This window comes from Nocardioides sp. Soil796 (assembly GCF_001429525.1).
In the GTDB taxonomy this organism is placed as follows: Bacteria; Actinomycetota; Actinomycetes; order Propionibacteriales; family Nocardioidaceae; genus Nocardioides.
Genome location: NZ_LMSQ01000015.1, coordinates 1 through 55,076 on the forward strand (window position 1 = coordinate 1; position 55,076 = coordinate 55,076).

Consider the following 55,076-nt stretch of genomic DNA (forward strand, 5'->3'; position numbering starts at 1 on the left):
CAGCCACGCACTGTCACCGATGTGCTGATACAGAATCGTCACCGATGTCCTGCGACATAACACATTCCGGTGAAAGGGCGACCCGGATCATGCACGTGCACGATCCGGGTCAGGCGGCGCCGCGCAGCCAGCGAGCGACGGTCGTTCGGCTCAGACCTCGTACGTCGCGCCGGTGTGGGCCAGGTCGAGCGGGCCCTCCCAGATCGACTTCGCCTCGGCGTACGCGATCTGCTTGTCGTGCCACGGCGGGATGTGGGTGAGCACGAGGTGGGCGGCGCCGGCGCGCTGGGCGAGCTCGGCGACCTCGACCCCGGTGAGGTGCAGGTCCTCGGGGTTCTCGTCGCCGTCGCAGAACGCGGCCTCGGCGAGCAGCAGGTCGGCACCGTCGGCGGCGCGGTCGAGTCCGTCGCACGGGCCGCAGTCACCGGTGTAGACCAGCAGCCGGTCGTTGCTGGTGACGCGCAGGGAGTACGCCGGCACCGGGTGCACGACCTCCACGGCCTGGACGGTGAACGGCCCGAACTCGAAAGACGTGGTGGGGTACTCGCGGAAGTCGAACTCCTCGTGCATGCCAGGGTCGAGCGGCAGGTCGTAGGAGACCGACAGCCGGTCCGCCGTACCGGCCGGTCCCCAGACCGGGATCTGCGGCTGGGCTCCGAGGGGGTGGTACTTGCGCATCACGTAGTAGCCGCAGAGGTCCATGAAGTGGTCGGCGTGCAGGTGGCTGAGCAGGACCGCGTCGATGGTCAGCGGGTCGACATGGTTGTGCAGCTCGCCGAGCGCGCCGTTGCCGAGGTCGAGCAGGATCCGCCAGGTGCGACCCTCGAACTGTTCTTCCACCAGGTAGCAGCTGGCCGGCGAGTCAGGACCCGGGTAGGAGCCGGAGCAGCCGATGACGGTGAGCTTCATCCGCGCACCCCCACGAACTGGCTGGCCACGTGCAGCTCCGGGCCGAGGAACCGGCGACCGATCGTCTCGAAGTCGCCGGGGTTGCCGGTGGTCACGAAGCGGTACGTCGGCTCGCCCGAGGCGCGCACCAGGTTGTTGCGGACCAGCAGCTTGTAGACGTCCTTTGCGCACTCCTCGGCGCTGCTGACCAGGGTGACCTGGTCGCCCATCACGTAGGAGATGACGCCGGTGAGCAGTGGGTAGTGGGTGCAGCCGAGGATCAACGTGTCGATGCCCTCGGAGACCAGCGGGTCGAGGTAGTCGTGGGCGTGAGAGATCAGGTCGTCGCCGGCGGTGATGCCCTGCTCGACGAAGTCGACGAACTGCGGGCATGCGCGGGTGAACAGCTCGACGTGCGGTGCGGCGGCGAACGCGTCGTCGTAGGCCAGCGAGTCGGCCGTGGCGCGGGTGCAGATCACGCCGATCCGGCCGGTGCGGCTGGCCGCCACGGCACGGCGGGCGGCCGGGTAGATCACCTCGACCACGGGAACGTCGTAGCGCTCGCGGGCGTCGCGGAGCATCGCGGCGCTGGCGCTGTTGCAGGCGATGACCAGTGCCTTCACGCCCTGGTCGACGAGGTGGTCGAGGCATTCGAGCGCATACTCGCGGACCTCGCCGATCGGCTTGGGACCGTAGGGCTGGCGTGCGGTGTCGCCGACGTACAGGATCGATTCGTGGGGCAACTGGTCGATCACTGAGCGGGCAACGGTCAGTCCGCCGAAGCCCGAGTCGAAGATGCCTATGGGTCGCTCCACCATGATCGAACAATCTAGACGGATCCCCCGACGATTGCTGCCAATGGCGATCCACATCACCAATGGCGCGGGTCACGTGGGGGTTAGGGTCGTGGCGTGCTCTTCTCTCGGAACGCCCGCACCGCCCTTGCGACGACCCTGCTCCTGCTCCTCCCGACGGCCGCCTGTGCCGGTCACGAGTCGGCCGGATCGAACGGATCGGCCGACTCCGGGGACTCCATCGCGCTGCGCCAGGCGCCCCAGAGGGCCGCCGCCGGGCGCGCCACCAACCCCACGCACTACGTGCTGGCCATCTCCGTCGACGGCCTGAACGCCGAGGCCCTCGACACGTTGGGCAAGGCCGGTACGCCGAACTTCCACCGCATGATGGAGAACGGCGCCGCGACCAGCAACGCGCGCACCGAGTTCGAGCGCACGCTCACCCTGCCGAACCACACCGGCATGATCACCGGACGGCGCGTCTCGCGGTCGAGTGGCGGTCACGGCGTCGACTTCAACGACGACAACCACCGCACCGTCCAGCAGGCCGCCGGCCACCCGGTCGCGTCGGTGTTCAGCGTGTTCCACAACCACGACCTCAGCACCGCCCTGTTCGCGTCGAAGCAGAAGTTCGCGATCTTCAAGCGGTCGTGGCCGGGTGCCGTCGACCGGTTCACCGTCAACCTCGACAACCGTGAGCTGGTGCGGTCGGTGCGTGCCGACCTGGTCGCGCACCCGCGCGCCTTCACGTTCCTGCATCTCTCCCGCCCCGACGACGTCGGCCACGCGAAGGGCTTCATGTCCCCCGCCTACATGCAGGCGGTCAAGGCCACCGACCAGCGCCTGGGCGAGCTCATCCACACGGTCAACACCCACCCGAAGCTGCTCGAGCACCTCACCGTGGTGCTCACCGCCGACCACGGTGGCGAGGGCCCCAACGGGCACAGCGACATCAGGTCGTTCGCGAACTACCGGGTGCCGTTCGTGGTCTGGGGCGCCGGCGTGAAGCGGGGCGCCCGGCTCTACGACCTGAACCGGGCGTTCGCCACTCCCGGCTTCGCGCGACCGACGTACGCCGCCGCCAAGCAGCCGATCCGCAACGCTGACGTGGCCAACCTGTCGACCAGCCTGGTCGACCTCGGCCCGGTACCCGGCAGCGAGCTCAACTTCGACCAGGCCCTGCTCACGCGCTAGGACAACGCCCAGATCGGCGAGGACCAGGCCATCTCCCCGTCGGTCTGGAAGACGCGCGTGTAGTAGAAGGCATCGTCCGCGAAGTCGTCGGTCCAGGTCAGGTCGGCCTCGCGGGCACCGAGCGAGGCCAACCCACCGACGCCTGGCTGCAGCCGCAGGTGGCCCGGACCTCCCGGAACCTCCCAGGCTCGCCCTTCGGCCAGCGTCGCGTGCAGTGCCGCCAGCTCGACCGTCGCTCCGCGACCCTGGACGCCGAGGCGGATCACGGCGGTCGGCGGCCCCACGAAGGTGACCTCGACACCGCCACGCTGGGCGCCGTACGGCTCCCCGAAGCTGCGGGTCTCGGCCTCCCAGTGAAGGCTCGTGTCGGTCACCGCGGTCACCTCCGGACCCACGTGCGAGGTCTGGACGACGGCGCCGTCGGTGACCTGCACCGAGCCGCTCCAGGTCGTGGTGACGTCGGCGCCACCCCATTCCACGCGGAGCGGGACGGTCAACCAACCGTCGGGGAGACCGAGGTCTGGTGTGACCTGATGGACCACCTCGCCGTTGCGGATGATGTCGATCCGGGCCAGATCGGTGTAGCCCTCGGCGTGGATGGTGAAGGTGCGCTCGGCCCCGGCCGGCGCCTCCTCCCCCATGAAGGTCTCACCCATACGGACGTCGAGGAGGACGTCGCGGGTGGTGGCCGCGAAGGTACGCCGCTCGTGCAGCGCCTCGAAGACGTCGGCCCGCTGGAGCGAACCGGAGAAGGCCCCGACATAGCTGGCGCCGTGGCCGTGGTCGGAGGAGGCGATCAGACCGAACTTGTGGCCACGCTTGAGGCCGTCGAGCGCGAAGGTGCCCTGACGGGTGCCGTCGGCGTACTGACGGAAGCAGCCGTCGGACTCGTAGTTGCCGCGGCAGGCCTGGAAGACCTCGACGAGCCGACTGAACCGCGGGTCGTGGTAGTCCCAGTCGTTGTTGACCATCGCCGCGCCGGGATGGTGCGGAATCGTGATCGCCGGGAACTCCGGGTGCTCTGCCAACGCCGCCCACAGCCCGTCGGGGTCGGTGGTGCCGTCGGCGAAGGCGGAGAAGATCGGTGCGCCCCGCTCGACGTCACCGAAGATGACGTTTTGGTGGCCCGAGTCGGCCGACGTCCACTCGAAGCCGTAGAGCGGGACGAATCGGCCGGGGATGTGGAACAGGTCGGCGATCTTCTGGATCGACCACCACTGGTAGTCGCTGGAGTTCTCGGAGTGGTCGGTCACCGCCCAGAAGTCGTAGTCGCAGACGTCCCACGCGTAGCGGTAGAAGTCCTCCAGCGAGGGTTCGTCGCCGGCGGTGCAGCGGCTCACCAACGAGTGCCGATGCAGGTCACCCCAGTAGAGCGTGAGCTCGCGGTCGCCGACCGAGGTGACGTATCGCTCCTTCGGCACCCCGGAGACCCAGCGCCTCGCTTCGGTGCGGAGGTCCTCCACGAGCACCTGCCGGACCGGCACCAGCTCGGCGAGCCGCTCCGCGGTCGGCACCGGGCCGCCCGCGGCCAGCTGGGCGGTGACCACCGTGCCGAGCCCGTGGATGCCGTGCCAGATCACCGAGCCGTGGTGCTCGAGCAGGTAGGGGCATTCGCGGCCGCCGAACCCTTCGGTCCACTGCAGCGCACGCTCGAGCCGGGCGTCGGTCTGGGCGACCATGACCGCGCCGCCGGGTACGGCGGCGACGCTGACCTCTTCGAGCGGCCCGTCGGTGTCGTTGAGCGTGGAGGGCACCGACCAACCCACGGCGGTGAGGGCCTGGCTGGCAACCTCCCAGTAGTAGGTCATCAGGGGCAGCTGGCGGTGGATCCGGTAGCACACGGTGAGGCCGCCGTCATCGGTCGGCACGAGCCGCGGGAGTCCCGCAGGAACGACGTTGAGCCGGGGCGCGAGGTCTCCGGGTGGCTGGCGCAGCCCGTCGTCGGCGACGTTGACGACCCGGATCGAGGCGGCCACCTCCGGCAGCAGCTCGGGCGGGACGCTGTCGCCGGGTTCCCGCATGCCGTCGAGCTGACCGGGGTGGCTGTCCAGTGTGTCGACCGGCCGGAGCCTGGTCGGTCCGCTGCCCCCGTGCCCGGAGACGGTGATCACGTCGAAGGCGCACCACAGCTGCTGGTCCGCAGTGACCGCGAGGTGCGGGTGCAGGGCGTAGTCGTCGCCGGAGGTGAGATCGACGGTCTCGTGGAGGCGCCCGTCCGCGTCACGACGCCGTACGACGACCCGGTAGGCGCCGTCGCGGTACTCCGACCAGCCATGGGCCGTCGACCCGTCGTCGAACGCGGCGACGGTCGGGTCCCAGACGTTGGCCGTGACCCCGTCGGTCACGAGATCGACGGGCGACCAGGACCCGCTCTCGAGGGTGCGGTGGAAGATGCCGAACCGGTCCTCGTTGCGGCCCTGCCAGACCAGGTGCAGCCGACCGAGCGAGTCGGTGACCACTTCCTGGTTGAACGCAGGCTGCTCGGCGCCGCTGACCAGGCTCGGGTCGGTCCAGGAGCCGCCGACCATGGTGGTTGCCCAGACCCCGACCAGGCCGTCGACCCGTGCACCGTAGAACACCCACGGTGCGCCGTCGTCCGCGATGACTGCGGTGGGCCGGAAGACGTCGACGATCCCGGCGGACACGACATCCTCACGGGTCCCACCGCCGGCCTGTCGGAAGACGGTGCGCACGATGTCACCCCGGTCGGGGATCCACTCGATCCAGGCGGTGAGGCTGGCGCCGTCCGCTCCGGTCGCGAGCGTCGGACGGGCGGCATGTCGTGAACCCTCGACGACGTCGACCTCGTGGCGGGTGTGCCCCGTGATCTGCGGCGCACTGGCCAGCAGCTCGCCCGCCTTGGCGATGACCCTCGGGATCTGTCCCTGCCCTTCGTCGACCCACATGTAGCGCAGCGGGTCGGGGTCGAGGTACCGCTCGGTCTCGAGGGTGTCGAGGCTGGCCTTGATCGCGTCGGCCATGCGCCGGTTGAAGGCGAGGACCAGGTCGAGGTCGGCCTGCTGTTGCGGCGTGTAGTCGCCGGCGGAGTGGTCGAGCCCGCCGCACATCGCGGCGTGGCTGTGCCCGTGCCCGTGTCCGTGGCCGACGTCGCTCGACACGTTCCGCACCTCGCTCACTCGGTGTCCGGGTGGTCAGGTCGAATTCTGCACCCGTCGACCGCTCAGGCCCAGAGCTGGCCCTCGAGGCGGTCCTCGGCCTCGTCGATCGTGCCTTCGTAGGCCCCGGTGGAGAGGTACTTCCAGCCCGCGTCGGCCACGACGAACGCGATGTCGGCCGACTCCCCCGCCTTGACCGCCTTGGCGGCCTGGCCGATGGCGGCGTGCAGGATCGCGCCGGTCGAGATGCCGGCGAAGATTCCCTCGAGCTCGAGCAGCTCGCGCACCCGGCGTACGGCGTCACGCGGGCCGACCGAGAAGCGTGAGTCGATCAGCGACGCGTCGTACAGCTCGGGGACGAAGCCCTCGTCGAGGTTGCGCAGTCCGTAGACCAGCTCGCCGTACCGCGGCTCGGCCGCGACGATCCTCACGTCCGGCTTCGCGGAGCGGAAGAAGCGGCTGACGCCCATCAGGGTGCCGGTGGTGCCCAGGCCCGCGACGAAGTGGGTGATCTCGGGGAGGTCGGCCAGGATCTCGGGGCCGGTGCCCTCCTCGTGGGCGAGGGCGTTGGCGGGGTTGCCGTACTGGTAGAGCATCACCCAGTCGGGGTGCTCCTCGGCGACCCGCTTGGCCACCCGGACCGCCTCGTTGGAGCCGCCGGCCGCGGGTGAGGAGACGATCTCGGCGCCCCACATGCGCAGCAGGAGGCGACGCTCCTCGGAGGTGTTCTCGGGCATCACGCAGACCAGGCGGTATCCCTTGAGCTTGGCGGCCATCGCCAGCGAGATGCCGGTGTTGCCCGACGTCGGCTCGAGGATCGTGCAGCCGGGGCGGAGCGACCCGTCCTTCTCGGCCTGCTCGATCATCTTCAGGGCCGGGCGGTCCTTGATCGAGCCGGTCGGGTTGCGGTCCTCGAGCTTGGCCCAGATGCGGACGTCGGGGCTCGGGGACAGCCGAGGGAGCCCGATCAGCGGCGTGCCGCCGACGGACTCCAGGAGGTTGTCGAAGCGGGTCATCCGCCGGCGACGGCAGGCAGGACGACGACCTGGTCGCCGTCGTTGAGGGTGGCCTCCAGCCCGCCGATGAAGCGGACGTCCTCGTCGTTGACGTAGACGTTGACGAAGCGGCGCAGGTCACCGTCGTCGAGGAGGCGGTCGCCGATGCCGGGGTGGTTGGCCTCGAGGTCGGCGATGAGCGCGGAGAGCGTGGCGCCCTCGGCGTTCACGGCCTTCTCACCGTTGGTGTAGGTGCGCAGGATGGTGGGGATCCGAACTTCGATGGCCATCAGCCAAGTCTCCTCATCAGGCGGGATGCCTTGTTTCGGTGGTGGTGACGGTGACCTCTTCTTCGGTCACCTCACCGTCGATGATTCTGTAGGACCTGAACTCCACGGGACCGTCGTTATTCCCGTGCTCGCGTGTCGACACGAGCACGTAGTGGGCGTTCGGCTCACTCGCCAGCCCGATGTCGGTGCGGCTCGGGTAGGCCTCGGTGGCGGTGTGCGAGTGGTAGACGACGACGGGTTCCTCGTCGTTGTCCCACATCTCCTTGTAGAGCGCGAGAAGCTCGGTGGAGTCGAACTCGTAGAACGTCGGACTGCCCGCGGCGTTGACCATCTCGATGAACCGCACGGGACGGTCACTGCCCTCGGGCCCGGCGACGATGCCGCAGGCCTCGTCAGGGTGGTCCCGCTTCGCGTGCGCGACGATCGCGTCGTACGTCGCCTGGTCAATGGTCAACACGGTCCCAAGGGTAGGTGAAGCGGCGAAGCCGCCTCGACCGGAGCCCGGCCCTGAGACGCGACCTCACAACCTCACAACGCCACGTAACCTGCGGCCATGGCTGAACTCGACCCGACCCTGGACACCGCCCTGCAGACCGTTCTCGCCCGCAACCCGGGAGAGTCCGAGTTCCACCAGGCGGTCCGCGAGGTGCTCGAGTGCCTCAACCCGGTCGTCAGGGCCCACCCGCAGTACGTCGAGGGCCGCATCATCGAGCGCCTCTGCGAGCCCGAGCGCCAGCTGATGTTCCGGGTGCCGTGGACCGACGACTCCGGCGACATCCACATCAACCGCGGCTTCCGCGTCGAGTTCAACTCCGCGCTCGGACCGTTCAAGGGTGGCCTGCGCTTCCACCCGACGGTCAACCTCGGCATCGTGAAGTTCCTCGGCTTCGAGCAGATCTTCAAGAACGCCCTGACCGGGCTGCCGATCGGCGGCGGGAAGGGCGGTTCCGACTTCGACCCGAAGGGCCGCAGCGACGCGGAGGTCATGCGCTTCTGCCAGTCCCTGATGACCGAGCTCTACCGCCACATCGGCGAGTACACCGACGTCCCCGCCGGCGACATCGGCGTGGGCGGCCGCGAGATCGGCTACCTGTTCGGGCAGTACAAGCGGATCACCAACCGCTACGAGTCCGGCGTGCTCACCGGCAAGGGCCTGGCGTACGGCGGCTCGCAGGTGCGCACCGAGGCCACGGGCTACGGCACCGTGATCTTCGCCCGCGAGATGCTCGCCACCCGCGGGCTCGAGCTCTCCGGCCGCCGCGTGATCGTCTCGGGCTCGGGCAACGTGGCGATCTACGCCGCCCAGAAGGCGCAGCAGCTGGGTGCCCACGTCGTGGCGTGCTCCGACTCCGGCGGCTACGTCGTCGACGAGGACGGCCTCGACCTCGACCTGCTCAAGCAGGTCAAGGAGGTGGACCGCGGCCGCCTCACCGACTACGCCGACCAGCGCCCGAACGCCACGCACCACGCGGACGGCTCGGTGTGGGAGGTGCCCTGCGAGATCGCACTCCCCTGCGCGACCCAGAACGAGCTCACCGCCGACCACGCGAAGGCCCTGGTCGCCGGCGGCGTGCTCGCCGTCGCCGAGGGTGCCAACATGCCGTGCACGCCGGACGCGGTGGCGGTGCTCGTCGAGAACGACGTGCTGTTCGCCCCGGGCAAGGCCGCGAATGCCGGTGGTGTCGCGACCAGCGCGCTCGAGATGCAGCAGAACGCCTCCCGCGACTCGTGGCACTTCGACCACACCGAGCAGCGGCTCGAGCAGATCATGGTCGACCTGCACGCCCGCTGTGCCGAGGCCGCCGACCACTACGGCCAGCCCGGCAACTACGTGGCCGGCGCCAACATCTCGAGCTTCATCCAGGTCGCCGACGCGATGCTGGCCCACGGCGTCATCTGACGAACCGTGTGTTCTTGATGCGCGAACCGCGTGTTCTTGATGCGCGAACCGGGGATTCTTGATGCGCGAACCGGGGATTCTTGACGCCCGGTCAGTCCATCAGGGCTTCGACCAGGGTCTCCTGCAGATAGCCGACCCACTCGTAGATGTCGTGGGCCTGCGCCTCGGGATCGTCGTCGGGGAGGCTGTGCCAGTAGGCCTCGTCGCCGTCCTCGACACCGAGACGGGTGGCCAACGCGAGCCGCAGGTCGGTGAACGAGCGCATCCACGTCTCGGCGGTCGGCTCGTCGAGCTCGACGTCGAAGTGCAGGCCGTCCTCGGTCAGCTCCTGGGGCAGGCCGGCCTCCTCGAGACCGTCGATGATCGCGATCGCGGCCGCCGACTTGCCGTCACGCAGGGCCCCCTCGGTGAACCGGCGGAACTCGGCGGAGGCCTCCTCGTCCTCGGCGTACGCCGACGGGAACAACCTGGCCAGCACCGGGTCCTCGGGCTCGTTCGTCGGGCCGGAGAAGTCCATCATCGCCTCGAACGGGTCCGTCGTCTCGGAGGGTACGGCGGCCTCGTTGCGCAGCAGCTCGACGAGCTGGGCAGCCAGCGAGCGCAACAGCTCCGCCTCGAACCCGGTGAAGTTGGCGATGATGCTGCGGCTCTTGCGGTGCCGGGCGAACCCGCTCATGCCTTCTCCATCGTGGCCCACAGGCCGTACTCGTGCATGGCCTGCACGTCGCGCTCCATCTCTTCGCGGGTACCGGTCGAGACCACGGACCGGCCGTCCTCGTGCACCTCGAGCATGAGCTTCTCGGCCTTCTTCCGGTCGTAGCCGAAGTACTTGCCGAACACGTAGGTCACGTAGGACATCAGGTTGACCGGGTCGTTCCACACGATCGTCACCCACGGCTTGGCCAGGAACGTGATCTCGTCGGGAGTGACCGTCTCCTCGACGTCGGGATCCGCATGTGCGGGGCTCGCTGTTGACACGGCTACATCGTGGCACAGTGTCCTGCGTGACCGACTCATCCGGCGCCTCTTCGACCGCCCTGCTGACCGACCACTACGAGCTCACGATGCTCCAGGCCGCCCTGGCCGCGGGCACGGCCGATCGCCGCTCCGTGTTCGAGCTCTTCCCGAGACGGCTTCCCGAGGGACGCCGGTACGGCGTGGTCGCGGGGGTCGGCCGGGCCCTCGACGCGATCGAGCGCTTCCGCTTCGACGACCACGTCCTCGGTGTGCTGCGCGAGGGCCACGTGGTCGACGGCCCCACCCTCGACTGGCTGGCCGACTACCGCTTCTCCGGCGACATCTGGGGCTACGCCGAGGGCGAGGCCTACTTCCCCTACTCCCCCCTCGTCGTGGTCGAGTCGACGTTCGCGGAGGCCGTCGTCCTCGAGACGGTGCTGCTCTCGATCTACAACCACGACGCGGCGATCGCCGGTGCGGCCTCGCGCATGACGATGGCCGCCCAGGGGCGCCCGTGCATCGAGATGGGCTCTCGACGCACGCACGAGGAGGCCGCCGCGGCATGCGCGCGTGCGGCCTACATCGCCGGTTTCGAGACCACCTCCAACCTTGCAGCCCGGGAGCGGTACGGCGTGCCGACCGCGGGCACCTCCGCACACAGCTTCACGCTCCTGCACGACACCGAGGAGGACGCGTTCCGCGCGCAGATCGCGTCGCTCGGCAAGGGCACGTCCCTGCTGGTCGACACCTACGACGTCGAGGAGGCGGTACGCCTGGGTGTCGAGCTGGCCGGCACCGAGCTGGGCGCCGTACGCCTCGACTCCGGCGACCTCGGCGTGCTGGCCCACCAGGTGCGCAAGCAGCTCGACGAGCTCGGCGCGACGCAGACCCGCATCATCGTCACCAGCGACCTCGACGAGTACGCCATCGCCGGGCTCGCCGCGGCACCCGTCGACGGGTACGGCGTGGGCACGCAGCTGGTCACCGGCAGCGGACACCCGACCTGTGGCTTCGTCTACAAGCTGGTCGCGCGCGAGGGCGACGACGGCGAGATGGTGTCGGTGGCGAAGAAGAGCAAGGACAAGATCTCGATCGGCGGTCGCAAGTTCGCCCTGCGCCGGCTCGGCCCCGACGGCCGGGCGCAGGCCGAGGTGGTCGGCATCGGCGAGCCGCCGGAGAACGACGGCAACGACCGTCCCCTCCTGGTGCCGCTGGTCAGCGGTGGCGAGATCGTGGGCCGCGAGACGCTGGCGCAGGCTCGCGAACGCCATGCCTCGTCGATGGCCGAGCTGCCGTTGCCGGCCCAGATGCTCAGCAAGGGTGAGCCGGTCCTGGAGACCCAGCACATCGGCGGCTGAACCCGCGCGGGTTGTCGCGGTTGCGCCATGTCGCAACTGCGGCACCCGCGACCGCTGACACGGGTGCCGCCACGCAGGGAGAGTGCAGACAGACGAGCTCCCCGAGCTCCCTGGTAAACGAAGGACTCCCTGGCATGCCGCACCGCCGTTCCTCCTCCACCCGCGTCCGTCGACTGGCTGCGCTGACCGGCCTGGGCCTGGTCGTCGCCGGACTGACCTCAGGCCTGACCACGGGCCCGGCCACCGGCTCCCCGGGCGGAGCCGCCCCCGGCCCGGCCGGGGCCGCCGCTGGTCCCGGCCGCGGTGCCGACGACACGGTCACCCTGGTCACCGGCGACCGGGTGCACGTCCGCGACGAGACCGGCGGCCACAGCTCGGTCGTCATCGAACCCGCCGCGGGCCGGGACGGTGTCGACTTCCACCAGCTGGAGATCGACGGAGAGCTGCACGTGCTGCCCGGCGACGCCGTACCGCTGCTCGCTGCCGGCCGCCTCGACGACGACCTGTTCAACATCGACCTGTTGCTCGCCGACGGGTACGACGACGCGGCGGCCGACACGCTGCCCCTGATCGCGACCACCTCCGGCACCATGCGCGGACTGTCCACGCTGGACGGCGCGGACCAGGGCGCCACGCTGGAGAGCGTCGACGGGCGGGTGATGGAGGTCCGCAAGGACGAGGCCGCAGACTTCTGGACCTCCCTGACGCAACCGGGAACGGCCCGGATGGCGGCCGGCGTGCGGAAGCTGTGGCTCGACGGCCGGGTCCGCGCCGATCTGGACCGCAGCGTGGCGCAGATCGGTGCCCCGACCGCCTGGGAGGCCGGCTTCGACGGCGCGGGCGTCAAGGTCGCCGTGCTGGACACCGGCGTCGACACCGAGCACCCCGACCTGGCCGGGCGGGTGAGCGAGTCACGCAACTTCTCCGACAGTGCCACCGTGGCCGACCGCTTCGGCCACGGCACCCATGTCGCCGCCACGATCGGCGGCAGCGGTGACGGTTCCGACGGCCAGCGCAAGGGTGTCGCGCCGGGCTCGGACATCCTGTCCGGCAAGGTGCTCGACGACACCGGCAACGGATACGAGTCCGACATCATCGAGGCGATGGAGTGGGCCGTCGCGGCCGACGCCGACGTGGTCAACATGAGCCTCGGCGGAGGCCCCACCGACGGCACCGACCCGCTCAGCCAGGCGGTGAACGAGCTCAGCGCGAGCAGCGACTCCCTGTTCGTGGTCTCCGCCGGTAACGACGGCCCGGGCGCCTCCACGATCGGCACCCCCGGCAGCGCTGACGCGTCGCTCACGGTCGGCGCGGTGGATCGTGACGAGTCGCTGGCGGACTTCTCCAGCCGCGGCCCCCGCCTCGGGGACCTCGCCATCAAGCCCGACCTCACCGCACCCGGTGTCGACATCGTCGCCGCCCGCGCCTCCGGTACGTCGATGGGCACCCCGGTCGACGCCCTCTACACCAGGGCGAGCGGCACCTCGATGGCCGCACCACACGTCGCCGGCGCCGCCGTACTGCTCGCGCAGCAGCACCCGGACTGGACCGGTGAGCAGCTCAAGGACGCCCTGATCAGCACTGCCCTCCCGGGTGATCTCACCGAGCACGAGCAGGGCGGTGGCCGGGTCGACGTGGCGCGCGCGGTCACCCAGGCGGTGCACGGAACCGGCACGGTCAACCTCGGCGACATCAGCGACGGCCAGACCGACGCCGTGACCCGACAGATCACCTGGACCAACACCGGGGACACAGAGGTCACCCTCGACCTCGATCTCGACGTCACCGACCTCGGCGGCGACGCGCCCGCCGAGGGCTCGCTGGCCCTGGCCAGCGACACCGTGGTCGTGCCGGCCGGCGGCACCGCGGAGGTCACCCTCACCCTCGACCCCACGAAGCTCGAGCGCGGACGGTACGCCGGCCAGCTGGTCGCGACAAGTGGCGACGTCGTCGTGCACACGACGATCGGTGCGGTGAAGGCCGCACCCACCCACGAGGTCACCTTCCGGGCGGTGGGCTTCGACGGCGAGTCGATCACTGCGACACCGGTGGTGCTCACCGGTGAGGACCCGCGCTTCGACACGCTCGTGCACGTCTGGAAGGACCGCGAGGTGACCGTCGAGGTGGGCGAGGGGGACTACTTCCTCAGCGCGATGGTCACTCCGGACGTCGACGACGAGAACTCCGGGGTCGCGATCATCGATCCCGACCTCGAGGTGACCGGCGACATGGAGGTCGTGCTCGATGCCCGCAAGGCGACGAGGGTGCAGGTCCGCACACCGCTCCCGACCACGCCCCGCGGCAACCTGGGCTACTCGGCGTACCGGAAGATCGCCGGGCGCACGATCACGCACAGTGTGCAGAAGTTCGACGACACCCGCTCGATCTGGGTGACCCCGACCGAGCACGCCAAGGGCGGCGAGTTCGAGTTCACCTCGCGCTGGCAGCTGGCCGAGCCGATGGTCACCGCGACCACCGTGGGGCGCAAGCCGCTGACCCTGCTGCCGGCCCTGGAGCGCTACTCCCCGACCGTCACCGGGAGCCGGCAGCTCGAGGTGGTCGAAGCCGGGGCTGGCAAGGCCGCCGACTACGCCGGCCTCGACGTCGCCGGCAAGATCGCCCTGGTCCACCCGGCAGGCAAGGGCAGCCAGGACGTCAAGGCGGCGGTCGACGCCGGCGTGGCGATGCTGCTGATCGCGCCGAAGGAAGGCACCCAGTGGTGGACGAAGTTCACCGGCCGGGGCACCCGTCTGGCGCTGCCCGTGCTGGTGCTCTCGCCGAAGGAACGTGACCTGCTCACCGACCGCATGGCCCAGGGGCGGGTCGACCTGCGCGTCTCGGGCGTCGAGGACAGTCGTTACACCTACGACGTGGTGCAGGTCTCCGACGGCCGGGTCCCCGACCAGGTGGTCCACGAGGTGACCCGCAGGAACAGCGCGACGGTCACCGCGCGCTACGCCGAGATGGGCGGGGAGCCCTGGGCCAAGGAGCAGCGCTTCGCGTGGCGTCCGTGGCAGGCCTACACGATCATCGAGTCGCAGCGCGACCTGCACACCCCGCAGCAGCGCACCGAGACGATCTCGAGCGGCGCGGCCGACACGCTCTGGCGCCAGCACGTCCTGCACTTCTACAGCTGGGACACGATGAACCCGATCACGACCGGCGCGGTCCACGGGATCAGGACCTATCGGCCCGGCGAGAAGGTCACCTACGACTGGTTCGGCCCGGTGGTCCGCCCGGCGGTGCCGGCCGGCAACCGTCCGACCCGCACCGGCGACGCCCTCGAGCTCAAGGTCGCCGAGCTCGCCGGCAACGGCGGTACGACGTACGACCGCGCCAAGGCCTCGGAGACCACCATGCACCTGTACGAGAACGAGCTGCTGATTGCCTCCGACGACCAGGCCTGGGGAAGCTACGACGTCGGTCAGCGGCCGGCGGACTACCGTCTCGACCTCGCGGTCGAACGCACCAAGGACACCACCTGGGAGTTCTCGACCCGCACGGACACGACCTGGAGGTTCCACTCGGAGCGGCCGGGTTCGGGATCGACTGAACTACCGCTGCTGCAGGTCGACTACGACACTCCGGCAGGGCTCGACCACGAGGTCAGGGCAGGCAGCATCGGGGCCCTGAAGCTCTCGATCGGGCGGGTGGACGCTCCGCACCTCGCTCGCCTGGCCGACGTACGAGCCTGGGTGTCGTACGACGACGGCGCGACCTGGCAGCGGCTCGGCCTCCTCAAGTGGGGCAAGGACGGCTGGCGCACGCTGCTCAGGCACTCACGCACGGCCGACCACGTCTCGCTGCGGGTGCACGCGAAGGACGCCGACGGCAACAGCATCGAGCAGACCGTGATGCGGGCCTACGGGATCAGCTGAGCGGACCCACGTCCCCGGACCCGGGGTCATCGAGCCAGCCACGGCGAGAGATCTGCCAGGCGAGCTGCATCCGGGTCTGGGCGTGGGTCAGCGTCATCACCTCACTGATCCGGCGCTGCACGGTGCGCACGCTCATCCCGAGCCGGGTCGCGATCGCCTTGTCGCTCACCCCGGCGACCAGGAGCGAGAGCAGGGCCCGGGTCTCGTCCGCCAAAGGGTCGGTCGGGGAGGCCTCGACGAGGGCTGTCTCGCCGGGCTCGGGCGGCGCCAGCAGCGGCGAGGACCCCGACCAGTAGCTGTCGAAGAGCGCCAGCAACGCGGTCAGCAGGTTGCTGTCGCGCACCAGTGCCGCCGTCGGCTCGCTGACCCCGTCGCGACCCGGCACCAACGGGCACAGGGCGATCGAGCGGTCGGAGATCGCCATCCGCACCGGCAGGGACGGCGCGGCCCGCGCCACCTCGCCGGCCCGGACACCCTGGGCGAGGCTGTCGAGCATCCCGGCCTCCTCGAGGAGCGCCTGCTCGTAGATCACCCGGTAGCTGACGCCGCGGGCCAGCATCGCGAACTCCTCGTCGTTGTCTGCCGAAGGCATCGCCACCACGCCGGCGCGACAGAACCACAGCATCTCCGAGCGGGTCGACAGCTGCAGGTTGCGCAGCTGCTGGCGGATCGCGTCGGTGCCGCTGATCACCTCCACGAGCTGGTTGGCGTCGCGGCGGCGGATCGACGCCCGGTGCTCCTCGGTCAGCTCGTTGACCGTGATGCGGGCCCGGTCCAGCGCGTCCATGCCGCTGCGGAGCAACGGTGCGAAGCCCACGTCCGGCGGGGTCGGTGCGTAGCGGCGCGGCTCACCTCCGACGGAGGTGACCAGTCCGACGGACTGCAGGTCCTCGAGCAGTGTTCGCACCTCGGTCTCGGCCAGGCCGAGCACCTCGGCCACGTGGGCGGCCGGCGCCTCACCGACCCGCACCAGCAGCCGGTAGGCATTCTCCTGCGCGGGCCCGAGGCCCGCCGCTTGCAACGACATCGATCCATTGTCGCCGATCAGGCTCACCCACCGCACCCGGTGGCCCGAGGCATGCCGTGCGCACTACCCTCGGTCCATGAAGCGCGCACTGATCGTCGTCGACGTCCAGAACGACTTCTGCGAGGGCGGTTCCCTGGCCGTGGCCGGCGGGGCCCAGGTGGCCCACGACGTCGCCGAGCTCCTCCACCTGTGGAGCGCCCGGGGTCCCGACGCCCCCGACTACGACCACGTGGTGGCCACCAAGGACCATCACATCGACCCCGGCGCGCACTGGTCCGACGACCCCGACTTCGTCGACTCGTGGCCGGTGCACTGCAAGGTCGGCACCGACGGCGAGGCGTTCCACCCCAACCTCGACCCACAGCCGTTCGACGCGATCTTCCTCAAGGGCGAGTACGTCGCGGCCTACTCCGGGTTCGAGGGTCGCGACGCCAACGGTCACGGGCTGGTCGGCTGGCTCCGTGAGCACGAGGTGACCGAGGTCGACGTGTGCGGCCTCGCCACCGACCACTGCGTGCGGGCCACCGCCCTCGACGCGGCGGCCGAGGGCTTCACGGTGCGCCTGCTCCCCCACCTCTGTGCGGGTGTGGCGCCGGAGTCGACCGAGCGGGCCCTGGCCGAGATGCGCGAGGCCGGCGTCAACGTCGGCTGATCGTCAACGTCGGTCGACCCTCACTCGCCCGTGAAGTGCGGGTGACGCTTCTCGCCGAACGCGCGCATGCCCTCGGCCACGTCGGCCGTGCGCAACAGCATCGTCTGCGTGGTGCGCTCGTTCTCCAGTGACGCCTCGAGCTGCGCGAGTGTCGCGGCGTTGACGGCCCGCTTCGTCGCGGCCTGGGCCAGCGGGGCACCGTGGCGCAACCGCTTGACGATGCCGGCCAGCCCGTCGGCGTACTCGCTGTCGGGGAAGACGTGGGAGACCAGCCCGGCGTCGTACGCCTCGCGGCCCGGGAGCGGTTCGGCGAGCAGGGCCAGACGCATCGCCCGGGCCCGGCCGATCGAGGCGGCCACGGTGGCCGACGAGCCGCCGTCCGGCATCAGGCCGACGCGCGCGAACGCCAGCAGGAACGCGGCCGACTCGGCGCACACGGCCAGGTCGCAGGCCAGGGCCACCGAGAGCCCGACGCCGGCGGCGATGCCGTTGACCCCGGCCACGACGGGCTTGTCGCACTGCACGACGGCGCGGATCAGCAGGTTGGCCGCGTCGAGGGCGCGCACGTCGAACCCCTCGTGGGCGTTCTCCCCCGCGATGTCGGCCCCGGTGCTGAACGCACCGGCCGTGCCGGTCAGCAGCACCACGCGTACGTCGTCACGCACGCTCGCCTCGTTGAGCAGCCCGGCCGTGCCGACCACCATCTCGCCGGTGAAGGCGTTCAGCGCCTCCGGCCGGTCGAACCGGATCGTCAGCACGCCGTCGGACTCGGTCACCTGCAGCCCCGGAACCTGGTTCGTCATCCCCGCAACCTAGTCCCACGAACCGGCAATGCTTGATGCGCGAGCCGGCAAGTCTTGCGTCGCCAACCGGCAATCCTTGATGCGCGAGCCGGCAGTTCTTGATTTCCAACAACTCCCCAACAAGTGCTTGACAGTCGAGGGCGACCTGCGACACACTCCCCAAGAACCCTTTGAGAGTGAGTCGACATGAGCGACGAGAAGACGCCGGTCTCGGCCCTGCGGGCGATCGCCCACCCGGTCCGGTTGCAGATGCTGTCCCTGCTGACCAGCACCGACATGAGTGCCGCCGAGGTGGCCCGTGAGATGGACCTGACCCATGCCAACGCCAGCTACCACCTGCGCGTCCTGGTCGACGCCGGCGAGATCGTGGTGGCCGGCGAGGAGAAGATCCGCGGCGGCATCGCCAAGCGCTATCGCCACCCGTGGCAGCACGAGGCCCGTCCCGACGGATCCGGTGTGGAACCCACCGAAGACGACCCGCAGATGTACATCCGGGCCGTCGCCGAGGAACTGGTACGCCGGTTCGGCCAGCGCAGGAGCGGCACCAGGACGTTGCTCTCGGACGCCGAGATGTGGGTCGAGCCCGAGGTGTGGGAGCAGGTGATGCAGCACGTCGAGGCAGCCTCGTCGCTGATGCACTCCGCGGCCCAGCCGCCGCGCACGCCCGGCACGCTGCACGCCAACCTCACGTCACTGGCCTTCCTGATGGAGGACAAGACCACGCAGGACACGACCGGGGAGGACGTGCGATGAGCTGGAGCGCCTCCTTCGCCCCCCTGCGCGAGACGAACTTCCGCTGGTACTTCGCGGCCCGCTTCATCAGCACCACCGGCTCGATGATGGCACCGATCGCGCTGGCCTTCGCCGTGCTCGACGTCAGCAACACCGCCAGCGCGCTGGGCCAGGTGCTGGCCGCACGCAGCATCCCGCTGGTGCTGTTCCTGCTGATCGGCGGGGTGATCGCCGACCGCATCGACCGGGCCCTGGTCATGCAGGTCTCCAACCTCGTCGCCGCACTGACGCAGGGCATCGTGGCCTGGCTGGTCATCTCCGGCAACGCCGAGCTGTGGCAGCTGATCGTGCTCGAGGCGATCAACGGCACCGTCGCGGCAGCCAGCTTCCCGGCGATGGCGAGCGTCGTACCCCAGCTCGTGCCACGCAACCAGCTCCAGCCGGCCAACGTGCTGCTCTCGATGACGCGCGGCGGCCTGGCCATCATCGGCCCGTCGATCGCCGCCCTGCTCGTGGTGACCGTCGGCTCGGGCTGGGCACTGGCCGTCGATGCACTGACCTGGCTGATCGCCTCACTGTGCCTGACCCGGCTGCACATCCCCCAGCGCGACCGCTCCGGCGACGCCGCACCGAACATGATCCGTGAGCTCAAGGAGGGCTGGTCGGTGTTCACCGGCCACACCTGGCTGTGGGTCATCGTGCTCGCCTTCGGCATCCTGAACGCGATCCACGCCGGCGCCTGGTTCACCCTCGGACCGGTCGTCGCCAAGGCCACGATCGGCGAGAAGGGCTGGGGCTACGCGGTCTCCGCCGAAGCCATCGGGCTCCTGCTGATGACCGTGGTCATGCTGCGCGTCTCGCTCAGGTTCCCCCTGCGCGCCGGCATGCTCGGCATGACCTGCTTCGCCGTACCGCTGCTGATGCTCGGGGTCGACCCGCACCTGCTCCCGCTGATTGGCGCGACGTTCATCGCAGGCGCCGGCATGGAGGTCTTCGGGATCGGCTGGAGCCTGGCCATGCAGGAGAACATCGACGAGGCTGTTCTTTCGCGCGCCTATTCGTACGACGCACTGGGCTCGTTCGTCGCGATGCCCCTGGGCCAGCTGGTCTACGGCCCACTCGGGAGCTGGTTCGGCTACCGCGACGTGCTAGTTTTCAGCGCGATCGTGTACGCCGCGGTGGCCTTGGTCACGTTGACCTCGAAGTCGGTGCGTGACCTGGAGCGGGTCCAGCTCGAGAAGGTCAGCTGACGATCTCGCAGGCCGGTCCGGTGACGCGTTCCACGGAGGTGCAGGTGTCCCTGCCCGGGCCCACGTAGGCCCGGTCACGACCGGCCCCGCCGCTGATCACGTCGTCGAGCGCACCGCCCTCGAGGACGTCATCACCCCCACCGCCGCGCGCGATCAGCCGCAGCGACCGTCCCGCCCGGAACCGCTCGGCCGCGGCGGTGCCGGTGACCGTCCATGAACCACGACTGAGCAGGAACGCCTGCACGTCGGTCACGTTGCGCACGGTGAAGGCGCCCTCGCCCACGAAGTTGCTCGCGCCGGTGGCCAGGTTCATCACCAGGCGGGTGTACGCCGGGTCGCCGGCACCCGGCTTCGTCCACTCGAAGGTCAGCAGGTTCTTCCCCGGCCCGCCGTCGACCTCCTGGCTGGTGCCGCGGGAGAAGACGTCCCAGATCTCGTCGTTGCCGGCTCCACCGAGGAGGCGGTCGACTCCGGCCCCGTGGTCGTCGAGGTAGTCGTTGCCGTCACCGCCGAGCAGCGTGTCGTGACCCTTGCTGCCCATCAGGGAGTCGTTGCCGCCCTGCCCGTCGAGGAGGTCACGATCGGCCCGCTGGAGCTGGTTGTAGGTGCCGTCACCGAGGGAGTCGTCGCCGGCGCCCGCGCGGATCACGTCGTCGCCCGATCCGCCCCAGATCTTGTCGTTCCGACCACTGCCCTGCACGACGTCGTCGTGCGGCGAGGCGAAGAACTCGAACCGTCCTGTCGTCGGCACCCGGTCACGCCCCTCGCCGGTGACCACGCCGGTGGCCAGGTTGGCCCGGATCGCGGTGGCCGAGGTGCTGTAGGTGATCCGCTTGTCGAGGTTGTACGTCGTGGACGTGCCGGGCTGGAGCACGTCGTCGCCGGGGCCGCCGCGCAGCACGTCGTTGGGCAGCGGGCCCTCGACGTCGTCGTAGTCGTCGATGACCGCACCCTGCCCGCCGTACAGCCTGTCGTTGCCGGCACCACCGTCGAGCCGGTCGGCGCCGACGTCGCCACAGATCACGTCGTCACCAGCGCCGCCGTTGATGACGTCGTGTCCGGCCAGGCCCACGATCACGTCCCGGTGCCGGGTGCCGTTGATCGTGTCGTTGCCGGGTGTGCCGACGATGGTGGCCCGCAGACCGTGGCAGGTGTGCGGCGCCGCCGTCGCCGGCGCGGCCAGGGGTACGACGAACGCGCCCGTGAGCGCCACGCCTCCGGCGATGCACATGCGCGTGGCCAGGTTGAGTCCCATGTTCGTTCCCCCGAGTCGTCCGGACGTGCGGCACCGACCGCGCCGGTGGCCCTACAGACATGGACGCAGCCCGGCACCGAAAGGTTGCCGGCCGGCTCGGGAAATCTCAGGAGGTCACGACGCGCACCACTTCGCGGCCAGCGTGGTCACCACGTTGTAGTTGCGGTTCGTGGCCACGCCCAGGTGCCTGGCCACGTTCATCGGGTCGACCGTGCCCTCCCGGTAGCCCTCCCCCATCAGCAGGTGGCAGGCCCGGCCGCGCACCACGGCGCGGTGCCCGTCGCGGGCCAGCCCGTCGATGGTCGCCATTGCGTCGGCGGTGAGCGGCTCCTTGAGCAGGTAGACGTAGTGGCGGCTCAGCTCGGGCGCGTGCAGCTCCTCGGCGTCGCGCCCGATCTGCGCGAACTCCGCGGTGGTGAACACCATGGTCGGCACCTCGAAGCCACGGTCGGCGAGGAACGCGTCCTCGAGGGCGACCTCGATCTTCGCGGTCGACCGCATCGCGGTCGTCAGCCTGACGTTGCCGGTGTTGATGTGCGTCTCCACGTCGGTGAAGCCGGCGCCCTCGACGGCAGCCTTGATGGCGTCCTTGGGGAACTTGCGGTTGGCACCCAGGTTGATCGCGCGCAGGAAGGCGACGTACGACGGCATGGCGTCGAGGTTAGCGACAGTCGCTACCCTGCGTGTCATGCCGGACGAGGTGGAGATCGGGTCGCCGCTGCGGCGTGCGTTCGCGCACAACGACTACGCCCGCGAGCGACCGCTGTTCGACGCCCTCGCCCACGGCTTCACGGCGATCGAGGTCGACGTGTTCCTCGAGGGCGGTCGGCTGCTGGTCGGCCACGGCACGAAGGACCTTCTCCCCGACCGCACCTTCGAGTCCCTCTACCTCGAACCGCTCGGGGCACTGGTCGAAGACCGCGGGCACGTCTGGCCGGACTGGCCGCTGACCCTGTTGATCGATGTCAAGAGCGAAGCACGGTCGTCGTACCTTGCGATCCACAATGCCTTGGCCCGCCGCGCTGACCTCTTCACCCAGCACCGCAACGACGGCCGCCTCAGCGGACCCGTCACGGTCGTGGTCAGCGGCCACACCGATCCGGTGCTGATGGCCTCGCAGCAGGTGCGCTACGCGACCCGCGACGGCAGGCCGGGAGACCTCGTCGACGGGCTGTCCGCGGTGACCACCACGATCAGCGCCAAGTTCGGCAAGCTCTTCGACTGGGACGGGCGCGGGCGCATCCCGTCCGGCGAACGGGAAGGCTTGCGGCGCGTGGTCAGCGAGATCCACCGGACCGGTCGCAGCGCCAGGTTCTGGGGCACCAACCAGCACATGTGGCCCGAATTGCTGTCCGCCGGGGTCGACCAGATCATCGCCGACGACCTCACCGCGCTGCGCGAGTTTCTCCTTGCCCATGACGGGGCATCACGACCCGCGTGAACCATCAGCCCCCGCCGTCGACCACCCGTTCCACCGTGCAGCGAATCGTCGCGCTCCCGTTCGTGCCGTTCGTGATGCTCTGGGACCTGCTCTGCTGGATCGGTCGCGGCATCGCCCGGGCGTTCGGCGCGCTGTTCGCGGCGATCGGCCGCTTCGTCTGGTGGCTGCTCTTCCCGGTCCGCTGGGCGTGTGCCCAACTGTGGCGCGGGTTGTGCGCTCTTGGCGGGGTGCTGGCCACAGGCCTGGGCTGGGTGTGGCGCCGGGTGCTGCGACCCGTGCTGCTCATCGTGCTGTTTCCGTTCGTGTGGATCGCGGACGCGGTCCTCGGCCTGATCGCCTGGCTGGGGCGCGGTGTCGCCGCGGGATGCCTCTGGGTCTGGCGACGGCTCCGTCCGGTGCTCACCATCGCGGCGGGCATGGCGGCGGCGTGCTGGCGATGGCTGGCCCGGGTGGCCGGCCACCTCTGGAGGGGCGTGACCCGGGTGGCCCTCGTCCTCTACTGGCCGTTCCGCCCGGTGGTGAAGGCCGTCGGCGTGGTCGCCCGTGCGGTGGGCCGCGCCGTGTCGCGCACGGCTGCCGCCTGTCGCGACTGGGCGCGCGGCGTGCGCTCGTGGATCTGGCAGTAGTCGGCAGACGTCAGTCGAGGTGCCGGAACTCCGCCCACAGGTCGCGCCACGGGGTGAGCGGTCCGGTGCAGATGGCGATCGGCTCGCCCTGCTCCTCGTTGTCGACGCCCTCGCCGCTGTCCAGACGCGCGACGACCTCGCACGACGTGAAGTGACGTTCGATCGACGCCAGTTGGGCGCCGACCATCACGATCGTGTCAGCATCGTCCGGCGGGCGTGCTACGTACCAGAGCTCGTTCTGGCCGCTGTACGGCGCGGGCAGGTCGGCGCCGAAACGGTCCACCGCCCCCACCTCGCCGTAGTTCGAGGTGATGATCGGCACGTCGCCGCCGCCGGCCTGTTCGTGCGCGCGGGCCACCTGCGCGACGTACTCGGGCCAGCCGACGGTGTCACCGACCAGCGGGCTGACGTCGGGGATCGGGGTGTCACCCACCGCATCCACCGGCACCAGGGGCAGGGCGAGCACCAGAGCCACCGCTGCGTTGAGGGCCACCCCGCCCGCCACGAGGGCCGTGCGGCCGCGGTGCCACACGGTCCAGTCGGCGACCGGCACACAGCCGGCGGCGAACATCACCGGCAGCAGCCCCATCAGGTAGTGCACCTGTGCGCCGCTGCCCCACGTGAAGGCGACCAGCACGACGAAGGCGACCGCCAGCCAGCGATGCTCGGGCCAGTCGGGACGCCGCACCAGCGACACGAACCCGGCCACCCAGATCGGCAGCAGGGGCACCCCGAGAAGCAAGGCCAGCATCAGCCAGACCTGGGTGCGCACCTCGTCGGCGTTGTTGTCGGCCAGCGCCTCGCCCATCGCGAGCTGCGGCCAGTCGTGGGTCGCCTGGAAGACCAGGTTGGGCGCGGCCACCAACAGTGCCAACCCGACTCCGCCCCACAGCTCGGGACGCCGCCACACCCGACGCGGCCCCACGAGCAGGAGGCCGAGCACCAGGCCGGCGGCGAGCACCACCACCAGCCAGCGGTTGTACGTCGACAGCCCGCCGAGCACACCGGTCACCAGCCACCAGCGCGGGGAACGCATGGCTCGCAGCACCGTCCACACCAGCGCGGGCCAGAGCAGGAGGTCGACGGTCGAGGTGACCAGCAGGTGCCCGATCATCAACGTGGCGGCGGCGAATCCGTAGCCCCACGCCGCAAGGGCCTGTGCCCGCCGGCTGCCGCCGAGCTCGCGCGTGATCGCGGCGATCACCAGCACCGAGGCGGCCACGCACACCGTCGCCGGAATGCGCAGCGCCCACTGCTGGTCGGCGATCAGGTCGCGGGTCAGCCGGGCCAGGAACGGGGTCAGTGGCGGCTGGTCGACGTACCCGGTGTCCGGAGGAAGCATCCGGAAGTACAACTCGTCGCGGTGATAGCCGTAGCCACCGCTGAACACGGACAACACGAGCGCGACGGCGCCCGCGGCGTACCAGTCCCCGCGCAGGCGCATGCCGATCACATTAGTGGGTATCGCCGGAGGTTCGTCGGGGGTGGCCCGTGCCCTGGGTGCGTGCATCGCAAGGCGGAGGAGCGATGGCGGGGCGGAGCCCCGTCGAGTCTCCGACAACGCCGCGAGGTGCGTGCACAGGGTGCGAGACACACGACGAACCTCCGGTGATGCCCATTAGGTCAGCAGGAAGGACGCCCGCCATGCCTTGCGGTTCGCGCCGCCGCCGACCATGCCCTGCTCCTCGAGGTAGGGCATGACCTTCTCGCCCATCCACGCGATCGTGGCGCGGTAGTTCGGGTTGCCCAACGCCGTACGCCGTCCGAGCTGCGGGTCGATGCCGACCGCCTTGTAGACGTCGGGGTGCACCAGCGAACGCATCATGATGAAGGCACCTTGCGCGGTGAGGGTCTGCGCCCAGAGGCGCTCGGCGCGCGACATCGTCGCCACCGACTTCTCCAGCTCCTCCCGGGCGAAGGTGACGTGGCGGGCCTCCTCGAGCACGTGGATGCGCGAGACCATGCGGACCAGGGGCTGGATGCGCTCGTCCTTCATCATGTCGCGCTGCCAGCGGTCGACCGGCTCCTCGCCGATCAGGATCGAGGCGTACGCCGCGGCGCCACGCGCGATCGGCGGGAAGACCCGCGCCAGCTTGTGGATGTGCGGCCTGGGCCCGTAGGCCGGGGCGCCGAATGTGCCGATCGCCTTGCCGAACATGGTGGAGTGGCGGCACTCGTCGGCGATCTCGGTCAGCGCGTAGTGCGTGCGGCCGGTGCGCGGGTCGCTGCGATAGACGTCGCGGAGCAGGATCTCCATCAGCAGGATCTCGAACCACAAGCCCACGCTGGCGATCGAGGCCACCTCGTGCTTGGTCAGCTCGATCTGCTGCTCCGGGGTCAGACCGTCCCACAGGTCGGTGCCGTAGAGGGAGGTGCGCTCGGGCTGCATCCAGTGCAGGCCGGGCACCGGCGGCGCGTCCCAGTCGATGTCGACCTCGGGGTCGTAGGACTGACGGGCCGACGACTTCAGGAGGCGGTCGGAGAGCGGATCCATGAGGGCCACGAGCGAGGTCCTTTCGACATTGGCACGACGTTTAACTGTAACTTCGAGTAACACTAAGGCTAGAGTGACTCACATGACCCGACCAGTCAAGGGATCCGCCGACGGCCGCACCACCCGATGGGACGCCCACCGAGACCAGCGACGTGCCGACTTCGTGGCAGCCGCAGTGGCCTCGATCGACCGACACGGGCCCGATGTGGGCATCGCCGCGATCGCCGAGGAGGCCGGGGTCAGCAAGCCCGTCCTCTACCGCTACTTCTCCGACAAGGCCGAGCTGCACGCCGAGGTCGGCAGCTGGGCGGCCCAGCAGGTGCTCGACCGGATCGTCCCGGCGCTCCTCACCGACGCCCCGATCCGCGACAAGGTGGCGCGCGGCGTCGACGGCTACCTGTCCACGATCGCCGAGCACCCGCAGGTGTTCCTGCTCCTCGTGCGCCACCGCAGCGACGGCAACGACCCCCTGGCCGACGGCAAGCAGCGCATCGCCACGACCTTCGCGCGGATCCTCGGCGACACCCTGCGCCACCTCGGCGTCGACGCGGCGGGCGCCGAGCCGTGGTCGCACGGACTGGTCGGCCTCGGACTCAGCACCGGCGAGTGGTGGCTGACTCGCGAGACGATGTCGCGCGAAGCCGTCGCGCGCTACCTGACCGCCTTCGTGTGGCATGCGTTCGAGGGCATCTCCCAGGAGTACGGCGTCCCGCTCACCGCACTCGACACACCCTCGAAGAGGCCGACCCCGATCACGAAGGGACGACGCACATGACGGTCCGCGAACACGACCCCTACGAGCTCGACGAGTGGTCCGGGGCCGCGACGGTGATCACCGAGGAGACCGAGATCCCGGTCGAGGTCACGCTGCGCGGATCGTTCCAGCCCATCGACGGCCACTTCCACTGGTACGGACGGATCGCTCCCAACGTCGCACTGTCAGAGACCTGCCGCGGCGGAGCGAACGTGGCAGTCCGCGCGGGCGATCTCACCGCCCCGGCCCGCCTCAGTGACGTCGATCCCTGGGGCAGGTTCCGCGTCACCGGCACCGGTCGGCCGCCCTTCCCGGCCGCCACCTCGCCCGCCGGCTGAGGAAGTCACTCCACGACGGCCGGATCAGGCTCTCTGGATTTACATAGGCTTCCTATGCAATAATGGATGCATGGCACAACCACCTGACCCGCTCGCCCTGGCCGGCGACCTCGTCACGTACGCCGCCCGCGTCCTGCGCGCCTCGCGCCAGAACATCCACGAGACACCCGCCGCCGGCATGCGCGTGCTGTCCCTCATCGACGAGCACGGGCCGTCGGGCATCAGCGCCCTCGCGGCGTACGACCGCACCTCGCAACCCACGATGTCCGGCGCCGTCGCCGGCCTCGTCGAGCGCGCCTGGGTCGAGAAGACCGTCGACCCGACCGACGCCCGCGCGTCACTCGTGCACCTCACCGATGCCGGGCGCACGGCGCTGGCCGTCGTACGACGCCGCAACGCCGAGGCCGTGGCCTCGGCCATCGACGCACATCCCACCCTGACCACCGAGGATCTCGCCACGGCCGTCGCCGTGCTGCGCGGAGTCCTCGAAGGCACGTCCCCGAAAGGCACGCAGTGACCACCGCACCACCGACCGACCACTCCCCCGCTCCCACCTTCCGCGACACGTTCCGGCAGCCCCGGGCCGTGTGGGCGGTGGCCTTCGCCTGTGTCATCACGTTCATGGGCATCGGCCTGGTCGACCCGATCCTCAAGCCGATCGCCGACGAGCTCGGGGCAACCCCGAGCGAGACCTCGCTGCTGTTCACCAGCTACATGGCGGTGATGGGCGTCGCGATGCTCATCACCGGCGTCATCTCCTCGCGCATCGGCGCCAAGCGGACGCTGCTCAGTGGCCTCCTGCTGATCATCGTGTTCGCCGGCCTGGCCGGCATGTCCGACTCGATCGGCGCCATCGTCGGGTTCCGCGCCGGCTGGGGGCTGGGCAACGCACTCTTCGTGGCCACCGCCCTCTCGACGATCGTGGTGGCCTCGGCCGGCACGGCCGGGCAGGCGGTCATCTTCTTCGAGGCCGCACTCGGACTGGGCATCGCGGTCGGACCGATCGTCGGCGGACAGCTCGGCTCGATCTCGTGGCGGGCGCCGTTCTTCGGCGTCTCCGTGCTCATGCTGATCGCGCTGATCGCCACCGCGTTCCTGCTGCCGCCGACGCCGCCCTCGCCACGCAAGACCTCGCTCGCCGACCCGTTCAAGGCGCTGCGCCACCCCGGCCTGCTGACCATCGCGTTGACCGCGCTCTTCTACAACATGGGCTTCTTCACGCTGCTCGCCTTCGCACCGTTCCCGCTCGACATGACCGCCTCGCAGGTCGGCTGGATCTTCTTCGGCTGGGGCCTGTTCCTGGCCGTCGCCTCGGTGTGGACCGCCCCCGCGTTGCAACGCCGCTTCGGCACGGTGCCGACCATCCTGGTCGCCCTCGCGCTCTTCGCGGCCGACCTCGCCGTGATGGCGCTGTTCACGGAATCGAAGACGGTCCTGGTGGTCGGCATCATCGTCGCCGGCGCGTTCCTGGGCATCAACAACACCCTCATCACCGAGGCGGTCATGGGCGCTGCTCCGGTCGAGCGGCCTGTCGCCTCCTCGGCGTACAGCTTCGTGCGCTTCTCCGGCGGAGCGGTCGCACCGTGGGCCGCCGGTCGTCTCGGCGAGGAGATCAACGCCAGTGCGCCGTTCTGGATGGGTGCGGGCGTCGTCGTGATCGGCTTCATCATCATGGCCGTCGGCAGCAAGCACCTCCGCGTGCACCACGAAGCGCCGTCCGCCCACTCCTCCGAGGAGGCCGAGGCGGTGCTGGTCGGCGACATCGACTGACCACGTCGTACGACGAACCGGCTGGGGCTGTGGATAACTTCTGCAGCCCCGGCCGGTTCCGTTCTAGCGTCCCTGCATGACTCAGATCTCGGCTGAACCCTCCACGCGCTATGTCATCGCGGCAATGTCGACCCGCTTCTGGCTCTACGTCCTCGACAGCCTGTTGCTGGTGCCGGTGAACCTGCTCCTGCTGTTCGCCACAGTCCTCCTGCCGACCCCGGTGGCACTGGCCGTCAGTTTCCTGGCGGTGCCGCTGTGGTTCGCCCTCTGGTGGCGGGGGCTCTCCGCCACCCCGGCAAAGATGCTGTGCCGACTCTCGATCCAACCAGCCCTGGGGCCGGGCAGGCTGACCTGGTCAGTGATCCTGCGTCGGCTCGCCGCGCAAACGGGCGTCCCCTACGTGATCAGCACGGTGGCACTGCTCCCCGCGTCAGCGGAGGAGCTGGAGAGCGGGTCAGGCTGGCTGCTCCTGGCCGTCGTGGCCAGCTGGAGCTGGATCCTCGTCGACTGCCTGTGGGCACTGGGCAATCCCCAACGCCAAGCCCTGCACGACAAGTTCGCCGGCACGGTCGTGGTCGAGCGGATCAGGCGGTGAGCGGCGCGATCCCGCGGCGCAGCGCCCGCCGGTGCCATGCCCAACACACCACGCCGAGCACCACGAAGACGAAGGAGGTGAGAGCGAAGCCCAGCGCCGTGCCGCCGACGTACGGCGTGACGGCGACGGCCACCACCGCGTTGAAGACCAAGGTCACGAACGTGGCGCCCGACATCACGGCGCCGCGTCGGGTCGGCAGCAGGTCGAGCATCATCAACTGCACGATCGGGTAACCCAGGCCGTTGCCGAACGCCACAGCGGCCAGGCCGACCACGGCCCACGGCAGCTCGGAGCCCAGGCTGGTCAGTGAGACCAGCACGCCGACTGCGGCACCGACGAGGGCGATCCCGAAACCCACCGTCACCAGTTGCACGGGCTCGATGATCCCCGCCGTACGACCGCTGACCCACGAGCCGGCGACCATCGCGCCGATCATCGGCACGAAGAGCTTCCAGAAGTCCAGCTCACCCTGGCCGAGCACGTCGACCACGAAGATCGCGGCGCCGCCGATGTAGAGGAACTGCGCCCCGAAGACGAAGGTCCCGGCCCAGGCGACGCGGTGGAATGACGGCTGGCGCACGACCTCGCCGATGCCGCGCAGGATCTCCCCGACCCGCAAGGGCACACGCGCGGAGGGCGGGTGCGTCTCGGGCAGCACGAAGAGGGTCGCCGCGATCAGCACCAGGCCGAGCACGCCCATGAACCAGAAGACGAGGTGCCACGGACCGAGCTGGAGCAGGGCTCCCCCGACGATCGGCGCGATCGCGGGAGCAAGTCCGAAGATCATCGCCACGCGACTCATCAGCCTCTGCGCCTGCGGCCCCTCGAACACGTCGCGGATGACCGTGCGGCTCACGATCGTCGAGCCACCGGCCGAGAGCCCCTGCACAGCGCGCCCGACCAGCAGCCACCCGAGCGAGGGGGCCAACGCACAGCCGACGGACGCGACGACGTACACGCTGACCGAGCCGATGATCACCGGCCTGCGGCCGACCGCGTCCGAGAGGGGGCCGTGGAAGATGCTCATCGCCGCGAACGACAGCATGTAGACGGTGACCACCAGCTGCAGCTGGTCAGGCCCGACCTCGAACTCGTCGCGCATCTGGTCGAACGCCGGGAAAGGCGTGTCGATGCTGAACGGGCCGATCATGCTGAGCATCGCCAGCACGATCGGCAGCGCGACCAGGACCCTCGCGGAGCGGGGATCGAGGGCTGGCGTCACCCGTGGAGTATCCCCGAGCCCACTCGGGCGCACAGGATCAGGGGTGCCGCGCGACCTACTGCACGCGCTCATTGATCGGTCACCGGGCACTTCCCATCACAACGTGGTGGATCACCCGCACCTGGTGCGTGTGATCCACCACGTTGTGGCCACCCCCGAGTCAGAGGTTGCCGCGGGCGTCCTGCTCGCGCTCGATGGCCTCGAACAGCGCCTTGAAGTTGCCCTTGCCGAAGCCCAGCGAGCCGTGGCGCTCGATGAATTCGTAGAACACCGTGGGGCGGTCGCCCATCGGCTTGGTGAAGATCTGGAGCAGGTAGCCGTCCTCGTCGCGGTCGACCAGGATCTTGCGCTTCTTCAGCTCCTCGATCGGCACCCGCACCTCGCCGATCCGGCTGCGCAGCTCGGGGTCGTCGTAGTAGGAGTCAGGGGTGTCGAGGAACTGGATGCCGTTGTCGCGCAGGATGTCGACGCTGCGCAGGATGTCGTTGGTGGCCAGCGCGATGTGCTGGCAGCCGGCGCCGTCGTAGAACTCGAGGTACTCGTCGATCTGCGACTTCTTCTTCGCGATCGCGGGCTCGTTGAGCGGGAACTTCACCCGGTGGTTGCCGCTTGCCACGACCTTCGACATCAGCGCCGAGTAGTCGGTGGCGATGTCGTCACCGATGAACTCGGCCATGTTCGTGAAGCCCAGCACCTTGTTGTAGAACGTCACCCACTCGTCCATGTGGCCGATCTCGACGTTGCCCACACAGTGGTCGATGGCCTGGAAGAGCCGCTTCGGGTGGCCCTCACGACGGGCCACGGTGGTGGAGCGCGCCACATAGCCGGGGAGGTACGGGCCGTCGTACTTCGAGCGGTCGATCAGCGTGTGCCGGGTCTCGCCGTATGTCGCGATCGCGGCGAGGCGCACGGTGCCGTGCTCGTCGGTCTCGTCGTGCGGCTCGACCAGGACCGTGGCGCCCTGGGCGCGCGCGTGCTCGATGCACTTGTCGACGTCGGTGACCTCGATGGCCAGGTCGACCACACCGTCGCCGTGCTTGCGGTGGTGCTCGAGCACCGGGCTGCCCGGCGTGACGCCGCCGGTGAACACGAAGCGGGCCGAGCCGGAGCGAAGCACGTAGGACTTCGAGTCGCGGCAGCCGTTCTCGGGACCGCGGTAGGCCTCGAGCTCCATGCCCAGTGCGAGCTGGTAGAAGGTCGCGGTCTGGGTGGCGTTGCCGACCACGAAGCACACGGCGTCCTGGGCCACCACGGGGAACGGGTCGCTCGACGCGTCGTACTCGACGAGACCCACCAGCTGCTTGAGCTGGTCGAGGGTGAGGTCGGCCTTGAGTTCGTCGGCGGTCAGCGCGCCGCCCGTGGAAGCAGTCGTAGTCATGGGTTCAGCCTGTCCACGAGCGACAAGATGTGCAACAGTACGTCGAAACACTGTGCATGTTGTCCAGAAGGAGCGTAGCGATGGACGATCTCGATGCCACATTGATCGATCTCTTCGCCCGGGAGCCGCGGGTCGGCGTACTCGAGGCCTCTCGCCGGCTCGGCGTCGCGCGCGGAACCGTGCAGGCGCGACTCGACAAATTGGCCTCGAGCGGGGTGGTCACCGGCTGGGGGCCGGACCTCGACCCGGGGGCGCTCGGCTACCCGGTGACCGCGTTCCTGACCCTCGAGATCCGCCAGGACAACATCGACCTCGGCGGCCACGACAGCGTGGCCCGCAAGCTGGAGCAGATCGCGGAGGTGCTGGAGGCGTACACGATCACCGGGGCCGGCGACATGTGGGTGCGCGTGGTGGCGCGCTCCAACGCAGACCTCCAGCGGGTCATCGACCGAGTGCTGGCCGACCCCGCGATCGTCCGCTCCACCACGGTCATCGCCCTGGCCGAGCAGATCCCCTTCCGCGTCCTCCCCCTCACCCGAACCGTGGATTCTTGATGCGCGAACCGTGGATCATTGATGTCCGAGCCGTGGATCCTTGCGCTGGGCCATCAAGAACCCACGGTTCGAGGCGCAAGAACCCACGGTTGGCGCATCAAGAACCCACGGTTGGCGCTGGTCAGGCGAGGCGGGTGGCGACCTCGGCAGCGGCAGCGGCGACCCGCGGGCCGACCTTCTCGACGTCGAGGGCGCCCAGGGTGACGATGCCGACCGAGGCCTCGAGACCGTCGACACCGCGGACGGCGGCGGCGATGCCCTTGGCGCCGGCCTGCAGCTCCCCCGCCGTGACGGCGTAGCGCGGCGCCGCGGTCTCGCGGCCGAGCAGGATCGCCTTGCCGGCGGCGCCCTGGGAGAGCGGGTGGCGCGCACCGACCCGGTAGGCGACGTGGAAGTCGGTCCACGACGGTTCCACCACGGCCAGGGCCAGCGCCTCCTCGCCGTCGGCGACGGTCAGGTGGGCCGTGCAGCCCGTGCTCTCGGCGAGCTCACGCAGCACCGGGACACTGATGTCGCGCAGCACCGGCTGCACTGCCGAGGCGAGGTGCAGTACGCCGAGCCCGACGTGCAGCCGGCCGCGCGCGTCACGGCGGACCAGCGCGTGCTGCTCGAGGGTGGCCACCAACCGGTAGACCACGGTGCGGTTGACCTCGAGCCTGGCAGCGAGCTCGGTGACGGTGAGTCCCGCCTGGTTCTGCGAGAGGACCCGGAGCACGTGGAGGCCACGATCGAGGGTCTGGGAAGTCTCGGTGGCCATGCGCTGAGCCTAGCCGTGCACGACCGTGGAGTGCACGGCGTGGCGAGGCGCGTCGAGCAGCCGCGCGGCTGAGGAACGAAGCCGCGACCGGCGTGTCGAGACACGAGTCCACGCCATCAGGACGACTTGCGGACGGCCCACTCGCGCAACGTGTCGATCCTCTTGTGCAAGAGGTCGGCCGTCGCGACGGCCGCAGCCGGTCCGCCGGTCTCCTTGCGCAGTGCCGCATGCGTGACGCCGTGCGGCTGACCGGTGCGGTGGAACCACGCGGCCACGAGCCCGTTGAGCTCGCGGCGCAGGATCGCCAGCTGCTCGTGCGTCGAGACCTGGGCGATGCTGTCGCCCTCGGCCGGCTTCGGCTTCTTCGTCTTCGCGGCCCGCTCGGACTGCCGGGTGCGCAGCAGGTCGCGCACCTGATCGGGCTCGAGCAGCCCCGGGATGCCGAGGAAGTCCATCTCCTCCTCGGAGCCGACGCTGACCTCGCCCTCATGGCCGAACTCACCGCCGTCGTAGAGCACCCGGTCGAAGGTGGCCTGCGAGCCGAGCGCCTCCCACGGGCCGAGCGCCTCGTCACCCGAGGCCGACTCGGCGGCGTTGGCCTGGTTCATCAGGTCTTCCTCGGCGGCGAACATGTCGTCCTCGTCGGTGACCTTGCGGCCCAGCACGTGGTCGCGCTCGACCTCCATCTCGGAGGCGTGCACCAGCAGGTTGGGCGCCGAGGGCAGGAACACCGAGGCGGTCTCACCGCGGCGGCGGGCACGCACGAAGCGGCCGACGGCCTGGGCGAAGAACAGCGGGGTGGAGATCATCGTCGCGTAGACGCCGACCGCCAGGCGCGGCACGTCGACACCTTCGGAGACCATCCGCACCGCGACCATCCAGCGGTCCTCGGAGTCGGTGAACGTGGAGATCTTCTTCGACGCCGCCTTCTCGTCGGAGAGTACGACGGTCGGCGCCTCGCCGCTGATCGCCTTGAGCAGCTTGGCGTAGGCGCGGGCGGAGTCCTGGTCGTTGGCGATCACGAGGCCGCCGGCGTCGGGCACGTGGCGGCGTACCTCCGAGAGCCGCCGGTCGGCGGCCTGGAGCACCGAGGGCATCCAGGACCCCTGCGGGTCGAGCGCGGTGCGCAGCGCCTGGGCGTTCTGGTCCTTGGTGAGCGGCTCGCCCAGCCGGGCGGAGATCTCGTCGCCCGCGCGGGTGCGCCACTGCATCTCGCCGGAGTAGGCCATGAACAGCACCGGCCGGACGACGTGGTCGGCCAGCGCCTGCCCGTAGCCGTAGGTGTAGTCGGCCACCGACACCATCGCGCCCGGGCCCAGCTCGGGAGCGGGCACGTAGGTGACGAACGGGATCGGGTTCGTGTCGGACCGGAACGGCGTACCGGTCAGGGCCAAGCGGCGGTGCGCCGGCTCGAACGCCTCGCGTACGCCGTCACCCCACGAGAGCGCGTCCCCGGCGTGGTGCACCTCGTCGAGGATGACCAGTGTCTTGAACCGTTCGGTGCGGATCCGGTGGGCCAGCGGGTTCACCGCGACACCGGCGTAGGTCAGCGCGATGCCGACGTAGTCCTGGGAGGTCTTGCCCTGACCGGCCGAGTAGTTCGGGTCGATCGGGATGCCGGCCCGCGCGGCCGCCTCGGCCCACTGGGTCTTGAGGTGCTCGGTCGGCGCGATGATCGTGATCCGGTCGATGACGCGTCGGCCCAACAGCTCGGCGGCCACGGTCAGCGCGAACGTGGTCTTGCCGGCGCCGGGCGTGGCCACTGCGAGGAAGTCACGTGGAGAGGCCGAGAAGTACTTCTCGAGTGCCGCCGACTGCCAGGCACGCAGCGACTGGGCGGTCCCCCATGCGGCACGCTCCGGCCAGGCCGGAGTCAGTGCTGCGGGTGGGACGGCCTCGGGGGGCCGTCCCGTCACTCGGAATCCCCGCCGTGGGGCAGGCTCTCCCAGATCTCCTTGCACTCGGGGCAGACCGGGAACTTCTCCGGCGACCGGCTGGGCACCCAGGTCTTGCCGCACAGCGCGGTGACCGGCGTGCCCATGACCATGGCCTCCATGACCTTGTCCTTCGGCGCATAGTGCGAGAACCGCTCGTGGTCACCCTCGTCGGTCGGGACCGTGCGACGGTCCTCGAGAACGTCTGTCTGGCTGAATCCGATCGGGTTGCTCACGCCCACCACTGTAGATCAGAACTCAGTTCATCAAGGGGTCGACCGGACGTGTTGAGACCCACGCCATGGCTCCGGGTTGTCGTCGCAGCACGTCGCGGCGCAGGGTCGTGGTGTCCTCCCGGAACAGGTCGGAGGCCAGCGCCGGCACGACGTACCAGCTGCCCTCGGCGATCTCGGCCTCGAGCTGGGAGGCGCCCCAACCGGCGTACCCGGCAAAGACCCTGAGCTCGGCCACGCCGCCCTCGATGAGCTCCACCGGCGAGTCGAGGTCGATCAGGCCGATGTCGGCGAAGGACCCGCGGAACCCGACGGGCTCGTCGTCGGCATCGGCGAGCTGGGCGACGGCAAGTGCGCCGTCGGCACCGACCGGCCCGCCCGAGAAGAGGACGCCGGGATCGCTCGCCACGTCGGCCCAGGGAGAGAGGACGTCGCCGATCATCACCATGGACGGCCGGTTGAGTACGACGCCCAATGCGCCGTCGCCATCGGCGTCGATGAGCAGCACCACGGAGTCGGCGAAGTTCGGGTCGAGCAGCTCGGGGCTGGCCACCAGCAACATTCCGGCTCTCGGGTCCATGCCCCCAATGTAGACAAGCCGAAATGAAGACAGGCCCCGGGCCGACGCGGGGAAGGAGGGAGATGCGGAAGGGAGGTCCGCGGGTGCGTCGACACCGGGGTCTGTCTGTCAGGGGGCGGCCGTCAGGCCGCGAGCGCCGCCCTGATCCGGTCCAGGAAACGGACGTTCCCGGGAGTCGGGTCGGGTTCGGGCAGCTGGTAGCCGTCGCGGGCGGCGGCCTCGATCGCGGCACCCACGCGGGCGCCGTGCTCGTCCACCTCCAGGGCGGAGACGCGTCCGGCCATCACGGCGAGGAGCTGACGCTCCTTGGCGGCGGCCTTGGCCATCGCCTGCGACATCGCCGTGTCGACCGGCTCGGAGCGGTAGTGGTCCTGGATCTCGCGGATCCCGGGCAGTTCGTCGGCCGTGGCACGCCAGGCGGCGATCACGGCTGCCTCGAGGTCCATCGGCTGGTTGGATAGCTCGCGCTCGATCTTGCCGCTCAGGCGGCTCGACCAGCGGAGCTGGAGTGCGCCCAGCAGGTCGAGCTCGTCACGGAAGGTCTCGGCAACGCCCGGCAGGTCCATCGGGAGGACACCGTCGCGGCGCACACGTACTTCGTCGAACACACGGTGGAGGACGTCCCCACGGTGGTGAAAGGCTTCCCAGGTCATGGTCAAGCTCCTTTCGTTTTCACGTACCGGCGGTACGTACCAAGAGTATGTAACCGACCTTCGGCACGCAAACCGACCACGCCGTGACCTCGGCCACAGGGTCCCGGTCGCGCCGCCCTATGCTGAGCAGATGAGCAAGTCCGCAGCGAAGCGTCTGATCCCGAGCCTCCCGACCCTTCCGGACCTGCCCGGCGCCACCCGGCGCCAGCAGTACTCCTCCAGCACCAAGCGGGCCCTGGTCGAGGCGGCCAGCGAGCTGTTCACCGAGCACGGGTACGGCGGCACGTCCCTGGACGCCATCGTGGCCGAGGCCAAGGTCACCAAGGGCGCGCTCTACCACCACTACAGCGGAAAGCAGGCGGTCTTCGAGGCGGTCTTCGAGCGCATCGAGGCGGAGGCCGCGGCCAGCATCTCCAAGGCGGTCAAGGGCGTGAAGGACCCGTGGGAGAAGGCCGCGGAGGGCCTGCGCGCGTTCCTCTCGGTGGTCCAGGACCCGACGTACCGCCGGGTGGTGATCCAGGAGGGACCCGCCATCCTGGGCTACGAGCGCTTCCGCGAGCAGGAGGAGCGCTCGTCGTTCGCGATCGTGCTCGACGTGGTCAACAACGTGCTCTCGGCAGGCCCCTGGGACCTCGAGCAGCCGATGATCGACACCTTCAGCCGCATCTTCTTCGGCGCCCTGAGCAGCGCCGGCGAAGGCGTCGCGGCCGCCGAGGACCCCGAGGAGGCCAGTGCCCGGGTCGAGGCCGCGATCGGGTTCATGCTGATGGGCCTGCGCTCCCTGGTCGACCAGGGCGTCGAGTTCGTCGACCCGGTCACCGGAAGCAGCAGCGCCCTGGCGGAGTGACCCCCGAAGGGGCCGCTCGACCAGGGCGCCGAAAGGCTGTGCCTACTTGAAGGTGACGTTGCCACCATCGGTCGGGACCAGCTCGATCCAGACGTGACCGGCGGGAATCTTCAGGTCGCCCGCCTTCGTCTTCAGGGTCAGCGCGCTCTCGGCCTTGTTCTTGCTCCACGTGCCGCGCACGGCCTTGCCCTTGTGGAACACGACCGCCTCGCCCTTGCCGTGGAACTTGGTCTCGGGCACGAAGTTGCCTGCCGGGTCGGTGTAGCCGGCGTCGCCGACCTGCACCTTGAGCACGAGCACGGTGTCGGCCAGGAACTCGTCACCGTCGGCGGCGTTGGTGTTCTGGTTGTGGTACTTGCCGCCCTCGAACGCCCAGTTCGTGGTGTGGCCGGCGGAGAACGACGCGGCGACCGACGTGGCGGGCTGACCCTTGGGCAGGTCCTTCTCCTCGCCCCACGGCAGGTAGTCGTCGGGCCGCTTCTCCTCGCCCTTCGACCCTTCCTTGGCGAGCTTGGCCAGGTCGACGAACAGGTTGTACGGCGCGGAGCGCCCGGAGTCGCGGTAGAAACCGGTGGCACCCTCCTGGTGGAACTTGATGCCCGCCTGGGTGATCCGGCTGATGGTGACACCGGCCGCACCGCTGGTCACCATCTCGCCGTCGACCGGCGACACGATGCCGATGTCGGAGGCACGCATCGAGCGCACCGGGCCGACGTTGTCGGGGACCTTGGAGTAGAAGAACGACGCCAGGCGCGTGCTGCCGCCCTCGACCAGCTCCTCCACGACCATGTCGGCCGAACCGAGCCCGATCTGGGGCGCACTGCTGCCGGTGTTGTCGATCTTGACGACGTAGACCGGGTGCTTCTTGCTCGAGGACGCGTCACCCGAGACCTTCTCGCCGGTGAGCGGCCAGGTGCTCTCGAGGACCTCGGCATTGGCGGTGCCCTTCGGATCCTTGGCGTCCTTGTCGTCCTTGTCATCTCCTCCGCAGGCGGTGAGCGTGAGGCTCAGCGCCAGGGCGGCAGCAAGGCCGGTAGTCAGGGAGGGGTGGACACGGCGCACGAAATTCTCCGATCGTCTACAACATTGATTCAGTTTCAAAGTGTGAGGGCGCGGCTCCCGGATTCCGGGGAGGCGCGCCCTCGTGGAACTCAGGTGTCCCTGATCACCGGCCACGCAGGGTGCCGGCGTAGAACGAGGTGGTCCACGCGAGCTCGCGACGGACCCGGGTGCCGCTTCGCGGTGCGCTCAGGATGATGACCTTGCCGTCCTTGCGCCCCACGAAGACCGCAGCATGGTAGACCCGGCCACCGTCGTGGAAGAACACGAAGTCGCCGCGGCGCAGGTACCGCTTGGCGATGTGGCGGACGAAGGCGTACTGCGCGCTCGACGTACGCGGCATGCCCGCGAAGCCGGCCTTGCGGTAGCTGTAGTAGAGCAGCCCGGAGCAGTCGAACGCCCCTGGCCCGGCGGCGCCGTAGCGGTAGGGGTCGCCGATCTGGTTGGTGGCGACGTTGTAGCCGATCTGCACGCGCTCGGCGCGGGTCAGTGACGCTGCCTCGGCGCTCGGAGCGTCGGCCATGGTGCCGGCCACCAGCATCGACAGGGTCATCAGCGGCAGCACCAGGAGTGCGCGCAGTCGGGCGGTCGTGCGCGGTCTGCGCACGCTGAAGAGGGCAGGCATGGAGGGTTTCCTTTCCCACGCCTGTGAGGTGAGCTGTCGGGTTGGGACTGGAAAGTGTCCTGCCATCGCATGATGACTTCACCCCGAGCGGGACGGCCTCTCGACCGACCTCGCGTGGAACCTGTGGGTCCCCCACTCCTGCCCCTGTTTCCGGGTCACGGGACGCTCCCTGAACGGGGCAGGACTCGGCGTTGTCCGGGAGCGGTGTGTGAAGTTGTGCGCCTTGAGGGTAAGCGCCACCGCCCCCGGAAGTCCCCGAAATGTGACAAACCCCCAAGTCAGCCCAGTTTGGCGCCGCCGTCGACGTACAGCGTCTGGCCGGTGATGTACGACGCCTCGTCGCTGGCCAGGAACGCGGCCGCGGCGGCGATGTCCTCGGGGAACCCGACCCGGCGCACCGGGTTCTGCTCGGCAGCGGCGGCCCGGAAGTCCTCGACGCTCATCTTGACCCGCGCGGCGGTGGCGTCGGTCATCTCGGTGGCGATGAAGCCGGGGGCGATGGCGTTGGCGTTGATGCCGAACGGGCCGAGCTCGATGCCCAAGGTGCGGGTGAAGCCCTGCACGCCCATCTTGGCCGCCGAGTAGTTCGCCTGGCCCCTGTTGCCGAGCGCGGAGACGCTCGAGAGGTTCACGATCTTGCCGTACTTCTGCTCCACGAAGTGCTTCTGCGCGGCCTTGGTCATCAGGAACGCACCCTTGAGGTGGACGCCCATGACCAGGTCCCAGTCCTGCTCGGTCATCTTGAACAGCAGGTTGTCACGGGTGATGCCGGCATTGTTGACCAGGATGTGGATGCCGCCGAGCTCGGTGACGACCCGCTCGACCGCTGCCTCGACGGACTCGGCGTTGCTGACGTCGGCACCGATGCCGACGGACTTCACGCCCTCGCCGAGCTTGCCGGCCGCCTCGCTCGCGGCGGCCTCGTCGAGGTCGATGATGGCGACCGCGGCGCCCTCTGCGGCGAACCGCTTCGCGGTGGCGAATCCGATGCCGCGTGCGGCCCCGGTGACCACTGCCACCCGTCCGTCAAACCGACCCATGCCCACTCCTGTGACTAGTCAATGCGTGATGCCCGACCGGCCGGAACTGGCGGTCGAGGTTGCCGGGACCACCTTAGGACAGGGCCTCGCGCAGCCTCTCGGCGTACTCCCCCGGCTCGTCGTCGGCGTACTTCGTGCGCGGCCAGAAGAAGCCGCGCAGGCCGTCACCCTTGGTGCGGGGTACGACGTGGAGGTGCAGGTGCGGCACGGACTGCGAGACCACGTTGTTGATCGCGACGAAACTGCCCTGGGCACCGAGTCCTTCGACGACCGCGGTGGCCAGCCGCTGTCCGGCCTCGAGGAACGGGGCGCGCAACCGGGCCGGCAGGTCGGGCAGGGTCACGACGTGCTCCTTCGGCACCAGCAGCATGTGGCCCTTGAACACCGGCCGCTGGTCGAGGAAGGCGAGCAGGTCGCTGGTCTCGAGCACGACCTCGGCAGGGGTCTCCCCCGCCACGATCGCGCAGAAGACGCAGCTCACCGCCTGCGGCCCACGCCGCCCTCGAGCAGGCCGAGGACGATCAGCGCCACCACGCAGGCGGCGACGAAGCCCCACACGTCGAGGTGGTTCCAGTCCTCGCCCCGCAGGACGTTGGCGCCGACTCCGCCGACGACGGCACCCGCGACACCCACCGGAACGGTCAGCATGACCTGGGGGTCACGGATGCCACCGGCCAACGTGCGGGCGAGCACTCCGAGGATGAGCCCAGCAAGCAGGAACGCGATCATGGCAGGAATCTAGTGCCACAAAAGCCTCAAATCAGTGACATTCGCCCACACAACGCGGAGCAATCCGGCCCGACGAGGAGTAGGCGTCGAAGTGCTGGGTGTCGTCATTGCCGTAGGTCCAGCGCAGGTTGTGGCGGCGCATGAGCTGGACGACGGGGTGGGTCGAGCTGCGCCACGAGACCCGCGGGTGCGGGTGGTACTGCCACCACGAGTTCGGCACCAGCCCGGTGCGCGAACGGTAGGGGTTTTCCCAGGTGTTGACGTCGACGGCGGTGCCGTAGGAGTGCGGGGAGCGCACCCCCGGGTTGTTGACCACGCTGCGGCAGTTGAACGCCGAGGTGTTGCCGGCCGCCATGGACTTGTGGTCGTCGCCGCCACGCACGGCGTCACTCCAGCCGAACCGGTCCACGCGGTACATCGCCCGGATCGGGTGCTTTCCGTCGTACATCTCCTTGAACGCCGCCCCGACGTTGCCGGCCACGCGCGCGTTCACGACGATCTCGCCGCGCCGGCGGTAGCCGTCGTACGCCCAGTAGTTGACGCGGATCAGCCGCAGGCTGGACCGCCCGACCGGGCAGCCGGAGTGCCACGTGACGCCGACCATCTGGCGCCACACGGCGTCGGGGATGGTGCTGATCGTGACCGCGGCGCCCGCGCGGGTGGCCCGTGGCTGGGCCGGGAGCTTGATCCGGGGGTACGGCGCGCCGGCGGGCATCGTGAACGGGACGCCGGGCGGCCGGTTGTCGACCTTGCGGGTGCCGCTGATCGCACCCTTCACCCACGAACGGGTGATCCCGACCGCGCGCCAGGCGCTGTCGGTGCGGACCTTGAAGTTCCAGGCGCCCCTGCCTTCGGCGTTGGTGATGACGGTCTTGCGGGCCACCCAGCGGGTGCCGACCTTCTGCTGGATGCGGACCGAACCGCGGATCGGTACGCCGCCGGGCGTGCGCCACAGCACCTTGAAGGCGGCGTACGTCTCGTCCACCACCCGCAACGGAGCGGAGAAGCCCATCCGGCTGTCCCGGCGCAGCAACGTGATGGTGCGGGCAGCCGAGGCGGAGGCGGCGTACGTCGCGTCACCGGCGTAGCGGGCCCGGAAGACGTTGTCGGCGACGGTGCGGCTCATCGTCGCCGGCACGGTGACGTGGCCGTCGGCACCTGTCACGGCGTTCGCGACCGGCTGCCACACCCCGCCGATCCGGCGATCGACGGTGACCGCTCCGGTCTCGACCGGAGCGCCGCCGGTGGCCTTGACCGCCACGTCGAGCGCGACGGTCTGGCCCTCGTAACGGGCCGGCCCGGCGAGGGTGGTCGTGGTGGCGACCAGGGCGGCCTCGTCCGCGGAGGCCATGGCCGGCAGCGAGAACAGTCCGACGACCATCCCGAGCAGGACGACGATTCTGGCGATGCGCATGGATCTCCCCGTGTCAGGCGAAGCCGAGTGTGATGGGCCCGACCATTGTGGACGACCCCTCACTGCTCCAGACGTAACTCGACGGCGATGCGTTGCGTCGATGGGGAAAAGAAATGCACAACGTGGTGGATCACGGGCACTGGGTGCCTGCGATCCACCACGTTGTGGGTGTCAAGAGGTGAACGGTGGAGCTGGCGGGAATCGAACCCGCGTCCTCGAGCGCCGAACCAGGTCTTCTCCGGGTGCAGTCCGTGTTGTCGCTTTTCTCGGCCCCGGCGCTCGCACAGACACGTCGCCGACAGGCCCAGTCACGGAAAAGTCCCGATCAACCGCCATGACACGGATTGATCAGCAAGCCTTCTAGATGAGGTCAGGCTCCGGGACGAAGGCAGATGCCCGGTCTGACCCTTCGATCACTGCTCAGGCAGCGAGAGCGAAGTCGTTGCGGTTTGAGTTGGCAACTATGGTTTTCCAGCGATCGTTTACGAGATGACGCTGGCTTCTCGACCCGCTTCCCCTGGAACTAACGTCCCAAGTCGAAACCGATCAGCCCCTCTTGAGTTGTACTACCCACAACCATATCGACTGTGCGGTTCATTCCCCAATGGGGTTTGCGTCGATCAGCTCCGCGGCGTTGTGCCACAGCACCCGGCGCAGCCACTCGTCCCCCAGCCCGGGGTGTCGCTCACCGAGTCGCTCGAGCGCGTCGACCTGGTGCGCGTAGGGGTAGGGGATGTTGGGGAAGTCAGAGCCGAGCAGCACCTTGTCGGCCAGGTCCGCGAGCCGCGGCAGCAGCCCGGGCGGGTAGGGGCCGCCCATCTCCTCGAAGAACTCGGTGAACGCCATGGTCGTGTCGAGACGCACGTTGTCGTAGCGCTCGGCCATGGAGAGGAACTCGGCGTACTCCGGTGCGCCCATGTGGGCCATCACCAGGGCGAGGTCGGGGTGCCGCCGCAGGAGCTCCTCGACCGGACCGGGGCCGGTGAACTCGGTGGGCACCGGGCCCGAGCCGGCGTGCAGCACGATCGGCGTCCGGGCCTCGGCCAGCACGCCCCACGCCTCGTCGAGGAGTGGATCGGTGACGTGGAAGGCACCCACCTGCACGTGCACCTTGAACAGCTCCACCCCGGCCTCGATCCGCTTGCGCACGTAGGCCGCCGCGCCCGGCTCCGGGTAGAAGGTGCCGCACCGGAGTGCCTCGGGGTGCCGATCGGCGAAGCCGGCGGACCACTCGTTGAGGAACTCGGCCATGTCCGGCTTGTGCGCGTAGGCCAGCGCCGAGAAGCGGCGTACGCCGAACGACCGCAGCGTCTCGACGAGCACGTCGTCGTCGTCGCGGTAGGTCAGCGGCCACGGCCGGCCGATCAACGGGCCGGCGGAGTCGAAGACCGCCCGCACCTTGGCCATCACCTGCGGAGGCAGGAAGTGCGTGTGGATGTCGAAGAAGCCGGGGATGCCCAGACGAGTGCAGGTGGCTTCGAGGCGGATTCGTTCCTCGCCCTGCTCGACCACCGAGGGGTCGCTGCTCATCCCATGCCCTTCAACCGGCGGCCTACCTCGATCTCCTTCTCACGGTTGGCCTGGCGCTCGGCGATGGTGTTGCGCTTGTCCCACGACTTCTTGCCCTTGGCCAGGGCAATCTCGACCTTCGCGCGGCCGTCCTTGAAGTAGAGCGAGAGCGGCACCACCGTGAAGCCCTTCTCGTTGACCCGGCGCTCGATCTTGTCGATCTCGATCCGGTTGAGGAGCAGCTTGCGCTTGCGTCGCGAGGCGTGGTTGGTCCAGTTGCCCTGGGAGTACTCCGGGATGTGCACGTTGTGCAACCACACCTCGCCGTTGTCGACCTCACAGAAGCCGTCGACCAACGAGGCCCGGCCCATGCGCAGGGACTTCACCTCGGTGCCTACCAGCACCATGCCGGCTTCGTACGTCGTGTCGATGTGGTAGTCGTGGCGCGCCTTCTTGTTCTGCGCGACCACCTTCGTGCCCTGCTCCTTGACCATGGGGACAGTCTCTCAGGAGCGGGCAACCGCGTTACATCCAGTTCATCGGATCGGTCGGCGAGCCGTTGACCATCACCGTGAAGTGCAGGTGGCAGCCGGTCGACCAACCGGTGGTGCCGACGTAACCGATCACCTGGCCGCGGGTGACGTGCGAGCCGACGCCCACGGTGTAGGACGTGGCGTGGTTGTAGATCGTGGCCAGACCGACGCCCCGCACGTGACCGTTGTCGATGATCAGTCGGTTGCCCCACGCGGTCTGGTAGTAGCTCTCGATCACGGTGCCGTCCGCGGCGGCGTACAGCGGCTGGCCGCACCCGGCGCCGAAGTCGGTGCCGTCGTGGAGCGAGTAGTAGCCGTAGATCGGGTGCACGCGATAGCCGTACGACGAGGTGACCGGGCCATTGACCGGGTAGCTCAGGTAGCCACCGGAGCTGGTGGGCGGGCCGGAGTTGCCGGACTTCTTCGCGGCCGCGGCGGCACGCGCCTTGAGCATCGACTCGATGCGGTTCTGCTCCTGCTCGAGCTTCTCCAGCTCCTTCAGGTCACGCGCCTTCACCCGGGACGCGACGGACCGGGCGCTGGACCGCTTGCCGACCAGGCTGCGCACGGAGGCGGCCTGCTGCTCGGCACGCGTCTCGAGCTCCTGCTTGACACGCAGGTTGGCCGCGGCCGCCTCACGCAGCTCCTTCACGGAGTCGCGCTTGTCGGCGAGGTTGTCCTTCTTCACCTTGAGCAGCACCTCGGCGACCGTGAAGTCGGTGAGCTGGCCGTTCTCCTCGTCGACCACCGCGCTGGTGGTCTCGAGCGTGCGGCTCACCTCGTCGAGGTCCTCCGCACGCAGGATCGAGGAGACCTGCTGCAGCTGCGGGTCGCCGTACTCGTAGTTGTCGGCGAGCTGGTTCGAGACGACCACCCGCTGGCCCTCGACAGCCTCACGGCCGTCGGCCAGCTCGGCCTTCGCGGCGTCGAGATCGGCGACCGCCTTCACGAGGGCGGCCTGGGCGGCCCGGTCCTTCACGCGTGCCGTGGTCAGCTGACCACGGGTGTCGGCGAGCTCGTTGCGGGCCGACGTGAGCTGTGCCCGCGCCGCGGTCAGTCGGGCGGCGGCCCTGCGCAGCGCCGCGCTCGACTCGTCGAGGTCCTGGTGCGCAGAACTGATGTCCTGCTTGACCCGCCGTTCCTTCTTCTTGAGCTTGTCGTCGTCTGCATGCGCGAGCGGAGCGCAGATCATGCCGATCACCATCAAGGTTGCGGCCACGAGGACCACCAAGCGGTGTCGGTCGTCGCTGGGGAAGGAGCGAACCACCGTAAGAGCCTTCGTTCGGGGAAGTGAACGCCTCGACGTTAGACGACGAACCTCAGACTTTGAGGTATTTGCGGGTCAGTAGGAGAGTCGGAATCACGGTGAGCAGTGGTCCGATGATCGCCACCCATCCCAGGGACTGCAGATATTCGGGCCAGCCGATCCACGGGAGGAACTGGATCTGGTCGCTCAACTGCTCCTTGACACCGAACTGCATGAACGCCGCCAGGGCTCCACCCGCGAGCACCACGCCGAACAACGCGGTCACCAGCGCCTCCAGGAGGAACGGCAGGGAGATGTAGAGGCTCGAGGCGCCGACCAGGCGCATGATGCCGATCTCGCGGCGTCGCGCGAACGCCGCCAGGCGGATCGTGTTGGCCACCAGGAGCAGGGCCGCGAAGATCAGGAACCCGGCGATCGCGTAGGACCCGAACTTGAACGTGTCGAGGGTCTTGAAGACCGGCTCCACGATGTCGCGGTTGTCGCGCACGCCGTAGACGCCGTCGAGGCCCTCCACGGCACTCGCGATCCCCTTGTACTTGTCGCGGTCCTTGAGGTCGATCCACACCGAGGAACGCAGCGCCTGGGGACCGATCTTCTTGATCAGGCTGGTCTGCTGGTCGCTCTCGCTGTAGAGGTCGAGGCTCTTCTTGTAGGCCTCGTCCTGCGACTCGACGTGGTAGCCGGAGACCTCGGGGTTCTCGTCGATCACCTTGAGGATCGCGTCCTGCTGGGCCTCGGTGACCTCACCGGAGCACTGCGGGGTGCGGGAGTTCTCGTTGCACAGCGAGACGATGATCTGGTTGAGGTCGCCGAAGCGCTGCTCGGCCTTGTCGGCCTCGGCGTTGAGCAGGAAGCCCATGCCCACCAGCGTCAGCGAGACGAAGAGGGTCAGGACGACGGCGATGTGCATGGTCAGGTTGCGGCGAAGGCCCTGGACGAGCTCGGAGAAGACATGGCGAAGCTGCATGAGTGTGAGCCCCTCTCAGTTCTGGTAGCCGTAGATGCCACGGGCCTGGTCGCGGACGACGCGGCCGTCCTCGAGCTCGATCACCCGCTTGCGCATCTGGTCGACGATGCCGGCGTCGTGCGTGGCCATCAGCACCGTGGTGCCGGTGCGGTTGATCCGGTCCAGCAGCTTCATGATGCCGACGGAGGTGTTCGGGTCGAGGTTTCCGGTGGGCTCGTCGGCGATCAGGATCATCGGCCGGTTCACGAAGGCGCGGGCGATCGCCACGCGCTGCTGCTCACCACCGGAGAGCTCGTCAGGGAGGCGGTCCTCCTTGCCGTCGAGGCCGACCAGCTCCAGGGTCTCGGGCACCAGCTCGTTGATCTGGGCGCGCGACTTGCCGATCACCTGCAGGGCGAAGGCGACGTTCTCGGCGACCGTCTTGTTCTGCAGCAGGCGGAAGTCCTGGAAGACCGTGCCGATCTGGCGGCGCAGCCGGGGCACCTTCCAGCCGGCGAGACGGCTGATCTCCTTGCCTGCGACGTAGACACGCCCTTCGGAGGCGCGGTACTCGCGGAGGATGAGGCGCAGGAAGGTCGACTTGCCGGAGCCGGACTGGCCGACGAGGAAGACGAACTCACCCTTCTCGATGTCGACGGACACCTGTTCAAGGGCTGCGCGGGCCTGGCCCGGGTAGGTCTTGGAGACCTTTTCGAAGCGAATCACTGGACGGAGTCTAGGTGACAGGCCAAGGAGAACTGGTAAGTCGGGCTCTCCGCTGTGTCGGCGTACCGGCCGGGCCAGGTCGAAGGCCCGGCCGAACGGCCGGTCGCGAGCTCAGCCGTTGCCCCCGGCCCGGAAGGCGATCCAGGCGTCGTTCATGCGCTCCACCTGACCCTCGGTGAACATGTTCATGCAGGAGTCCTGGGTGTAGTCCATGAAGTTGTGGATCGGGTCGAGCCCGGGTGCCGCGCAGGTGTCGGCGCCCTCGGGGCAGTCGAACTGCGGGATCGCCTCGCGCGGGGTGTCGGCGACACCGTCACCGCTGGCCGAGCAGGCGCCGGCGAAGGTGTGCTCGAGCATCATCCAGTGGCCCACCTCGTGGGTGAGCGTGTCACCGAGGGCGTACTTGCCGGCGGTGCCTCCGGGCATCGACTCGTCGAGCATCACGACGCCGTCGATGTAGTCGCGACCGTCGTTGTAGCCCTTCGGGAAGTAGGCCCATCCGAGCAGGCCGCCGCCGATGTCGGCGACGTAGACGTTCAGGGTCTCGGAGTCGCCCTGGTGGAGCGCCTGCTTCATGTCGCGCTCGGTCTTGCCGGGGGCCACGTGGGCCCACGCCGGGTTGACGGTCCACGTGGTGTCGGTGAGCGCGAAGCGGAACGGCGAGTCGGCGGCGTCGGGGGCGGTGGTGCCGCCGTAGGAGGCGTTGAGCACGTCGACCTGGTCGTCGATCATCGTCTCGAGCCTGGTCTGCTGCTCTGCGGTCGGCGCGGTCTCGGAGATGACGTGGAAGACGGTGTCGATGGTGACCGAACCGTTCGGCATGCGCGGCGAGTCCTTGATGACGCCGTACTTCTTGGCGTCGGACTTGGCGTAGAGGGCGGGCTCCTTGACGGTGGCGCCCTCCTTGACCCTGGCCTGGTCGGGTCGCTCGTCACACTGCTGGACACCGGGTGAGGAGGCGACGGCGGTGCTGGTCGCGACGGCCCCACCGCCGATCAGTGCGGAACTCGCTGCCACCGCAGCAATTGCCAGGAACGTACTCTTCGCCCGCATCTTTTCCTCCAGATCGAATGGTGACGGACTGAACGTACATCGCGGCTCCGCTCGCTGACCACACCTTCGGGTCACGAGAATCGGGTCCGGATAACGTGACCCCATGCGAACCGTGCCGAGACCCGTCGTGGCCGTGGTGGCGGCGCTCCTCCTGGGCGGCGGACTGGCTGCGTGCAGCGGCTCCGACGACGAACCCGAGGCCGACCCGACCGTGTCGGCCACTCCCCTGTCAGCGTACGACGCCACCGGCGTGGCGATCGCCCGTGCCGACTTCTGCGACCGCATCCCCGACGCCGCCGTCGAGGCCGCGATCGGCAAGGTCGACGACACCACGCACTACGGCAACGGGGACACGGCGACCATCACCGGTGACGTCGAGGACGTCGCCCACGAGTTCAACTGCACCTTCCGTGGCACCTCCGGCGCGCAGGCCAGGGTCTGGGTGTTCGTGCCGACGGTCACGAAGGCCCGGGCGAAGGCACTGGTCGCCGACGCTCGGAGCGCCCGCGGCTGCCGCGGCGTCGACGGGCAGGGCTTCGGCACCCCGTCGACCGGCGTCCTGTGCCGCACCAAGGCCGGCACGGAGGCGTCGTACCGCGGGCTCTTCGTGGACGCCTGGCTGGCCTGCTCGGTCAGCGACCCCGACCGCAAGACGCCAGCCGGGCCGGCCCTCGAGAAGGCCGGCAACTGGTGCGTGCAGGCCGCCTCGGCGGCGGCCAGCGAGTAATCAGTGGCCCGGCCGCCGCGGTGCTGACCGGGACTCTCGTACGACGAGCGCGTCCGGGCGTGTGGAACAGCGTCCCCGACTGATCACGAGGCCGGGAACAGCCCGAGGGCCACGAGAAGGGCGGGCAGGGCGACCAGGAGCCCACCCAACAGGATCGGCGCTCCGATGGCGCCCAGCGCCAACTCCTTGTTCCCGAGTCCGGCCCGGCGGGCATAGGACACCGCGAGGACGCCGAACCCGACGGCCGCGAGGGCGAAGAGAGCCACGTACGCGACAGCGGCACCGTCGATCCGGTCGGCATCGCCGGCCTGGCCGGTCAGCATGAGCACCGCCTGCACGAGACTGCCGAGCACGTAGATGCCAGTTGTGGCGAACGCCGCCCACAGCAGCGTGCCGACGACCCCGGGACCCGGGAACCGTGGCCGACGAGCCACCGCCAGCAGCGCCAGCACGGATCCCCCGACCTTGATCACCGTGACCAACCAGTTCGCCACGGAGAACCCCGAGGCGTAGTCGGCGTACTCCCCGTCGGCGAAGTGGTCGGTGGCCTCGATCCAGACGCTCACCGCGGCGAATCCGACGCACCACAGGGCCATCAGCACCCCGACCGCGGTGACGAGTCCTGTGGGAGGTGGGTACGCCGGCCGACGGTCAGCGCGCGTCGACACTGAAGTTGCCCTCGGTGACCGGGAAGAACGGTGCGGTGCTGGTGCAGGGCGTGACGTCGTGGAAGCCCGTCACCAGCCAGCTCCAGCCGAGGTGGTCACGACGTCCGTGGTCGGAGACCGTGAGCCCCACGCGGCGCCCGAGCTCCTCCCCGGGAATTCCGGCCGCACCGCCCTTGGTGATGATGCCGGTGACCACGGCGACACCGGCGCCGACCATCAGGCAGTCGACGGTGCCGCTGAAGTCGGCGAGCACGGTTCCGTCGGGGCGCACGTGCGTCACGTCGAACGAGCCTGTGGCGGTCCAGGCGGCATCGGACGGCGCGGAGGCCCGCACACGGAAGGACACGATGTCACTCTCGTAACGCGGCAGCTCCAGGGTTCCGCCGCCCGTTCCACTCACCGCGAACGTCCCGGTCCCGGGCCCACGGTCGGCGTGGCCGGCGGACGCGCCGGCATCCAGGACCGGTGCGGCACCCAGGCACAGGCAGAGCGCCGCTCCCCAGATCTTGAGTCTCTTGCGCATCGGATCTCCTCGGATCGTGTGGACAGGATTCGAGTGTTCCCGCCGCGGCCCCGGTTCGTCGTCAGCCTGCAGGCTGATCACCGTCGTCCTCGAGGCGGAACCCGTGACGGCCCTACGATGGGGCGGTGAACTGGCAACGGGGTCCGGCCTGGACGGTGGATGCCCTGTTCGCCACGGTTCTCGGGTTGCTCCTGCTCCCGCTTTCCGCCTCGGCGGTGTGGGAGAGCTCGTGGTCGACCCCCGGCCGCGTCGCTGTGACAGCGGTTCTCGTGGTGGCCCACCTGGCCGTCGTCGTACGGCGAACCGCGCCGCTCGTCTCCTACGCCGTCGTCTGTGCGGTGATGGTCGTCCTGGTCGCGCTGCCCGAGATGAGCGGCGGCCCGGACGGCGTCTCGTTCCACCCGATCCTTCTGCCGAGCACGCTGGTGTTCCCGGTCCTGCTCCACACGGTGGCGGCGTGGTGCTCTCGCCGGGAGTCATTGCTGGCGCTGGCCGCAGCCTGTGTCGGAGCCACCGCCGTGACCGTCCGGTTGTGGGGGGCGGACTACCTGACTGTCTCCCAGCCCGGGCTTGCCGGTGGCGAGGACCCGGTCCGGAGCTGGCCGCTGTTCCTCGTTGTCGGAACGGTCACCGCGATCGCCGTGCCCTGGGGACTCGGTCGTCACCGGCGACGAGCCCGTATCGAGAGTGCCCGGGCGGCGGCGGCCGAGGAGCGGATCCGGATCGCCCGCGAGCTGCACGACGTGGTCGCCCACTCGTTGTCGGTCATGGTCACCCAGGCGGAAGGCGGTCGGATGATGGCGGCCCGGGACCCTGCTGTCGGCGTACGCGTGCTGGAGACCGTGGCCCGGACCGGGCAGGAGGCGATACGGGACATGCGGGACCTTCTCGACGCTCTGAACGATCCCGGCGGGTCCGCCTCGCAGCCGGGGCTGCGCGCGCTCCCCGAGCTGATCGGCCGGGTCCGGGCCTCCGGGCTCGCGGTGAGCTACCAGGAGGACGGCACGACGGGCTCCTTGGGGAGCGCCGGCGAGCTGGCCGCCTACCGGGTCGTGCAGGAGGCCCTCACCAACGTGCTCAAGCACGCCGGCACCGATGGCGAGGTCGAGGTGGCGCTCAGCTGGCGACCCGACCACCTCGCGATCGCGGTGGAGAACCACGCTGCGCAGCCCCCGACGACGGCCACCCTCGGCGGCCGCGGGCTGGTCGGGATGCGCGACCGGTTGGCCGGGCTCGACGGCTCCCTCCACGCTGGTCGCGCAGACGACGGGTTCAGGGTCGCCGCGACGATCCCGACCCTCGCATCCAGCGGCGTGGAGGACAGCCGATGACCATCCGGGTGGTGGTGGCCGAGGACCAGGAGCTGGTCCGCGCCGGACTCGTCATGATCGTGGAGTCGCAGGAGGACCTCGCTGTCGTCGGGGAGGCCGCGGACGGGCAACAGGCGGTCGACGTGGTGGCGAGTGCCAGGCCCGACGTGGTGCTGATGGACGTCAGGATGCCGGTGATGGACGGGATCGCCGCAACGACGCAGATCGTGGGGCGCACACCGGAATCCCGGGTCATCGTCCTGACCACCTTCGACCGCGACGAGAACGCGTTCGCGGCGCTGCGGGCGGGAGCCAGCGGCTTCCTGCTGAAGAGCACTCGGGCCGAGGTGGTGGTGGACGCGATCCGGACGGTGCATCGGGGTGACGCGGTGATCGCCCCGACCACCACGCGCCGGCTTCTCGACCAGGTGGCGGGCACCCTGCCGGGCCCCGCCCGGGAACCACCGGGGTTCGCCCGGCTGACCGGCCGTGAGCGCGAGGTGATGATGCAGGTGGCCACGGGCGCTTCGAACGCCGAGATCGCGGTACGCCTCTTCCTGTCCGAGGCCACCGTCAAGACGCACGTGGGACGCCTGCTCGCGAAGCTCAGCCTTCGTGACCGGGTCCAGGTCGTCGTCCTCGCCTACGAGAGCGGACTGGTCCGCCCCGACCGTCGCCGCTAGCTCGCGTGGTCGGCGCCACGACGCCAGCGGATGCCGGCCTCGAGGAACCCGTCGAGGTCACCGTCGAAGACTGCCTGCGGGTTGCCCGACTCGTAGGTCGTGCGCAGGTCCTTGACCACCTGGTAGGGGTTGAGCACGTAGTTGCGCATCTGGTCACCCCAGGAGGCCTGCACGTCGCCCTTGAGCTCGTCGAGGTGAGCCTTCTCCTCTGCCTTCTTGCGGGCCAGCAGCTTGGCCTTGAGCACCACCATGGCGCTGGCCTTGTTCTGCAGCTGGGACTTCTCGTTCTGGCAGGAGACGACCGTGCCGGTCGGGATGTGGGTCAGGCGTACGGCGGAGTCGGTGGTGTTCACCGACTGGCCACCCGGGCCACCCGAGCGGTAGACGTCGACGCGGATGTCCTCGTCGGGGACGTCGATCTCGTCGGTCTGCTCGAGCACGGGCACGACCTCGACCGCGGCGAAGCTGGTCTGTCGGCGGCCCTGGTTGTCGAACGGGCTGATCCGCACCAGGCGGTGCGTGCCGGCCTCGACGCTGAGCGTGCCGTAGGCGTAGGGCGCGTGCACGGCAAACGTGGCGGACTTGAGCCCGGCCTCCTCGGCGTAGGAGGTGTCGAAGACCTCGACGGGGTAGTTGTGCTGCTCGGCCCAGCGGACGTACATGCGCATGAGCTTCTCGGCGAAGTCCGCGGCGTCCACGCCGCCGGCGCCGGAACGGATCGTGATCAGGGCCTCGCGGGCGTCGTACTCGTCGGAGAGCAGGGTGCGCACCTCGAGCATCTCGACCGACTTCTTGATGCGGTCGAGCTCACGTTCGGAGTCGGCCAGGGTGTCGGCGTCGCCTTCGTCCTGCGCCATCTCGACCATCAGCCCGAGGTCTTCGATGCGGCCGTGCAGCGAGGTGAAGCGCTCCATCTCGCCGTTGAGGGTCGAGAGGCGGCCGGTCACGCGCTGGGCGTTCTCCTGGTTGTCCCAGAGGTCGGGTGCGGCGACCTGCTCGCCGAGGTCGGCGATCTCCTCGCGCATCCCCTCGAGGTTGAGCACCTGCTCGATGGTGTGCATCGTCGCCTGGAGCTGCTTGATCTCTGCTTCAAAGTCTCTGCCTGCCACAAGGAGCAAGGTTACGGCACCCCTGAGAACCACCCGAGCCACGGGAGCCCTTCCGGCGATCCGTGAATGAAACCGGTGAACTTACGGCAGGTGCACCCGAAAATACAAGACTGCCCTGCGGCGCCATATTCGCCTACGGTTCCGCAGGGGATGGCATTCGGGGGCCGACACCAACGCAAGGGAACTTCATGAGAATCAGCAAGACACGTGTTCTGGCCGCCGGCGCCGCCGCGGTCCTGGCCTCATCACTGGGAGTGGCCGCCGCAACGGCCGGCTCGGACGAGACGCCACCCAGCTTCCAGGAGTTCTCCGCCTCGACGTTCCGAGACGCGGACGGCACCTGGATCGTGAACGGCGACGAGCCGGTGCAGAGCAAGGGCGGGCTGCGACAGTTCTACGACGGCATGGTCTCCGCGCCCAAGAAGGTCTCCGAAGAGGGCCTGATCATCAACACGGTCAACGGCAAGGACGACCGGTGGTCGCAGGCCGCCGTCGGCAACCTCACCTACTGCGTGAGCACGAAGTTCGGCGCCGACTACTCGCGCGTCGTCTCTGCGATGGACAGCGGCGCGGGCCAGTGGGAAGCGGCCTCGTCGGCAGTCGACTTCATCCACGTCTCCGGCGCGGACAGCAGCTGCAACACCCGCAACAGGACCGTCGTCTTCTCCGTGGAGCCGACCAAGACCACGCAGTACATCGCCCGGGCGTTCTTCCCGAGCACCAGCTCCAAGAACATCCTCGTGAACGCCAAGTCGCTCTACAACTCGGGATCGTGGACGCCGTCCAACATCCTGGCCCACGAGCTCGGCCACACGCTGGGCTTCCGGCACGAGCACACGCGCCCCGAGTCCGGCACCTGCTTCGAGGACAACAACTGGCGTCCGCTGACGCCGTACGACTCGGCATCGATCATGCACTACCCGCAGTGCAACGGAAGCTCGGACGACCTGAGCATGACCAGCACTGACCGCGCCGGCATCCAGGCGGTCTACGGGAACTGACCCGACTGCCTGACGGCGAGGGCTCGGCCGCGCACCGCGGCCGGGCCCTCGCTCGCGGTCAGGACCGGCCGAACACCTGCGCGACGTACCAGCGGCCGCCGGCCTTGCTGGCCGCGACACCGGTCAACCGGTAGGAGCGGGTGAGGATGTTGCGCCGGTGGCCGGCCGAGTGCATCCAGCCCCAGACCGCCGACCGTCCGTCCGGGAAGCCCGCGGCCACGTTCTCCGCGACCGACCTCATCCCGCAGCGGCGCAGCACGACGCCGAGGTCCTGGTGGAACATCTGGCGACGGTTCGCCATCCGCTCCGCCTGGAGCTCGGCATGGCGTTGCAGGCACGCCTGCTGCCGCAGTTGGGTGCGTTCGTGCGCAGCGCGGCGCTGGTTGGTCACCACGACCACGTCCTGGGCGTAGTCCCTGGCGGCGACCGACCTGCTCGTCGCGCGGGCCTCCGCTGCCTGCGACGCCGATCCGACGCCGCCCATCAACAATCCGAACAACAAGGACACGAGGGTCCCGAGTGCAACAGTGCGCATTGGAAGTCTCCCAACATTCCGGTGCGGTCCCCCACCGCGAGTGAGATTAGGGGCGATGCACGCAGGCGCGCCGGGGAACGCCGGAAACCACCCGATCGGTTGGTCCCACATGGCCCACATGGGTCACTCACGAACCACCCGTCCGTCAGGTTGTCCTGCGTCACTCCTGTACGTCGACCACCGCCGATCCACGCGAACCGACCCTGGTCTCGCTCAACGAACCGACCGTGATCGGCAGGTCGAGCCCCGCACTCACGTTCACCACCACCGCGTTGTCGCGCACGTGCACGACATAGGTGAGCGCCGGATAGTCGCCGTACGCACCGATCTCGCGGAGGTAGGCGCCCACGGCTG

58 protein-coding genes, 1 other RNA gene and 1 riboswitch (1 of these 60 running past the window's edge) are annotated in these 55,076 nt (G+C 69.5%); of the genes, 20 read left to right on the forward strand and 39 right to left on the reverse strand.

Annotation, left to right across the window (positions count from 1 at the left end; translation table 11 throughout):
• Positions 1–150: 150 nt before the first annotated feature.
• Together ASH02_RS05540 and murI are read right to left on the reverse strand one after the other, a co-directional pair.
• Positions 151–909: an MBL fold metallo-hydrolase gene (locus ASH02_RS05540; protein ID WP_056675432.1), complete on the reverse strand. Its 759-nt coding sequence runs from the start codon at positions 907–909 to the stop codon at positions 151–153.
• On the reverse strand, positions 906–1,706 hold the full coding sequence (gene murI / locus ASH02_RS05545) for a glutamate racemase (RefSeq protein WP_056675429.1): 801 nt from the start codon (positions 1,704–1,706) through the stop codon (positions 906–908). Before murI ends, ASH02_RS05540 begins: the two co-directional genes overlap by 4 nt.
• 93 nt (positions 1,707–1,799) lie before the next feature.
• Between murI and ASH02_RS05550 the strand changes: the two genes are divergently transcribed.
• Positions 1,800–2,876 carry an alkaline phosphatase family protein gene (locus ASH02_RS05550; protein ID WP_056675426.1) on the forward strand — a complete coding sequence of 359 codons (1,077 nt, stop codon included), beginning with the start codon at positions 1,800–1,802 and terminating at the stop codon, positions 2,874–2,876.
• On the opposite strand, the gene ASH02_RS05555 is transcribed toward ASH02_RS05550, so the two are convergent.
• From ASH02_RS05555 to ASH02_RS05570, 4 genes are all read right to left on the reverse strand, one after another.
• Positions 2,873–5,995 carry a DUF3604 domain-containing protein gene (locus tag ASH02_RS05555; protein WP_156393474.1) on the reverse strand — a complete coding sequence of 1,041 codons (3,123 nt, stop codon included), beginning with the start codon at positions 5,993–5,995 and terminating at the stop codon, positions 2,873–2,875. The genes ASH02_RS05550 and ASH02_RS05555 overlap by 4 nt on opposite strands.
• Positions 5,996–6,057: 62 nt before the next feature.
• Positions 6,058–7,008, reverse strand: coding sequence for a PLP-dependent cysteine synthase family protein (locus ASH02_RS05560; RefSeq protein WP_056675419.1), 951 nt, complete (start codon positions 7,006–7,008; stop codon positions 6,058–6,060).
• Positions 7,005–7,277, reverse strand: a complete 273-nt coding sequence (locus ASH02_RS05565) for a MoaD/ThiS family protein (RefSeq protein ID WP_056675417.1) — start codon at positions 7,275–7,277, stop codon at positions 7,005–7,007. Before ASH02_RS05565 ends, ASH02_RS05560 begins: the two co-directional genes overlap by 4 nt.
• 16 nt (positions 7,278–7,293) lie before the next feature.
• Positions 7,294–7,734 (reverse strand): Mov34/MPN/PAD-1 family protein, encoded by a 441-nt coding sequence (locus tag ASH02_RS05570; RefSeq protein ID WP_056675414.1) that lies wholly within the window; start codon positions 7,732–7,734, stop codon positions 7,294–7,296.
• A gap of 96 nt (positions 7,735–7,830) precedes the next feature.
• Here ASH02_RS05570 and gdhA point away from each other — a divergent pair, with 96 nt between their 5' ends.
• Positions 7,831–9,177, forward strand: coding sequence for an NADP-specific glutamate dehydrogenase (gene gdhA / locus ASH02_RS05575; protein WP_057294413.1), 1,347 nt, complete (start codon positions 7,831–7,833; stop codon positions 9,175–9,177).
• 91 nt (positions 9,178–9,268) lie between these two features.
• On the opposite strand, the gene ASH02_RS05580 is transcribed toward gdhA, so the two are convergent.
• Positions 9,269–9,853, reverse strand: coding sequence for a DUF2017 domain-containing protein (locus ASH02_RS05580; RefSeq protein WP_056675408.1), 585 nt, complete (start codon positions 9,851–9,853; stop codon positions 9,269–9,271).
• Entirely contained in the window at positions 9,850–10,155 is a 306-nt protein-coding gene (clpS, locus tag ASH02_RS05585) for an ATP-dependent Clp protease adapter ClpS (RefSeq protein ID WP_056675405.1), read from the reverse strand. The genes ASH02_RS05580 and clpS overlap by 4 nt, the downstream gene beginning before the upstream one ends.
• Positions 10,156–10,172: 17 nt before the next feature.
• Here clpS and ASH02_RS05590 point away from each other — a divergent pair, with 17 nt between their 5' ends.
• Positions 10,173–11,492 (forward strand): nicotinate phosphoribosyltransferase, encoded by a 1,320-nt coding sequence (locus ASH02_RS05590; protein ID WP_056675402.1) that lies wholly within the window; start codon positions 10,173–10,175, stop codon positions 11,490–11,492.
• 134 nt (positions 11,493–11,626) lie between these two features.
• Positions 11,627–15,370, forward strand: coding sequence for a S8 family peptidase (locus ASH02_RS05595; RefSeq protein WP_056675398.1), 3,744 nt, complete (start codon positions 11,627–11,629; stop codon positions 15,368–15,370).
• Here ASH02_RS05595 and ASH02_RS05600 read toward each other — a convergent pair.
• On the reverse strand, positions 15,363–16,397 hold the full coding sequence (locus tag ASH02_RS05600; RefSeq protein ID WP_056679024.1) for a helix-turn-helix domain-containing protein: 1,035 nt from the start codon (positions 16,395–16,397) through the stop codon (positions 15,363–15,365). The genes ASH02_RS05595 and ASH02_RS05600 overlap by 8 nt on opposite strands.
• 76 nt (positions 16,398–16,473) lie before the next feature.
• Between ASH02_RS05600 and ASH02_RS05605 the strand changes: the two genes are divergently transcribed.
• The gene (locus ASH02_RS05605; RefSeq protein ID WP_056675395.1) at positions 16,474–17,049 is read left to right on the forward strand and encodes a nicotinamidase; all 576 of its coding nucleotides are present in this window, start codon (positions 16,474–16,476) and stop codon (positions 17,047–17,049) included.
• A gap of 20 nt (positions 17,050–17,069) precedes the next feature.
• On the opposite strand, the gene ASH02_RS05610 is transcribed toward ASH02_RS05605, so the two are convergent.
• Positions 17,070–17,852, reverse strand: coding sequence for an enoyl-CoA hydratase (locus tag ASH02_RS05610; RefSeq protein WP_056675392.1), 783 nt, complete (start codon positions 17,850–17,852; stop codon positions 17,070–17,072).
• A gap of 186 nt (positions 17,853–18,038) precedes the next feature.
• Here ASH02_RS05610 and ASH02_RS05615 point away from each other — a divergent pair, with 186 nt between their 5' ends.
• Both ASH02_RS05615 and ASH02_RS05620 read left to right on the forward strand, forming a co-directional pair.
• A complete protein-coding gene (locus ASH02_RS05615; protein WP_082563460.1) occupies positions 18,039–18,605 on the forward strand; it encodes an ArsR/SmtB family transcription factor in 567 nt (188 codons plus the stop codon).
• Positions 18,602–19,834 carry an MFS transporter gene (locus tag ASH02_RS05620; protein WP_056675389.1) on the forward strand — a complete coding sequence of 411 codons (1,233 nt, stop codon included), beginning with the start codon at positions 18,602–18,604 and terminating at the stop codon, positions 19,832–19,834. The genes ASH02_RS05615 and ASH02_RS05620 overlap by 4 nt, the downstream gene beginning before the upstream one ends.
• Here ASH02_RS05620 and ASH02_RS05625 read toward each other — a convergent pair.
• A complete protein-coding gene (locus ASH02_RS05625; protein ID WP_056675386.1) occupies positions 19,827–21,089 on the reverse strand; it encodes a calcium-binding protein in 1,263 nt (420 codons plus the stop codon). The genes ASH02_RS05620 and ASH02_RS05625 overlap by 8 nt on opposite strands.
• A 114-nt stretch (positions 21,090–21,203) precedes the next feature.
• Positions 21,204–21,740: a DUF1697 domain-containing protein gene (locus tag ASH02_RS05630; protein WP_056675382.1), complete on the reverse strand. Its 537-nt coding sequence runs from the start codon at positions 21,738–21,740 to the stop codon at positions 21,204–21,206.
• 37 nt (positions 21,741–21,777) lie between these two features.
• Between ASH02_RS05630 and ASH02_RS05635 the strand changes: the two genes are divergently transcribed.
• Both ASH02_RS05635 and ASH02_RS05640 read left to right on the forward strand, forming a co-directional pair.
• Positions 21,778–22,530: a hypothetical protein gene (locus ASH02_RS05635; protein ID WP_056675379.1), complete on the forward strand. Its 753-nt coding sequence runs from the start codon at positions 21,778–21,780 to the stop codon at positions 22,528–22,530.
• A complete protein-coding gene (locus tag ASH02_RS05640; protein WP_056675376.1) occupies positions 22,527–23,156 on the forward strand; it encodes a hypothetical protein in 630 nt (209 codons plus the stop codon). Before ASH02_RS05635 ends, ASH02_RS05640 begins: the two co-directional genes overlap by 4 nt.
• Before the next feature lie 10 nt (positions 23,157–23,166).
• On the opposite strand, the gene ASH02_RS05645 is transcribed toward ASH02_RS05640, so the two are convergent.
• Both ASH02_RS05645 and ASH02_RS05650 read right to left on the reverse strand, forming a co-directional pair.
• Complete coding sequence (locus ASH02_RS05645; RefSeq protein WP_056675374.1) at positions 23,167–24,600, reverse strand: glycosyltransferase family 39 protein; 1,434 nt, start codon at positions 24,598–24,600, stop codon at positions 23,167–23,169.
• Positions 24,601–24,774: 174 nt separating this feature from the next.
• The gene (locus ASH02_RS05650; RefSeq protein WP_056679020.1) at positions 24,775–25,650 is read right to left on the reverse strand and encodes an AurF N-oxygenase family protein; all 876 of its coding nucleotides are present in this window, start codon (positions 25,648–25,650) and stop codon (positions 24,775–24,777) included.
• Positions 25,651–25,732: 82 nt separating this feature from the next.
• Here ASH02_RS05650 and ASH02_RS05655 point away from each other — a divergent pair, with 82 nt between their 5' ends.
• The 5 genes from ASH02_RS05655 (at position 25,733) to ASH02_RS05675 (ending at position 29,107) form a co-directional block, all read left to right on the forward strand.
• On the forward strand, positions 25,733–26,425 hold the full coding sequence (locus tag ASH02_RS05655) for a TetR/AcrR family transcriptional regulator (RefSeq protein ID WP_056675369.1): 693 nt from the start codon (positions 25,733–25,735) through the stop codon (positions 26,423–26,425).
• On the forward strand, positions 26,422–26,742 hold the full coding sequence (locus ASH02_RS05660; protein ID WP_056675366.1) for a DUF4873 domain-containing protein: 321 nt from the start codon (positions 26,422–26,424) through the stop codon (positions 26,740–26,742). Before ASH02_RS05655 ends, ASH02_RS05660 begins: the two co-directional genes overlap by 4 nt.
• A gap of 70 nt (positions 26,743–26,812) precedes the next feature.
• Positions 26,813–27,259 carry a MarR family winged helix-turn-helix transcriptional regulator gene (locus ASH02_RS05665; protein ID WP_056675363.1) on the forward strand — a complete coding sequence of 149 codons (447 nt, stop codon included), beginning with the start codon at positions 26,813–26,815 and terminating at the stop codon, positions 27,257–27,259.
• Entirely contained in the window at positions 27,256–28,512 is a 1,257-nt protein-coding gene (locus ASH02_RS05670; RefSeq protein WP_082563457.1) for an MFS transporter, read from the forward strand. The genes ASH02_RS05665 and ASH02_RS05670 overlap by 4 nt, the downstream gene beginning before the upstream one ends.
• A 76-nt stretch (positions 28,513–28,588) precedes the next feature.
• Positions 28,589–29,107, forward strand: coding sequence for an RDD family protein (locus ASH02_RS05675; protein ID WP_082563456.1), 519 nt, complete (start codon positions 28,589–28,591; stop codon positions 29,105–29,107).
• Here ASH02_RS05675 and ASH02_RS05680 read toward each other — a convergent pair.
• On the reverse strand, positions 29,097–30,329 hold the full coding sequence (locus tag ASH02_RS05680) for a multidrug effflux MFS transporter (protein ID WP_200950141.1): 1,233 nt from the start codon (positions 30,327–30,329) through the stop codon (positions 29,097–29,099). The two genes, ASH02_RS05675 and ASH02_RS05680, sit on opposite strands and share 11 nt — an antisense overlap.
• A gap of 160 nt (positions 30,330–30,489) precedes the next feature.
• On the reverse strand, positions 30,490–31,707 hold the full coding sequence (hppD, locus tag ASH02_RS05685; RefSeq protein WP_056675357.1) for a 4-hydroxyphenylpyruvate dioxygenase: 1,218 nt from the start codon (positions 31,705–31,707) through the stop codon (positions 30,490–30,492).
• Between the two features lie 80 nt (positions 31,708–31,787).
• Between hppD and ASH02_RS05690 the strand changes: the two genes are divergently transcribed.
• Positions 31,788–32,261, forward strand: coding sequence for an Lrp/AsnC family transcriptional regulator (locus tag ASH02_RS05690; protein WP_200951058.1), 474 nt, complete (start codon positions 31,788–31,790; stop codon positions 32,259–32,261).
• Positions 32,262–32,382: 121 nt separating this feature from the next.
• Here the strand turns inward: ASH02_RS05690 and ASH02_RS05695 are convergent, their stop codons facing one another.
• The 5 genes from ASH02_RS05695 to ASH02_RS05715 all read right to left on the reverse strand — a co-directional run bounded on the left by ASH02_RS05695 (position 32,383) and on the right by ASH02_RS05715 (position 36,418).
• Positions 32,383–33,018: an IclR family transcriptional regulator gene (locus ASH02_RS05695; protein WP_056675351.1), complete on the reverse strand. Its 636-nt coding sequence runs from the start codon at positions 33,016–33,018 to the stop codon at positions 32,383–32,385.
• A gap of 116 nt (positions 33,019–33,134) precedes the next feature.
• Positions 33,135–34,934 (reverse strand): DEAD/DEAH box helicase, encoded by a 1,800-nt coding sequence (locus ASH02_RS05700; protein ID WP_056675350.1) that lies wholly within the window; start codon positions 34,932–34,934, stop codon positions 33,135–33,137.
• Complete coding sequence (locus ASH02_RS05705; protein ID WP_056679010.1) at positions 34,931–35,176, reverse strand: DUF3039 domain-containing protein; 246 nt, start codon at positions 35,174–35,176, stop codon at positions 34,931–34,933. Before ASH02_RS05705 ends, ASH02_RS05700 begins: the two co-directional genes overlap by 4 nt.
• A gap of 34 nt (positions 35,177–35,210) precedes the next feature.
• Positions 35,211–35,765, reverse strand: coding sequence for a YqgE/AlgH family protein (locus ASH02_RS05710; RefSeq protein ID WP_056675347.1), 555 nt, complete (start codon positions 35,763–35,765; stop codon positions 35,211–35,213).
• A 122-nt stretch (positions 35,766–35,887) separates the two neighbouring features.
• Positions 35,888–36,418 carry a hypothetical protein gene (locus ASH02_RS05715; protein ID WP_056675343.1) on the reverse strand — a complete coding sequence of 177 codons (531 nt, stop codon included), beginning with the start codon at positions 36,416–36,418 and terminating at the stop codon, positions 35,888–35,890.
• Positions 36,419–36,548: 130 nt separating this feature from the next.
• Here ASH02_RS05715 and ASH02_RS05720 point away from each other — a divergent pair, with 130 nt between their 5' ends.
• Complete coding sequence (locus ASH02_RS05720) at positions 36,549–37,265, forward strand: TetR/AcrR family transcriptional regulator (protein ID WP_056675341.1); 717 nt, start codon at positions 36,549–36,551, stop codon at positions 37,263–37,265.
• A 42-nt stretch (positions 37,266–37,307) separates the two neighbouring features.
• Here the strand turns inward: ASH02_RS05720 and ASH02_RS05725 are convergent, their stop codons facing one another.
• The 13 genes from ASH02_RS05725 to ASH02_RS05780 all read right to left on the reverse strand — a co-directional run bounded on the left by ASH02_RS05725 (position 37,308) and on the right by ASH02_RS05780 (position 48,166).
• Positions 37,308–38,327: a DUF3048 domain-containing protein gene (locus tag ASH02_RS05725; protein ID WP_056675337.1), complete on the reverse strand. Its 1,020-nt coding sequence runs from the start codon at positions 38,325–38,327 to the stop codon at positions 37,308–37,310.
• A 103-nt stretch (positions 38,328–38,430) separates the two neighbouring features.
• A complete protein-coding gene (locus tag ASH02_RS05730) occupies positions 38,431–38,949 on the reverse strand; it encodes a C40 family peptidase (RefSeq protein WP_056675334.1) in 519 nt (172 codons plus the stop codon).
• A gap of 3 nt (positions 38,950–38,952) precedes the next feature.
• Positions 38,953–39,122, reverse strand: a riboswitch (cyclic di-AMP (ydaO/yuaA leader).
• A 105-nt stretch (positions 39,123–39,227) separates the two neighbouring features.
• Positions 39,228–39,989, reverse strand: coding sequence for an SDR family NAD(P)-dependent oxidoreductase (locus ASH02_RS05735; protein WP_056675330.1), 762 nt, complete (start codon positions 39,987–39,989; stop codon positions 39,228–39,230).
• A 73-nt stretch (positions 39,990–40,062) separates the two neighbouring features.
• On the reverse strand, positions 40,063–40,470 hold the full coding sequence (locus ASH02_RS05740) for an HIT family protein (protein ID WP_056675327.1): 408 nt from the start codon (positions 40,468–40,470) through the stop codon (positions 40,063–40,065).
• Positions 40,467–40,718 carry a hypothetical protein gene (locus tag ASH02_RS05745; protein WP_056675324.1) on the reverse strand — a complete coding sequence of 84 codons (252 nt, stop codon included), beginning with the start codon at positions 40,716–40,718 and terminating at the stop codon, positions 40,467–40,469. Before ASH02_RS05745 ends, ASH02_RS05740 begins: the two co-directional genes overlap by 4 nt.
• 31 nt (positions 40,719–40,749) lie before the next feature.
• On the reverse strand, positions 40,750–42,132 hold the full coding sequence (locus tag ASH02_RS05750; RefSeq protein ID WP_056675321.1) for a M15 family metallopeptidase: 1,383 nt from the start codon (positions 42,130–42,132) through the stop codon (positions 40,750–40,752).
• A gap of 183 nt (positions 42,133–42,315) precedes the next feature.
• Positions 42,316–42,686: a transfer-messenger RNA gene (gene ssrA, locus ASH02_RS25535) on the reverse strand.
• A 40-nt stretch (positions 42,687–42,726) separates the two neighbouring features.
• Positions 42,727–43,662, reverse strand: a complete 936-nt coding sequence (locus ASH02_RS05755) for an amidohydrolase family protein (protein ID WP_082563451.1) — start codon at positions 43,660–43,662, stop codon at positions 42,727–42,729.
• Positions 43,659–44,135: an SsrA-binding protein SmpB gene (gene smpB, locus ASH02_RS05760; RefSeq protein WP_056675319.1), complete on the reverse strand. Its 477-nt coding sequence runs from the start codon at positions 44,133–44,135 to the stop codon at positions 43,659–43,661. Before smpB ends, ASH02_RS05755 begins: the two co-directional genes overlap by 4 nt.
• Positions 44,136–44,166: 31 nt before the next feature.
• On the reverse strand, positions 44,167–45,393 hold the full coding sequence (locus tag ASH02_RS05765; protein WP_156393473.1) for a M23 family metallopeptidase: 1,227 nt from the start codon (positions 45,391–45,393) through the stop codon (positions 44,167–44,169).
• A gap of 100 nt (positions 45,394–45,493) precedes the next feature.
• Positions 45,494–46,408, reverse strand: a complete 915-nt coding sequence (gene ftsX / locus ASH02_RS05770) for a permease-like cell division protein FtsX (RefSeq protein ID WP_056675313.1) — start codon at positions 46,406–46,408, stop codon at positions 45,494–45,496.
• Between the two features lie 15 nt (positions 46,409–46,423).
• Complete coding sequence (ftsE, locus tag ASH02_RS05775; protein ID WP_056675310.1) at positions 46,424–47,113, reverse strand: cell division ATP-binding protein FtsE; 690 nt, start codon at positions 47,111–47,113, stop codon at positions 46,424–46,426.
• A gap of 111 nt (positions 47,114–47,224) precedes the next feature.
• Entirely contained in the window at positions 47,225–48,166 is a 942-nt protein-coding gene (locus ASH02_RS05780) for a zinc metalloprotease (protein ID WP_056675307.1), read from the reverse strand.
• Between the two features lie 103 nt (positions 48,167–48,269).
• On the opposite strand from ASH02_RS05780, the gene ASH02_RS05785 reads away from it, so the two are divergent.
• Complete coding sequence (locus tag ASH02_RS05785; RefSeq protein WP_056675304.1) at positions 48,270–48,893, forward strand: hypothetical protein; 624 nt, start codon at positions 48,270–48,272, stop codon at positions 48,891–48,893.
• An 83-nt stretch (positions 48,894–48,976) separates the two neighbouring features.
• On the opposite strand, the gene ASH02_RS05790 is transcribed toward ASH02_RS05785, so the two are convergent.
• The gene (locus ASH02_RS05790; RefSeq protein WP_156393472.1) at positions 48,977–49,561 is read right to left on the reverse strand and encodes a hypothetical protein; all 585 of its coding nucleotides are present in this window, start codon (positions 49,559–49,561) and stop codon (positions 48,977–48,979) included.
• On the reverse strand, positions 49,545–50,084 hold the full coding sequence (locus ASH02_RS05795) for a hypothetical protein (protein WP_056675299.1): 540 nt from the start codon (positions 50,082–50,084) through the stop codon (positions 49,545–49,547). The genes ASH02_RS05790 and ASH02_RS05795 overlap by 17 nt, the downstream gene beginning before the upstream one ends.
• Positions 50,085–50,209: 125 nt before the next feature.
• Between ASH02_RS05795 and ASH02_RS05800 the strand changes: the two genes are divergently transcribed.
• A complete protein-coding gene (locus ASH02_RS05800) occupies positions 50,210–51,415 on the forward strand; it encodes a sensor histidine kinase (protein ID WP_056675294.1) in 1,206 nt (401 codons plus the stop codon).
• A complete protein-coding gene (locus tag ASH02_RS05805; RefSeq protein WP_056675291.1) occupies positions 51,412–52,077 on the forward strand; it encodes a response regulator transcription factor in 666 nt (221 codons plus the stop codon). Before ASH02_RS05800 ends, ASH02_RS05805 begins: the two co-directional genes overlap by 4 nt.
• Here the strand turns inward: ASH02_RS05805 and prfB are convergent.
• Positions 52,074–53,186 (reverse strand): peptide chain release factor 2, encoded by a 1,113-nt coding sequence (gene prfB, locus ASH02_RS05810; protein ID WP_082563450.1) that lies wholly within the window; start codon positions 53,184–53,186, stop codon positions 52,074–52,076. The genes ASH02_RS05805 and prfB overlap by 4 nt on opposite strands.
• A 188-nt stretch (positions 53,187–53,374) precedes the next feature.
• Here prfB and ASH02_RS05815 point away from each other — a divergent pair, with 188 nt between their 5' ends.
• Positions 53,375–54,187, forward strand: coding sequence for a M57 family metalloprotease (locus tag ASH02_RS05815; protein WP_057294415.1), 813 nt, complete (start codon positions 53,375–53,377; stop codon positions 54,185–54,187).
• Between the two features lie 58 nt (positions 54,188–54,245).
• Here ASH02_RS05815 and ASH02_RS05820 read toward each other — a convergent pair whose 3' ends face one another.
• Together ASH02_RS05820 and ASH02_RS05825 are read right to left on the reverse strand one after the other, a co-directional pair.
• Positions 54,246–54,722 carry a CAP domain-containing protein gene (locus tag ASH02_RS05820; protein ID WP_162250904.1) on the reverse strand — a complete coding sequence of 159 codons (477 nt, stop codon included), beginning with the start codon at positions 54,720–54,722 and terminating at the stop codon, positions 54,246–54,248.
• A gap of 160 nt (positions 54,723–54,882) precedes the next feature.
• Positions 54,883–55,076 carry the 3' end of a pilus assembly protein TadG-related protein gene (locus tag ASH02_RS05825; protein WP_057294416.1) on the reverse strand. The gene runs 238 nt beyond the window's last position, so only the last 194 of its 432 coding nucleotides appear in the window; its start codon lies beyond the right edge, outside the window; its stop codon occupies positions 54,883–54,885.

Coding starts and splice junctions, on each gene's coding strand:
- ASH02_RS05620 (WP_056675389.1), top strand. CDS start 18,602: ATGAGCTGGAGCGCCTCCTTCGCCCCCCTGCGCGAGACGAACTTCCGC.
- ftsX (WP_056675313.1), bottom strand. CDS start 46,408: ATGCAGCTTCGCCATGTCTTCTCCGAGCTCGTCCAGGGCCTTCGCCGC.
- ASH02_RS05815 (WP_057294415.1), top strand. CDS start 53,375: ATGAGAATCAGCAAGACACGTGTTCTGGCCGCCGGCGCCGCCGCGGTC.
- ASH02_RS05675 (WP_082563456.1), top strand. CDS start 28,589: ATGACTCAGATCTCGGCTGAACCCTCCACGCGCTATGTCATCGCGGCA.
- ASH02_RS05710 (WP_056675347.1), bottom strand. CDS start 35,765: ATGGACCCGAGAGCCGGAATGTTGCTGGTGGCCAGCCCCGAGCTGCTC.
- ASH02_RS05660 (WP_056675366.1), top strand. CDS start 26,422: ATGACGGTCCGCGAACACGACCCCTACGAGCTCGACGAGTGGTCCGGG.
- ASH02_RS05615 (WP_082563460.1), top strand. CDS start 18,039: ATGAGCGACGAGAAGACGCCGGTCTCGGCCCTGCGGGCGATCGCCCAC.
- ASH02_RS05560 (WP_056675419.1), bottom strand. CDS start 7,008: ATGACCCGCTTCGACAACCTCCTGGAGTCCGTCGGCGGCACGCCGCTG.
- hppD (WP_056675357.1), bottom strand. CDS start 31,707: ATGACTACGACTGCTTCCACGGGCGGCGCGCTGACCGCCGACGAACTC.
- ASH02_RS05735 (WP_056675330.1), bottom strand. CDS start 39,989: ATGGGTCGGTTTGACGGACGGGTGGCAGTGGTCACCGGGGCCGCACGC.
- ASH02_RS05580 (WP_056675408.1), bottom strand. CDS start 9,853: ATGAGCGGGTTCGCCCGGCACCGCAAGAGCCGCAGCATCATCGCCAAC.
- ASH02_RS05600 (WP_056679024.1), bottom strand. CDS start 16,397: ATGTCGTTGCAAGCGGCGGGCCTCGGGCCCGCGCAGGAGAATGCCTAC.
- ASH02_RS05720 (WP_056675341.1), top strand. CDS start 36,549: ATGAGCAAGTCCGCAGCGAAGCGTCTGATCCCGAGCCTCCCGACCCTT.
- ASH02_RS05745 (WP_056675324.1), bottom strand. CDS start 40,718: ATGATCGCGTTCCTGCTTGCTGGGCTCATCCTCGGAGTGCTCGCCCGC.
- ASH02_RS05645 (WP_056675374.1), bottom strand. CDS start 24,600: ATGCGCCTGCGCGGGGACTGGTACGCCGCGGGCGCCGTCGCGCTCGTG.
- murI (WP_056675429.1), bottom strand. CDS start 1,706: ATGGTGGAGCGACCCATAGGCATCTTCGACTCGGGCTTCGGCGGACTG.
- ASH02_RS05785 (WP_056675304.1), top strand. CDS start 48,270: ATGCGAACCGTGCCGAGACCCGTCGTGGCCGTGGTGGCGGCGCTCCTC.
- ASH02_RS05755 (WP_082563451.1), bottom strand. CDS start 43,662: ATGAGCAGCGACCCCTCGGTGGTCGAGCAGGGCGAGGAACGAATCCGC.
- ASH02_RS05750 (WP_056675321.1), bottom strand. CDS start 42,132: ATGCGCATCGCCAGAATCGTCGTCCTGCTCGGGATGGTCGTCGGACTG.
- ASH02_RS05820 (WP_162250904.1), bottom strand. CDS start 54,722: ATGCGCACTGTTGCACTCGGGACCCTCGTGTCCTTGTTGTTCGGATTG.
- ASH02_RS05805 (WP_056675291.1), top strand. CDS start 51,412: ATGACCATCCGGGTGGTGGTGGCCGAGGACCAGGAGCTGGTCCGCGCC.
- ASH02_RS05690 (WP_200951058.1), top strand. CDS start 31,788: ATGGACGATCTCGATGCCACATTGATCGATCTCTTCGCCCGGGAGCCG.
- ASH02_RS05650 (WP_056679020.1), bottom strand. CDS start 25,650: ATGGATCCGCTCTCCGACCGCCTCCTGAAGTCGTCGGCCCGTCAGTCC.
- gdhA (WP_057294413.1), top strand. CDS start 7,831: ATGGCTGAACTCGACCCGACCCTGGACACCGCCCTGCAGACCGTTCTC.
- ASH02_RS05565 (WP_056675417.1), bottom strand. CDS start 7,277: ATGGCCATCGAAGTTCGGATCCCCACCATCCTGCGCACCTACACCAAC.
- ASH02_RS05780 (WP_056675307.1), bottom strand. CDS start 48,166: ATGCGGGCGAAGAGTACGTTCCTGGCAATTGCTGCGGTGGCAGCGAGT.
- ASH02_RS05695 (WP_056675351.1), bottom strand. CDS start 33,018: ATGGCCACCGAGACTTCCCAGACCCTCGATCGTGGCCTCCACGTGCTC.
- ASH02_RS05595 (WP_056675398.1), top strand. CDS start 11,627: ATGCCGCACCGCCGTTCCTCCTCCACCCGCGTCCGTCGACTGGCTGCG.
- ASH02_RS05795 (WP_056675299.1), bottom strand. CDS start 50,084: ATGCGCAAGAGACTCAAGATCTGGGGAGCGGCGCTCTGCCTGTGCCTG.
- ASH02_RS05730 (WP_056675334.1), bottom strand. CDS start 38,949: ATGCCTGCCCTCTTCAGCGTGCGCAGACCGCGCACGACCGCCCGACTG.
- smpB (WP_056675319.1), bottom strand. CDS start 44,135: ATGGTCAAGGAGCAGGGCACGAAGGTGGTCGCGCAGAACAAGAAGGCG.
- ASH02_RS05605 (WP_056675395.1), top strand. CDS start 16,474: ATGAAGCGCGCACTGATCGTCGTCGACGTCCAGAACGACTTCTGCGAG.
- ASH02_RS05630 (WP_056675382.1), bottom strand. CDS start 21,740: ATGCCGTCGTACGTCGCCTTCCTGCGCGCGATCAACCTGGGTGCCAAC.
- ASH02_RS05715 (WP_056675343.1), bottom strand. CDS start 36,418: ATGACCTGGGAAGCCTTTCACCACCGTGGGGACGTCCTCCACCGTGTG.
- ASH02_RS05655 (WP_056675369.1), top strand. CDS start 25,733: ATGACCCGACCAGTCAAGGGATCCGCCGACGGCCGCACCACCCGATGG.
- ASH02_RS05610 (WP_056675392.1), bottom strand. CDS start 17,852: ATGACGAACCAGGTTCCGGGGCTGCAGGTGACCGAGTCCGACGGCGTG.
- ASH02_RS05635 (WP_056675379.1), top strand. CDS start 21,778: ATGCCGGACGAGGTGGAGATCGGGTCGCCGCTGCGGCGTGCGTTCGCG.
- ASH02_RS05665 (WP_056675363.1), top strand. CDS start 26,813: ATGGCACAACCACCTGACCCGCTCGCCCTGGCCGGCGACCTCGTCACG.
- ASH02_RS05540 (WP_056675432.1), bottom strand. CDS start 909: ATGAAGCTCACCGTCATCGGCTGCTCCGGCTCCTACCCGGGTCCTGAC.
- ASH02_RS05625 (WP_056675386.1), bottom strand. CDS start 21,089: ATGGGACTCAACCTGGCCACGCGCATGTGCATCGCCGGAGGCGTGGCG.